The sequence below is a fragment of the Flavobacteriales bacterium genome (assembly GCA_016124845.1).
Classification (GTDB): domain Bacteria; phylum Bacteroidota; class Bacteroidia; order UBA10329; family UBA10329; genus UBA10329.
The window spans coordinates 1-41,726 of the sequence record WGMW01000019.1 but is presented as its reverse complement, the minus strand read 5'-3'; the positions used below and the strand labels follow the sequence as shown (position 1 = coordinate 41,726).

Genomic DNA, 41,726 nt, shown 5'->3' with positions numbered 1-41,726 from the left:
CTGGAAGCTGGTGAACAGCTTCTCCGAATACTTCTTCTTGCCTTGCATCTACCGAAGGTCGGACCGACCGCGCAAAAAGTCAAGATCATGGAAAACTGAGTTTTCAACAGGTATATTTGGGTTGTGCAACGGGCACACCCACTAAAGCTAATGCGTGCGACAGTACGTCAGTCAGTCTCAGTTTCGTTGTGCACCTTCCGTGCATGGCGAAAGGACGGCAGTTTCTAACGCATTATCTTTAGCGGAAACCGTTGGGGTTAATTGAAAATGGGACGAATCACGGCCATACAACTCATTATTATAATATTGATTTCTGCTTGTAATCAAACATCTCAGCAGGACAAATACGAAACTTCAGATAATTCTACTACCGTTGATGTCACCGATGCTCTTTCTACGTTGGCAACTCAGGACAATAGTGAGACCAAGACAGTATCAGAAATTGCTCTGTTGATTGACAGCGTTTATGACATTAATAGATCAGACCTCATTGACACGATTACGGACTGGAGTATTCCTAATGGCCTGAAACATGAGTTGGGGCCAAGGGGGCTCGACCTAACGGATCTTCAAGAATTTTATCGTTACAGTTCATTCAGTTTTCTTTTGTTCCGGAACAAAGGAGCTGCACAAAGACAGTTTGACAGAATTGTAGAATCAATGAAGACCCGACCAGACCATCATAATGGTACTGAACATTTATACTGGGCTTTATTTTCAAAAGGGGGGTCAGCATATATACTTTACGACAGTATGATTATCTATCATCAAAGACGCTGTAATTACAATGAAAATATTGAAGTACCCAGAGAAGAAAGGTTTATTGACTACTTATTTGACAGCAAACGACCAGCTGAAGGTTATTTCGTAAGAGCAAGATGTGGCTGGAGTGCAAACGAAATAAAATGAAACAACTAACTCCGCTCGCGCGAGTGTTCCGCAGGATCACTCGTGTGGAACAAATTACGATCAGTCTGTGACTGATCTTCCGCTGGTGCCACAGACAACATCCAGCGCGTTATCTTTAGCTGAACCCAACAGCAAATTTTGAAATGACGAGTCTAATCCGATTTAGCGTTGCTTTAATATTGTCGTTGTTCTGTTGTTCGTATAATGCAAGAGGACAAAACGTTTATTCAGATGTTTATGAGCCAGGTCGAAAGGGCGAGACACCGAATTCGCTTACAAGTGAAGTAGGAAGCGTCAGATTGGGTCACGTAGAGGAGGACACTGTGAATGGCTATACATTCCAGTTCAAATTCCCTAATGACGAAAAGAGAATGGTCTTCGTTTCTCTTGACACCTTAGGAAGGCTTGCAAGGCTGATGATTGTAGAAAATGATTCTGATAGGTACGAGTTGAAGCTATCAGAGCATGACAGCATCATGGACTTTGACGCTGTTTTTGGGGAATGAAAGTCGCCCGCTCCCGCAAGTCTTCCGCAGGATGACTTGTGGGTTTCGCAACACGATCAGTTTTTTGCCTTTGGCAGAGAGAACGCTTTGCTTAGTTGCAACGCGTGCCGCAACTAACCCTTTGCCTTGGCCTGATTCCAAAGCCCTTTCCTTGTTCGTTCTGCTAAAACCGCATCCAAGGCTTCTGTGTTTTACGTTCCGTTTTTTTGCTTCCTTTGGTTTCCCCTAAGTTAAGATTACATCAAGGATGACCTCTAAACCCCTACTTGGCCTGATGGCCTGTCTGCTGTTTGCAGCATCGGCTTGGGCCCAACCGAACACCTTCCAGATAAGTTACGACATCGGTCTGCTGGACCTGATGGGAAGCGTGAAGCAGTTGCCGAACGACCACTACATCGTCAGCGGTAGCGGAACCTCTGGGCTTTTTCCGGCCGGTGCGCTCATGGAAGTGGATGATGCGGGTTCGGTGGTCTGGGCCAAGTCGTATTCGTACGGTTTTTTTAGTGTGTCTCAGTTCAATGATGCACGAAGAACGTCCGATGGCGGTTTCATTGCGGCCGGTTCCGGTCCCAACAGCGGCAATCAGGGACTGCTGATGAAGACCACTTCCACCGGAACGGTGACATGGGCAAAAGGCTATGGCGGCAGCGCATCCGAGTATTTCAACATTTCCCGGCAGACGAGCGATGGCGGTTACATTGCCTGCGGAAACACGCACAGCTTCGGTGGCAAGGACAGCACCAACGTGTATGTGGTGAAGACCAACTCTTCGGGAACCATGACGTGGGACCGTGCTGTTGTGCTGGATCCGGCACACGACCTCAATCACTCGGCCAACGACATTGTGGAAGTTGCGGGAGATGGGTTTTACTGCACAGGACGTATCAGCGAGATAAACGGTTCGGACACCACGGCCGACATCCTTCTGTTCAAACTGAACACATCTGGCGTGGTACAATGGGTTAAGAGCTACGGTGCCATTGGCGATTTTGAGGAGGGTTATTCCATCGAACTGCTTCCGACCAACGAGCTGCTCATCACAGGAACCACCGATGCTTCGGCCACAGGGTTGGATGCGGGTGACTTCTTTATGATGAAGACCGACCTTTCGGGAAACATCGTTTGGAGCCGTGCTTACAACATCGGTTTTCAAGACATCAGCAACAACGGTTATCTGATGTCGGATGGCAACTTCGTCTCGGTAGGATGGACCATTCAGAACGTGTTCCCGCTGGCCATTTCGGCATACGTGGTAAAGGCAAATGCATCAACGGGTGCGGTGATGTTCGCAGAGCGCTACACCGTGGGTATCGGTAATATTCTTGGGGAAGGACAGGAAACAAGCGATGGTGGTTTCGTCATCGCTGGTATGACCGGAAACACTTCGTGGGATTGGCACCTCATCAAAACAGATGGAACCGCGTTGAGCGGTTGCAATGAGTCGAGTTACGGAGCGGTGCTGCGGTCGTTCAGTCCGGCTGTGGCCACGCCTTCTCCCGCATATTACAACGGAGGAACCACTTCGAATTACAGCGCCTCGGTCAGCACGCTTACACCGACTCTGGTCATCGACTGTATCGATGTTCCATGTACACCGCCCACTGCGCCAACGGCCACGGCTTCGCCAACTTCGATCTGTCAAGGGCAGTCGAGCACCATCACAGGAAGTGGGTCTGGTTCGAACATCACTTATCATGTGTATGATGCGGCCACCAATGGCAACGATCTGGGAACAACTCCACTTTCGGTCTCACCTTCAACCACCACCACGTATTATGTGGAAGCGGTGGATGACCTGCTCTGCGCGAGTACGCGAACGGCCGTCACGGTCACGGTCATTCCAATATCCGACCCATCTTGGACCTCGCCCGGCACCATCTGTCAATCGGGCGGTAACATCAACCTGAGTACGTTGATCACTGGAACAACAGGAGGAACGTGGAGCGGAACGGGCGTTTCGGGAAGCACCTTCAATCCGACAACTTCGGGCGCGGGAACGTTCACGATCACGTATTCGGTCGGAGCATCGCCCTGTACGCAAACGGAACAGCACGACATTACGGTGGTTGAGCAACCCGATCCGTCTTGGACTTCGCCCGGATCCATCTGTATGGCGGCCGGTAATATCGATCTGACCACACTTATTACTGGAAACAGCGGTGGAACATGGAGCGGCACGGGCGTTTCGGGAAGCACGTTCAACCCGACAACATCGGGTGTTGGAACATTTACGGTCACATATACAGTTGGTACAAACCCATGTCAGGAAACGGAGAACCACGACATAACGGTTCTGGCCGATGTGGATCCGGCATGGACGACCACAACCGTTTGTGCCGATGGCGCGGTGGTCGACCTGACCACGCTGGTAACCGGAACCGCTGGCGGAACGTGGAGTGGAACGGGCGTTTCGGGAACGAATTTCAACCCTGCAACGGCCGGAGCGGGCAGCCATCCGATCACCTACACGGTAGGAACTTCGCCTTGCGAGGAAACGCTGACGCAGGACATTCTGGTGGAACCTGTTTCAGATGCGAGTTGGAACGCACCAGCGGTGGTCTGTGAGGCGGCTGGAACCATCAACCTGAACACGTTGATCACAGGAACAACGGGCGGAACATGGAGCGGAACGGGTGTTTCCGGAAGCACCTTCGACCCAAGCGTGGCCGGAAACGGAACACACGACATTACTTACACGGTCGGGAACAGTCCGTGCGAAGCGACCTCTACGCAAAGCATCCAGGTGGAACCGGATGTGGATCCGAGTTGGACAACTCCGGGAAGCATCTGCGAAGCGAACGGAGTCATCGACCTCAACACATTGATCACGGGCGATGCGGGCGGAACATGGTCGGGCAGCGGAGTTTCCGGCAACATCTTCGACCCAACGGGTCTGTCGGGTGCCATCACGGTTACTTATTCTGTCGGAACAAGTCCATGTGCTGAGGTTTCGGCCCAAAGCATCACGGTAACGCCAACGGTCACGGCTGATTGGACAACGCCTGGTGTGGTCTGCGAAAGTGGCGGCACCATCAACCTCAATGCGCTTGTTACGGGTTCATCGGGCGGAACGTGGAGCGGCACGGGCGTTTCAGGAAGTACATTCGACCCGACCGGTCTGAGCGGAACGTATTCGGTGACCTACGCGGTCGGAACTTCGCCTTGCGATGATTCACAGACCTACGACATCACCGTACTTCCGCAGGTAGATGCATCTTGGACCGCTCCGAGCATCGTGTGCGAGATGGACGGAATTGTCGATCTCACCGCGCTGGTGACAGGAACCACAGGTGGCGCGTGGAGCGGAACGAGCGTGAACAGCAACGCAGGCACGTTCGACCCAGCGGGTCTTGACGGACAGACGATTCCGATCACGTACACCGTTGGGCAGAACCAGTGCCAGCAGACGAGCACGCAATCGGTGCAGGTTCAGAATGTTTCGGCCGCTTGGGCTGGACCAGACACCATCTGCGAAAGCGATGGCATCATTGCGCTGAACGCCTTGGTGACTGGCGATGCAGGTGGAACGTGGAGCGGAACAGGCGTGTCGGGCAGCAGCTTCGACCCAACTGGCGTTTCGGGTTCGGTGACGTTGACCTATTCCGTGGGAAGCAACCCATGTGTGGCTGATGAGAGCCACGACATTTACGTGCGTCCTGCGCCTCTGCAGCCGACACTTTCTGCTTCGGATGCGGAGATATGCGTGGGCGAGGAGACCATGCTCACAGCCACGGGTTCGGGCGGAAACGTGACCTACAACGTTTATGATGCGGCTTCGGGCGGAACGCTGCTTGGGCAGACACCGCTCACGGTTTCGCCAACGGCAACAACCACTTATTACATCATTGCGGAAAGTGCGGATGGCTGCACCAATCTCAGCGGTCGCCAGCCGATCACGGTCACGGTGAATGAACTTCCGAACATCGATGCTGGCGAGGATCAAGTGGTCTGCTTGAATGACGAAACCACCATTACGGCTCTGGGCGGAACGGATTACGCGTGGAACACGACCGAAACTACGGACAGTATCACAGTTGCCCCACAGGCGGGAACGTGGTATTCGGTTGTAGGAACGGACGCAAACGGTTGTTCGAACACAGATAGCGTTTTCGTGGATGTGAACATTCCTGCCATCCCGATTGCGGTGCTGGACACGGGAACCACCGAAAATGTGGAACCGATCACCATCGCGGTTCTGGAGAATGATACTGCGGGTTCGGTCATCGTTTCGGTGCTCACGGATGGAATGAACGGAACCGCTGAAGTGGACATGAACGAGGTGATCTACACTCCGACCGAAGGCTACATCGGGCCGGACAGCGTTCAGTACCTCATCTGCGATGATTTCTGCCAAAGCGTGTGCGATTCCGCGTGGATCTACATCACCGTGATCGATGAGATCAAGCTGTTCATCCCAAGCGGGTTCTCGCCCAACGGAGACGGCTTCAACGACACGTACGAGATCGTGGGGCTGCAGAAATTCCCTGACCACAAACTCATGATCTTCAACCGCTGGGGCGACCTCGTGTATGAAGCGGCTCCGTACCTGAACGATTGGCACGGCCAGACCCCGAACGCCAAACTGCGACTGGCGGGTAGCGAAGTGGTCAATGGAACCTATTTCTACATCTTCTATCCGTACGGAACGGAGGAGGACATCAGGCGTGGAACCATCGAACTGAGAAGAAACCAATAAGAGGAGATCACAATGAAAAGAACCGTTACATACAGCTCTGTGAGAATCCTTTTCGGCATGCTGATCATTGGCATTCTCATCTCAACATCAACAGAAACGAAGGCGCAGCAACAGCTGCATCTGTCGCAATATTCGCTCTACCAACCGTTCCTCAATCCTGCTTCCATTGCCATGAGCAAGGAGATGAACGGGGCGTTGGTCTATCGCCAGCAATGGGTCGGGTACAAAGGCGCACCGAGCGTGGCGGGTGCCAGTTTCAATGTGCCATTCAAGAAGCGCAAGAACTTCCTCGGTCTCACGGTTTTCAACGATAAGATCGGGGTGAACAACCGCACCGACATCTCGCTCAGCTACGCATATCGGCTCGCGCTATCGCAGAAGAGTTCGTTGGCGTTCGGACTTTCGGCCACCGTGGCCATGCTCAAGAGCAATTTGAGCGATGTGGAAACCACGGATGCGGGCGACCCTGTTTTCTCATCCAACACCAAGACCTTTGCCGCGCCCGATTTCAAGTTCGGAATCAATTTCTTCATGGAGCGGTTCTACATCGGATTTGCGCTGCCGCGGATACTTGACAACCAGATCATCTACTACAATTTGGGCGGGTATCAGGGCAACATCGGTTTCGATTACAAGACGCTGCATTATCACCTGCATTCGGGTTACAAGTTCAAACTCAGCGACAAGTGGAATCTGCCTGTCAACTTCCTGATGAAGTTTGTTTATGGCGCGCCTGTTCAGTTCGATGTGAACATGATGGTCGATTACAACAACATTTTCGCCATTGGCGCTTCGTACCGTTCGCAGAAGATCATGGTGGCGATGGCCAACGTGCGCATCACCAAGTATTTCCGATTGGGCTACGCCTACGATTACAACTTCACGCAGTTGAGCCAAGTGAGTTCGGGCAGCCACGAGATCATGCTGCTGTTCAATCTGGTGAAGAACACGCAGCCAGTGAAGATCGATGCACCACGTTTTTAATTGAGAATGAACGCACAGATGATATTCAGAATGAGAACATTCGGTACACTTTTGTTGCTGCTTTCGAGCGTTGGTGTATTCGCGCAGCAAAGCGAAAGTCCCGTTGAAGTGGCGGACAATTATTACAACCTCGGCAAGTACCGTGAGGCGCTGAACGCGTATTCGGCAATTGACAAAAAGACCGTGCATGAGCACGAGCGTATTGCCAATTGCCACTACTATTTGAATGAATACCTGAATGCCGAGGCGGAGCTTTCCAAGCTGATGGATGTGAAGGAAATTCAACCTTCCACTATGCTGCATTATGGCGAGGTGCTGATCAATCAGAAGAAGTACATGGAGGCTTCGGTTGTGCTGGAAAAGTATGCGGCCAAGGCTGGAGACAAGAGTGTGGAAAGTCTGCTCGAAACCTGCGAGTGGGCACCCACGCATCAGGAAGACAGACCGCAGTTCCAACTGTTTGCGACCAACATCGCCACAGGCGGACGGAGCATGGGCTTGGCAGTGACCAATGAAGGCGGTTTTTATTCCGTTCCACAGAAGAAGGAAACAGAGGATGAAACGGTGTATTACGACCTGGTTTTTGCCACACGGTCGGACAGCCTCACGTTTGGCGCACCACAGGAATTGAACAAGGAAATGAACTCGAAATACTACGAGGGAAGTCCGTGTGTGAGCCCTGACGGCAAGTTCCTTTTCTTCAGTAGAAATGCTTCGAAAAAGGATGAGGTGAACGTGAAGAAGAAGGCCAAGCACAACATCAGCGATGAAGGGGTGAACGTGCTGAAGATCATGCAGGCCGAGAAGATCAACGGAGAGTGGACGAACATCACGGAGCTTCCCATGAACAACATTCAGTTTAGCTGCACGCATCCGAGCCTGACGGCTGATGGAAAGACCATGTATTTCGTCTCCAACATGCCTGGTGGACAGGGCGGTTATGACGTTTACAGCATCACGCGCAATGGTGCGGGCGTGTGGAGTAAACCGCTCAATCTGGGCCCGAAGGTGAATACGAAAGGCAACGAGATGTTCCCGAATTTCATTGATGGCACGCTTTATTTCGCCACCAATGGCGGAGTTGGTTTCGGTGGCTACGACATCTTCCGTTCGGAGAAGAAGGAAGACGGTTTCACGCAGCGCGAGAATGCAGGTCGTGGCCTGAATTCATCCAAAGATGACTTTGCCGTTGTATTCAACGCGGATGGCGCTACAGGCTACATTTCCTCTAACCGCGAGGGCGAAAACGGTGGCGATCAGATCTTCTACTTCAACGAGATTCTATATCCGTTCTCCATCAATGCGTTGGTGATGGATAAGGTCAGCACCAAACCGATCGAAGGGGCGAAAGTGGCCGTGGCCTTTTCAAATGGAAACCAGTGGACGGAGAAATTGAGTGATGAGAAAGGTGCGCTGAGCTTTGAACTATATCCGAAAACGAATTACGTGATCACTTTTTCGAAGGAAGGCTACGAACCGAAAGTGATCGATGTGCCTGCGGGAACCCCGAAAGACAGCATCATCGCCAAGCTCGGAAACATCGAACTGGGAATTGAGGTGAAGAAGGATGTGGTCATCAACCTCGACAATATCTATTTCGGTCTGGCGCAGGCGCAACCGTTGCCAGAAAGTCTGCCGATCCTCGACCGTTTGGTGAAGTTCATGAACGAGCATCCCGAAGCGCGCATTGAGCTCAGTGCTCACACCGATTGCCGTGGCGGTAACGAATATAATCGTGACCTCAGCGACAAGCGTGCGAAAGCCTGTTCAGACTATCTGCGCGATGCGGGTGTTGATGTGAAGCGCGTGGTTCCCATCGGGTATGGCGAAAGCCGTCTGCTGAACAAATGTTCGGATGGCGTGTACTGCGATGAAAGCCTCCACCAGAAGAACAGAAGGGTGGAGATCAAGATACTGTGACGAGCGTTAGGAGCTTCGCTAAGCTCTTTTCATATCCGCCAAAATCTTCCACCCTTTTAAATGGATCTTTCGTACCATGTAAAAACTGGTGAAGGTGAAGATCGGTGCCGCCACCACATCAATTGTGTAATGCACATGCTGAATCAGGATCATAATGGCGATGATGATGGCGGCAACACCAAGCAGGAACTTCTGCCATGTTTTCTCCACCATCAGTACTGCTAAAAATGCCGTTGAAACATGGCCAGAAAAGAACAGGTCCTTCGAGATCATCTGACCTTGGTAGATGAAGTAATCGATCAGCGGGTCACGCAGTACCTTCATTTCAGTTGAAGGTTCAAGCGGCACCAGATAAAGCGTAAGGATGCGCAGGAGCATGATTACGCAATAGATCTGAATGGCTTCCAAAAGCAATCGCGGCTTCTTTGCCAATTGCGAAGCAGCAAAAATGATCACTCCATACAGTAGAAAGAAAATGTAGTTGGAAAGGTTCCGCGCGGGAATCCGTTCAAGGATCGGGTCGTTCAGGTAAATGCCAGGCCGCGATTGGATGTACTCAAAATAGTTGGTCAGAAACATGAGAAGCCCCGTTATCAGAACGGCCGTAAAGACCAGTTCTGCCAAGAACTCTCTGTTTCTTAAGACCTCATTCCAACCTTCTTTAAGTACTACCTCCTTTGCCATTCTGTGGGTGCAATTTCAGCGTTCCAATGTTAAACTATGTAAACGGTTATGGTTCTATCTGCGTCTTTTCTACTTTCGGTAAGGCAATCTACAGATTGTTCAGTTCTTAGATTGTTCCAAACCAGATAATAAATCCTAAAAAACGGAAGAGATGGAAGCAAATATCAAGGTGTTCAATTCGCACGAGGAAGCACTGGAAGCGGCAGGAAAGCTTATCGATAATGGTTTCGATGCCAAGGCCGTTTCCGTTATCGGAAAGGCCGAATTGGTTGATGACCATATTCACATGCGCTCGACTGAGCCGATCAAGGACGCCCCCGCGTTTCTGGGAGCTGGAGCTGGGGCAATAGTCGGCCTACTTACAGGCATGGGCGTGTTTGCCATTCCTGGATTCGGTATTCTTTATGGCGCAGGAGCGGTCATCGGCACCATTGCAGGTTTCGACATCGGTCTTCTTGGTGGCGGAATCGCCACGGTGCTCACTTCATTGGGCATCAAGAAAGACCATGTGGTGCAATACCACGAGCATTTGGAGGAAGGTAAATTCCTTCTGATGCTGCATGGCGATGCTGCGCAGATCGAAAAGGCAGAACAACTTCTGAAATGATCCAATAACGGGTTATTCAGACTTTACGATTCTTTGCTGAACGACCTTCTCGCCAAGATGGATGGCGATGAGGTACGTGCCATTGGCCCAATTTGCGGTTGGGATAACGGCCGATGGCTGATTCGGTGCGTGGCTGAAAACAATTCGGCCGCTGATGTCCATCACGGTTATCTGTTCCATGTTCTGAGTGCCTCGGATGTTGAGTTCGCTCGAAAACGGAACAGGATAGATGTTCAGGCCGAGTTCGTTCTCGGTAATTCCAACCGTGATCCAGTTGTAAGGGTCCGAAAGGGAAGAGCAGCCGTTCGCATCAAATACTTCCACCATATAATCGCCCGTTTGAGTAGGTCCATAGGTCGCATCTGTTGCGTTCGCAATCGGGTTTCCGTTCAGGTACCACTGATAGCCCGCTCCTGAAGAAGATTCGAGCAGCGAACCGTTTACGCTGATGCTCGGTTGCGATGGAAGTGGATTCACGGTCACATTCACCTGTTGGGAAGAAGAACAGCCGTTTGCATCCGTTACTTCCACTTGGTAAGTAGAGGTCTGGTTCGGTGTCACGGTGATCTCTTCCGTAATGGCACCCGTGTTCCAAGCGTAGCTGTCACCACCAGTAGCCGTAAGCGTGGTGGAAGATCCCTCACAGATGGTCGTGTTCCCCGAAATGGCCGAATTCGGGAGTTCGTTGACGGTGGCCACAACTTCCGTTCGGCCCGTGGTGCAACCGTCTTGCTGTATCACCCAATCGTAGAAGAAATAATAGTAGTCGGCTCCAGCCGTGCTGGAAGTGATGGAAAGCACGCCAGGCACATCATACGGATAACTCGGCCCCGAATTGTTTCGGTAAAGATTCGGCCCTGCCGAGGTGCCTAACTGAAGGTCGGTTCCAACAGGCAGCGTAAAGTTCAGCGGTACCACACTTTCTCCATCAGGAATATTGACCGTGGTACTTTGGATGACGGTTCCTCCATTGTCGCGCAACTCTATTGTTCGGTTCCCTGCTCCTTGCGCATACACACGAACAGAAACCAACGTAACCTGCTCGAAACAATCGAACAGCAAAGACTGAACGTTATTGAAGTTGCCGCCCGTTCCGAAGTTGTTGTTGGTAGGACCACCGCTCAAAGGTGCGGGAATGATCTCACTTTCCACATAATAGGAGGTCGTTTGGTTGAGACTTGCCGTAGTGAAACTCGTCCCTGTGTTCACCTGATTTCCACCCGTTGGGGCATCAAACCAGTTCAGCGTTCCACTTCCAGTTGCGCCAAGATCTACCGAGCCTGAACCGCAGCGGCTGGCGTCCTGTCCAATTGGAGCGGCCGTAACCTCTGCCACAACAGCCGTTCTATCGCTGATGCAGCCAGGAGTTTCAATGGTCCAATCGTAGAAGGAGTAGTAGTAATCCGTTCCCGCACTGCTGTTGGTGATAGAAGCGACATTCGCAACCGTGTATGGATAACTCGGCCCAGAACTATTTCGGTAGAGATCGGCATTGGCCAACGCTCCCAGTTGGTAGCCTGTGCCTGGCTGAACGTTGAAGTTCAGGGTCACAGTCTGGGTTCCATCAGGAATGTTTACCGTGGCCGATTGAAGTACGGTTCCGTTGCTGTTTCTGAGTTCGATGGTTCGGTTGCCAGCCCCATTTGCGTACACTTTCACGGTTTTCAGGGTGAACGCTTCGTAAGCATCAAAGATCAGACTCTGCGTTCCGTTGAAACTGCCTCCTCCACCGAACGAATTATCGGTTGGGCCGATGTTGTAGGTCGTGGGAGTGACCTCATTTTCCACGTAGTACGTGGTGGTAGAGTTCAGGCTTGGTGTATTGAACGTGCTTCCAGTACCAACCTGTGTGCCACCAGTTGGTTGGTCGTACCATTTCAATGTCCCCGAACCAGAAGCTGAAAGAGCCAGCGAACCCGCATCGCAGCGCGAATCGCCTGATGCATCTGGGCCATCGGGACGATCTACCACAATAAGATTATTGTACGAAACGGCATCGCTTCCGAAACCGTTTGTGGCTGTAAGCGAAACGGTGTAGGTTCCTTCATTCTGGTAGGTGTGCGATGGATTCTGGTCGGTGGAAGTATTTCCGTCACCAAAATCCCACATCCACGAAGTTGCTCCATTTATGGACTGGTCGGTGAAACTCACTTCGCCATTGCACGTCACCTGAATGGAAGAAGCAAAATTGGCAGTCGGTGGCGAGTTCGGTTGCGTACACTCCCACGTAAGTGCAAAACCAGATTCGTTCACGTACGTGTCAGAAAATTGTCGGAGAGTGATGTCTCCTCCTGTGGATGAGATGGTTCCGCCATTTGGCAGCGTATTGCCGTCATATTGCCCGATCAGCGGACTGTTCGTGGTCGGGCCATCATACACATACAGATAATCATAGCCTGATTCGAAGGAGAAGGAACTGAAATTGAGCGTTACCGAAGTGGCTCCAACGGGCGAAATGGTCGTGATCACACTATTGTTGTCCTGATAGTTCTCATTCGGGCCGCCATCATCATACAGCGTTCCTGTACACCACGTAAGCGTTTGGCTTCCGTCATCAGGCATCAACGCCACGCACGGATTGTTCGGGTCGATGCTGATGTAGTTCGTCAGGGTAAGGTCATCCGTTCCGCAGTTGCCACCATCCACCGAAAGGGAAACTGTATAAACGCCATTGCTGGAATATGTGTGCGATGGATTGACATCGTTGCTGGTATTTCCATCACCGAAATCCCAGGTGTAAACAGCACCATTGGCACTGAAATTTGTGAAGTTGACGGTGATAGGCGCTTGGCAGTTGGAGGTGACCGAAGCGGCAAAATCGCTCACAACCGTGGCATCGAACGCATTGCCGACACCGACCGCATACCATGCATTCGTGGTGGCGATGACCTGTGGCGAGCAACCTCCGAAAAGATCAACGGCTGCTTGAATGGAATAAAAACGCGCATCGGCATATTCTGAGCTTGGACCGAGGTAAACGGTCAAACTGCGATAGGCAATGGCCTGTGCATCCGCCAACCCAATGCCGGTAACGCTGTACGAATTGCCGATATCGTTGGTGCCGCTTTCGCCTTCCACCAAAATGTAATACCACTTGTTCTGAACGCCACTGTTGGTATGCACCCCGCCATTATCGGCCGTGCCTGTGGCCCAATTGGTTCCGTTGTAAGTGTCTGGGTCGCCATAAGCTGGCGGATTGCTCATGGAACGGAAGGTACCCAGGTCCTCACCGATCAACCAGTCTCCCGATGACGGATTCTGTATCCATTCCACGGAAGTTCCGAAAACATCCGAAAAGGACTCGTTCAAAGCGCCAGACTCATCCTGATAGATAAGTCCTGCCGTATTCTCGGTTACGCCATGCGTCATTTCGTGGCCGCAGACATCGAGCGCGGTCAGTGGTTGGCCGTTCCCATCACCGTAGTTCATGCGCTGCCCATCCCAAAATGCATTGTCGTAAGCCTGATCGTAATGCACGTAGCTGTTGATCTGCATGTTGGCATTGTCAATGCTGTTGCGGCCATGCTCGTTCAGGTAATAATCGTAGGTCATTTCGGCACCCCAATGTGCATCGGTGGCATACTGGTCCAAATTGCCGTTCACGTTGTTCCAGTTGTTGTCCGAATCTGTGAAATCCACCGCATTCCCATAGCTGGTGCCAGAGTTCATATTGAAGGTGCGGATGCCGCCACCACGCCCACTTTCGCGCAGACGGTAACCGCCATTGTAGCTGTCGGTGATGATGGTCTGCGTTCCCACATAACCCGTGTGGGCAGTACCTGTTGCATCGGCCACATGGATGCGGCTGTTCTCAAACAGCACTTCACCTGTTTGGGCATCCACGAAAACCTCTGCGCGGTAAAGCGGTTTCTGTGCGTAGATGTCGAATTTGTAGGCAAGTCTGAAATCGGCAGGTTTCGAGAAATCGAATTCAGGGTTGATGTAAACCAATTCTCCTTGCGGGAAATAGGTTGCGGACGAATTTCCTGTTTCCCACTTCAGATGCGTTTCCTCGGCAGGAAGCTCCCATTTGTAGGTTTCTGCACCAATGTGTTGCTTGGCCGCTTCGAGCGCGGCAGCTTCTGAAATGCTATTTGTTGATGTTGAGATCTGCTTCGGATATCGACCGTTGAACGAAGTAATGATGTCATTTTCGCCATGGGCGTAGATGAACGCTCCGAAAACAGGAATTCCGTTCTGCACAACCTGATAGCGCACGTGCTGCATTCCCAGTTTATCCACTTCGGTTCTCACTTCGCGAAGCTCCAAACCAGTCAATTCCAAGGCTTTCTTGGCCCATGCTGGAAAATTCGACATTGGGAATCTTGCCTTCTCGTGGAAACGGACAAACTCCACATTTCCAGAGCGCTGGTCAATGTGAACCGATTCACTTCCTGTGATCACTTTCTGTGCCTGCGCACCTTGAAAGTTCTGAGAAAAGGTTGGGTATGCGTAAGCGGCCAAAGTGACTATGACCAAAAAGAAGTTTCTCATAAGCAATTCATGAACAATGCCGTAAGAATACGGGATAATTGCTTTCGGGTTGGCAAACCGCGTTGCAGACTCGGAAAATGACCGTTATGTTTTTCGGTTTCACATCTGCCAATACGGAAAAGATGAGTGAGTAGGGTTTAAGTAGGGGTTTGATAGTGTATGGGGCACTTAAATTTACGGCAACAAACTAAAACCATTAAATCATGAGAACAACCCTTACTTCAATTCTGTGTTTACTGACCTTGCCAATGTTGGCGCAGGTGACCATCGGTCAGAGCAATTTTCCGCGACCAGCCGGTTATACGGACATCGGTTTCAAGGCGTCCGTGTCGGGGGTTGCAATGCCTACTGAAGGAACAGGCCAGACCTGGGACTATTCTGCATTGACAACCATTGCAACCTTTGAGACCGATTGGATGGATGCCTCTGGCGACCCGGATTATCCTACCGCCTTGAACTATAGGGAGCAATTGCTGACATTTCAGGTGTTCGATTATGAGTCACGTGTTTACGAAGCAGTTGATGCCAACGGCTGGTATTCTCAGGGGCGCGTGCTGATGGACACGACCTATTCCATCACGGCATTTACAGGTGGAGCGAACGATGCACTCAATTTTCCCGATCAGGTGCAGGAATTCGATGGACGTTTGAATACGCTGAAGTTTCCAATGTCTTACCAATCTACTTGGACTGAAAGCTACACAGAGAGCACCCAGTTCAACCTGACCGTGGCTGCAAACAACCTTACCAACGCACCGGGTCTTCAAAAACGAACCTACACACAGACCCGCACGGTGGTAGGAGAAGGAACCCTGATGATTCCTGATGAGAACGGAAATCCTTCAGGCAGTTTGGACGCGCTCTTGCTGAAGGTTGATGGACGCACCGTACTGGACAGCTTTTTCCTTGGCGGGCAGTTGGCCCCGGCACCGCTATTAACAGCATTCGGACTAACCCAGGGAAGCGTAAGAAACGACCCTGACTTCTACGTGTTCTATGTTACGGATTTTCCTACAACTGTGTTGAACATCAACCTTGATGCGCAGGGAGCCATATCATCCGTTTATTACCGACCATCTGCTGCGGCTCTCGCAAATTCTGTCGGAGATGAGCTTTCTTTCAACGCGTTGAAGAGCTATCCGAACCCAGTAATTGGCGGAGATGTTCTGAACATCGATCTGTCCGATCACAATGATGCAGTTACGATTGAGTTGGTAGACCTTGCTGGACGGCAAGTGTTTTCAAGTTCCGTTTCAAATAGTTCTCGGATCGCCCGCGTTGCAATCCCAAGCAATTTGACTGCGGGAATGTACACCATGGTTGTTCGCAATGCCAAGGCAGTGCCTTTGAGCATGAACAAGCTGATGGTGAAGTAAGTTAGAGACGTTGCGTAATGTTTTAAGTCCCGAACCCAAACGTGGTTCGGGACTTTTTTTTCTGTGAACAAGAATGGGATAGCATACATTTAGCCTTATGTCAAAGACAGATGAACTGAGTGAACTGAACGATACCGCTTGGAGCTTTCGCGAGACGGACCGTAAGAAGGCTGAAGAACTGGCCCTGCAAGCATTGGAGCTGGCTGAAAAGGCAAAAAATAAAGACCAGATTCTTTTGGCAAGGCTTACACTTGCCCAAGGGGCCAATTTCAAAATGGAGCTCGACACGGCCGAGCAGCACATTGCATTTGTGGGCGATCGCATTGACCAGAACACCCCCATCAAAGTTCGGGTGAGATATTACCACCAGCAATGCTACCATCACTATCAGAAAAGCCAGTTTCCCGAACTGATAGAGGTGGGGCATCAATTGTTGGAATTGATGAACGATTCAGGGTTTGAAAAACTTCGGGCGTGGACCCTGGCCACCATGGGCATGGCCTACCAGCGGTTGGGCAACGGAAACTTGGCCTTGGAAAGTTACCGCAAGGCCGAAAAGGTCATCACCGTTACGAACGATCTGGGCGCACTGTCCAACATCAGAATGTCCATTGGCGCAGCACTTGCCGAGCTTGGAAGGAAGAAAGAGGCCCTGGAGATCTTTGAAGAATCGCTCAACGCGCGACTTTCGGTAGGTGGCGATTTCCATGCGGGGATCATTCTCTCCAACATTGCCATGTTGCAATCGCAGCTGGGGGACCATTCGAAGGCACTTCTACGTTGGGCCGAAGGTTCCGAATACCTGAAAAAGGCGGGAGGAATGCCGCTTTGGGTGCAGGCACTTGGAGGCAGGGCCGACACATTGCGACAAATGAAGCGATTGGAGGAAGCGCGCGATCAAATGAACGAGGCCATTGCCGAAGCCACCGATCTGCCCGCGCCCATTCAGATCAATCTGCACCTCACCATGTCTCGCATTCATGCCGATGCCAATATGTGGAACGAATCAATATCCAGCCTGAACACGGCATATCAGTTGATGGATGCGAAATCGACCGACTACAGCCAGCGGATAGACCTGCACAGTGGATTCTATCGGGCTTACAAGGCCATGGGCGATCTGGCCTCGGCCTTGGAACATCATGAACAAATGGCCGAGCTGCGCCAGAAGCACCTGAACGAGCAGAGCGTTACCAAATTGGCCGAGTGGGAAGCGATCTATCACATGGAACGCTTGCGCGAGAAGGATGAGAAATTGATCAGAAAGACCGCTGAACTGGAAGAGATCCTTGAAACGACCTCCAACGAAAAGGAGCTTCTTCTGAACAGGTTGGCCAACTATGATGTGCTTTTGGATGAAATGTTGGATAAAGTTCCGCCCAATGCCAAAGGGCGTTTCAGTCGTTTGATCCGAGCAGCACGGAAGTCAACGACCAATCAAAACTCAGATACCCTTGTACAGAGTAGGATCGCCCAAAATCATCCTTCACTCACTCCTTCCGAGTTGCGTACCTGCGGAATGATCGCCCACGGCTGGACAAGCAAGGAAATATCGGAGCGTAGTGGAATTTCTTTGAAAGCGGTTGAAAAGCACAGGACGGCCATTAGACGGAAAGCTGCCATTCCGCGAAGTGTCTCACTACAGGTTTACTTATCGGGAATTGCCAAGACCGCCTGAACCATACGCGGCATTTCATCCTACATTCGTAGCATGAGCAGCAAAACCTACAAGCGGCCATTGCAGCCTGCGCCAGCACAACTGTTTGAGAACGGAAAGTTCCAGTATGCATCGTTTGATGGACCGATCGCAAACCCGAATTTGATCGATGCGGAGCGGCCGTACAAACTGCCGCTGCCGCGCCTGTTCAAATGGATGCAACTGCGCGAATGGCAGGCGTTTCAGATCAGCAATGGAACACACTTCGTGATGGTGGCCATCTACAATGCCAAGAAGATCTCGCTGGTGCAGTTCATCGTTTACGACATCCTCAACAACAAAAAATACCGCTACGAGAAGAAAGTTGCTCCATGGTCGATTGATGTCGCAACGGGTCTGTATGGAACGGAATCGAGCTACAAGAGCAAGAACTTTTCGCTTCACGCGAAGCACGATCTCAACAAGAATCTGCTGGAACTCACCGCATCCATCAAAAACATGAAAGGTTTACCGAATGTGGAGGCCAAATTCAAGGGAAACCATGACGCGAAGCGCTATGAACCGATGGTTGTCTGCATGCCGTTTTCCGAAAAACGCGCCATGTATTCGCACAAATGTCTGATGCCCGTTTCGGGAAGCATTCAGTTCGGAAATGATGTGATTCCGTTCCCTGAAAAACTCAGTCAGCTGATCATTGATGATCACAAAGGTTATTATCCATATCCAACGGTTTATGATTGGGTAACTGGAATGGGGCGCGATGCTGAAGGGAAACTTATCGGATTCAACTGTACCGACAATCAGATCTTTGACCACGAAAAGAACAACGAGAACTGCCTTTGGCACGATGGAAAGTTGAGCGTGCTGCCACCGATTCGTGTAACTCGCCCTGACGGCTACAAAGGAACCTGGTACGTGAAAGACAACTACGGCAAGGTCGATCTCGAATTCCGACCTGTCATTCACACGGCCGTGGATGTGAATGCGCTGATCATCCGAAGCAAATACCAAGGGCCGTACGGATTCTTCAATGGTTTTATTAAAAATCGTGATGGTGAGAAGGTCGAGATCAAGGAAATGTTCGGAATGGGCGAGGATTTTTACCTCAGAGCCTGATTTAATTGCGAGTTAATCCTTTCGATTTGCATAAGTGATCGGAACAAGGATATTTTCGCACCAAAATTCAAAGCATGCTTTCTGATAAGATTTCTCTTGTAGTATTCGATATGGCTGGGACAACGATCGTTGACAATGGCGAGATCGAAGATTGTTTTTACGAGGCCTGTGCGCAGACGGGTCTGAAGGTTTCACGCGATAAGATCAATGCCATGATGGGTTGGTCGAAGATCGTGGTGTTCCAAACTTTTTGGCGAGAGAAATTGGGGAAGGATCACCCAGACCTGGAAGACAAGGTGGAGGAATCGTACAACACGTTCCGCGATCTGCTTGAGGCGCATTACGAGAACACCGATTCCAAGCCGACCGAAGGTGCGGTGGAGGTGATAAACTGGCTTCGCGAAAACGGAGTGAAAGTGGCGTTGACCACAGGTTTCTACCGTGAGGTGACAGACATTATTCTGGAGAACCTCGGCTGGGATGAAGGGTTGGATGAAGACTACGTTTCAACAGGAAATTCCTTCATCGACATGAGCATCACTTCTGATGAGGTAGTGAAAGGAAGACCGCATCCGTTCATGATTCAGAAAGCCATGAAGCAGTTCGGAATTCAAGATTCGAAGAAAGTGGTGAAAGTGGGCGATACGCCTGTGGATCTGGCCGCTGGTCGCAACGCAAAGTGTCTTTACAGTTTGGCGGTGACCAACGGTTCTCACACCGAAGCAGAGCTTTCCAAGCTTGATAATGACGGATTGTTGCCAACGGTTGGCCATTTGAAAGGCTACCTCCAAGAGAAATTGCAACTGGCAAATGCCTGAAAAAGCCATCGAAATGCGTGTTGATGAGGTTTTCGGCCTCTTCGACAGATTCGGAAATGCCGATTACATTGGTGAGGCCATCTCACAGATCGAGCACGGTTGCCAAGCGGCCCAATGTGCCGAGAAGGAGGGCTTCTCAGATGAAGTGATCCTTGCCGCGCTGTTTCACGACATCGGTCATCTCTGCGAGATGAATGGTGAAAAACCGCAAATGGGCGGTTATGGCGTGATGGAGCATGAAAAACTCGGTGCCGATTTCCTTCGCGAAAGGGGTTTTTCAGAAGACCTTGCCAAATTGGTACAGAGTCACGTGGAAGCCAAGCGTTATCTCTGTTTCGCTGATTCAGAATACTATGGCAAGCTTTCGGAAGCGTCCAAAAAGACCTTGGAGTACCAAGGTGGCGTGATGACCGAAACGGAAGCAGCCGATTTTGAAAAAGATCCGCTTTTCAAAACCATCATCCGCATGCGCCATTGGGACGAACTGGCCAAGGAAGTGGACATTCCGCTTCCAGATATGCACCGCTACAAAAACATGGCAATCGCACATTTGAGTGCGGTTCATTGATTCGAATTAATAACTTCATTGCCTCATAACTTAATCGCCTCAGCACATATCCATGTCTTGGACGAATTACCACAGCCACACGAATTTCTGTGATGGCACCAACGCGCCAGAGGATTACATCCGCAAAGCGCTTGCACTCGGAATGCCAACCTACGGCTTCTCATCTCACGCACCGATTCCGTTTTTCGATTGCAAATGGGCAATGAAACTGGATGAACTGGATGAGTACGTGAACGAGATCTATCGCCTCAAACGCAAATACGAGGACAGGATTGAGATACTTCTCGGAATGGAGGTCGATTACATCCCAGAGAAAATGGGGCCAACGGCCGAGTTCTTGCAGACCGCTGGACTTGATTACGCGGTCGGTTCCATTCACTTCGTGGATGCTTTTACGGGAGGAAAAGGCTGGGAAATTGACGGCACGTTGGAATCTTTCAAAAAAGGTCTGTACGAGATCTTTGATGGAAATGTGGAGGCAGCGGTGAGACGCTATTTTGAGCTCACACGAGAAATGGTCGTGGAAGATTGCCCCGAGATCATCGGTCATCTCGACAAGATCAAAATGCAGAACCTGAAAGAGCATTTCTTCTCTGAAGATGAAGCTTGGTATCGCGAGGAGGTCATGAACACGTTGGAAGTCATTTCCAAGTCGGACGCCATCATGGAAGTGAACACACGCGGCCTGTACAAGAAACGCGCGAACGAGACCTACCCAAGCAAGTGGGTTTTGGAAGAAGCTTTGAAACTGGATATTCCTGTGCAGATCAATAGCGATGGCCACACGCCCGATGAGATTCTTGGTGAGTTTGAAACGGCCGCGCAATTGCTTTTGGATGTCGGTTATGATAGCTGCGTCATCCTTATTGATGGCGAATGGGCGGAGGTTGGTCTTACCGAAGACGGCTACGACATTTGACCTGCTTTCTGTACCTTTAAAATATGAGTCCGACAGCCATCAGAAAACAGTTGCACGATCTGATCGATCAATATCCTGAAGAGGAACTTGAAGAGCTCTTGGAATTGATACGTGGTTCAGAGAGGCAAACTTCTGTTTTGGATGATCCTGAAGTCCTTGCCGAGATGAATAGAAGATGGGAAGCATACCAGAACGGAACGGAAAGGGCCTTTACTGCAGAAGAAAGTCGAGAACGGATCAACCGAATCATCAACAGGAAATAATATGACCGATTCTTATGGTCATGTTTTTCAAGAAAGAGCGCAATATGAATTTGATGACGCAACCGATTGGTATCGCGACCGAAGCAAGTTGGCATCTGAGAACTTTGCAAAGGAAGTTTTTCAGTCGATTGACCTGATATGTAAAACTCCGCACCGTTGGCCTGTTTCTGATGCTGGTTTCCACGAGTTTGTTCTTAAAAAGTTTCCCTATTCCGTGGTTTACAGAATTGATGAGATGAGGAAGTTGGTTCTGATAATCTCGGTATTTCATCACAAACGTCATCCTAAGCAGAAACTTAAACCTTGAACACGGTGATTTTTCTTAACAATTCCGCAAACTTGCCGAATGCGGGAATTCCCAAATTGCGGTCTTGAAATCTCTCGGAAATAGCATCACCAAATGGTTGGCAGGAACCAGCGGATTGGTGCTTTCGCTTTACGCTATCATCGCGGCATTTTCCACGTATTCGTGCATGTACGCTTTTCGCAAACCGTTCTCGGCTGCGAGCTACGAAGGCATCGATGACCTCTGGGGACTTTCCTTCAAATCGGCCATTGTCATTGCGCAGGTTCTGGGCTACACGCTTTCCAAATTCATTGGTATCAAGGTGGTCTCCGAAATGGGTCGGAACAGCCGCGGATTGGCCATTTTGGCGTTGATAGGAGTTGCCGAGATCGCCCTGCTCGGCTTTGCTGTGGTTCCCGTCAAACTCAAATGGATTTTCTTGTTCTTGAATGGAATTCCGCTCGGAATGGTTTGGGGCTTGGTGTTCAGTTTCTTGGAAGGAAGACGCTTTACCGAACTGATGGGCGCGGGACTTTGCGCCAGTTTCATTTTCGCTTCGGGGTTTGTGAAAAGCGTAGGAAAATGGCTGTTGCTGGAAGGTGTTTCCGATTTCTGGATGCCTGCGGCTGTCGGTGGCATTTTCGCGCTGCCGCTTTTGTTTTTCGTTGGGATGCTTTCGTTGGTCCCGAATCCGTCTGCCGAAGACGAGGAACTCCGCACCAGACGCGACCCGATGACAGGCGCGCAGCGGAAAGCGTTCTTTTTACAGTTCGCTTGGGGTTTGACCTCGCTGATCATCGTTTACATCATGCTCACGGCCTTCCGCGATTTCCGCGACAACTTCATGGCCGAGATTCTGGCGCAGCTTGGTTTCGGTGACGAGCCCGAGATCTTCACCACAACCGAAGTTCCTGTGACCATCGGAGTGTTGGTGTTGCTGGGTTTCATCATGTTTATCCGAAGCAATATGATCGCGCTCACCGTCAATCACATCATCATCGGTTTGGGCTGTGCTGCGGTTGGCGCAAGCACGTGGCTTTTCCATCAAGGGTTGATCGGACCCATTCCGTGGATCATGCTCACGGGTTTTGGAGCATACATGGGCTACATTCCGTTCAATTGTATCCTTTTCGAACGTCTGATTGCGGCCTTCAAATACCCGAGCAACGCAGGCTTTCTTATTTACTTGGCGGATGCATTTGGCTATCTCGGCAGCGTGGCCGTGCTATTCTATAAAGACTTTTTTGTCAGCGACATGGACTGGCTGACGTTTTTCACTTACGCCTGCTACGCGCTGGCCATCATCGGAGTGGTGTTCACCATCTTCGCCATCATCTATTTCGAACGCAGAAAACTGTTGTTGAACAGATGAAAAGCCCCTCTGCCTGCGGCATCTCCCCAAAGGGAAGAAACTCGTCCTCTGTGAACTCTGTGTTCTTCTCCGTGACCTCTGTGGTTCATCAAATTCGTAATTCGTCATATTCGTATATCATTCGTAATTCGTAACCCTTGAAAGACAAACTGCTTTTTACACCTGGCCCGCTCACCACTTCCATGACCGTGAAACAGGCCATGCTCCGCGATCTTGGCTCGCGCGATTTCGAGTTCATTCAACTCGTAAAGGACATCCGCAATGAGCTCCTGGAACTCGGAAATGTGAGTCAGGAAAAAGGCTACGAGTGTGTGATCATGCAGGGTTCTGGAACGTTTGGTGTGGAAAGCATGATCTCTTCCGCCTTGGCGAAGGATGGTCATTTGCTCGTGTTGGTGAATGGTGCGTATGGAGAACGCATCTGCAAAATGGCGGAGGTTCATGGCATCAAGCTCGATGCGTTGACCTACGATGAAGACCAATCGCCTTCGGTAGAAGAATTGGACGCCTTCCTCACCAACAACCCAAGCGTAACGCATGTGGCCGTGGTGCATTGCGAAACCACCACAGGTATTTTCAACCCGATAAAGGATTACGGTACCGTAGTCGAAAAGCACGGAAAACGCTACATGGTCGATGCCATGAGCAGTTTCGGTGCCGTGCCTGTTGACTTAGCCGAATGCAACATCGATTTCCTTGTTTCGAGCAGCAACAAGTGTATTGAAGGTGTGCCTGGGTTCAGTTTTGCGTTGGTAAAACGCGATGCCTTGCAGGAATGTGAAGGCCGCGCCCGTTCACTCAGCCTCGATCTTTACGCACAATGGAAAGGCCTGGAGAACAACGGACAGTTCCGTTTTACGCCTCCGACACATTCGCTTTTGGCTTACGGTCAGGCTATTAAAGAATTGCTGGAAGAAGGCGGTGTGGAAGCTCGTTCTGCGCGCTACCAGAAGAACTACCAAACGTTGGTAAACGGTATGCGCAGCATGGGTTTTACCGAATATCTGCCTGCCGAAAAACAAGGCTACATCATCACCACGTTCAACCATCCTGAAAGCAAGAACTTCGATTTCAATACGTTCTACAGCATACTGAACGAACGAGGTTTTGCCATCTATCCGGGCAAACTCACCAAAGCCGATTGCTTCCGCATCGGTAACATTGGTCGCATTTCTACGGAAGATGTGGAAGCTTTGCTTAATGCCATTGCTGAGGCAAAAGCTGAGATGAATTTCTAAGAGTTATCTGAGCGTCATGCTGTCCGCCTCAGGCGGATTCAGCATCTATTTAGACCCTGAAACAAGTTCAGGGTGACAATTGCTCCATCGACCAATCTTCTTCCCCGCTTTTCAGGTACACAAAACGGTCGTGCAAGCGGCTTGGCCGACCTTGCCAGAACTCGATACGTTCAGGTTCCACCACGTAACCGCCCCAATAGGGTGGCCGCGGAATTTCACCATCACCGAATCGTTCGTGCAATTCCTTCACGGACTGCTGTAGCTGATCTGGGCTGGAGACAATACTGCTCTGTGCAGATGCCCAAGCCCCGATGCGGCTTTCTCGCGGCCGCGAAGCCCAGTATTTGTCCGACATTTCCAGTGAGACCTTGTGTATCGGCCCTTCAATACGGATCTGTCGGTCCAGCTCCGTCCAATGGAAGTTGAGTGCCACGTACGGGTTGGCAGCGATCTCCATTCCTTTTCGGCTATTGTAGTTGGTGTAGAACACGAATCCGTTGTGATCCACATCGCGCCAGTACACGATGCGCGATGACGGATGACCGTTGGCATTCACGGTACTGAGACACATGGCATACGGATCCAAGATCTGCGCGTTCACGGCTTCTTCCATCCACTTGGCAAACTGCTCCAGTGGATTTGCGTCCAGGTCTTCTCGCGATAATGGTTTTCCTGCCATTTCGCGCCTGATGTGATTGATGTAATTACGTACTTCTTCGAGGGACATTTGAGTTTATTTACTGTTCAAAGCTAACCTTACTTTTTCTACGGTTTGAGATAGATTTTTGACTATTTCAGACCCTGAAAGTCTCAATGTTTTTATACCTAGGCTTTCCAGTTCTGCCGCTATTCGTAGGTCTTTTTTCCTTGATACGGTACTCCGATGATGTTTGGTTGAATCGCAGAACACCGATAGTTTCTCATTCGGGAAGTACAAGTCAACCTCTGTAATTAATTGATCACCAGGAATAAACGTATTGGTAGCAATCATTTCAAAGAAATTGTCGTACACTTTTCCGCCTTTAAAAATCAGAGTCTGAATTGTAGGAAACATCTGGATTTGAGCTAGTCCTTGAATAAGAAAAAGCTCAATCGGTGAGTCGCAGCCCCAGATTCTTCTGGGTTTAAGGTCAACAAACGGTTTGAAGTATCGCTTAATGCGGTATTTCTGATACTTTTCGAGTATTTCTTCATTGACGCTTTCTGGACTTGAAATCAGCGCATCAGTTAAATCCACATTTGTAGGGAGACAAAATGTTTCTAGTATGAAGCCAATGGTGTCGGTGTACGATTTAACACCATTTTTACCGAAAAACATACCGAGTGGCGCATAAAATCCCTCGTGGACAGGAAGGAATGGGGACAAATCTGTAAAACAGTAGTCCATGAGTTTAACCTTGTCTAACCCAACTGTAGCAAGAAATTCTATCGAACAAGTATCAGGTTGAGCGCGCTTCTGACCCGGAACGAGGGAAATTGAGTACGGGTAAGCAATTACATTGTCTCCTTCGTCTTTGAACGTGTGAATGTTGGCGACTACATTAATCGCTTGAAATCGAGTGCTTCTGCCCTGATAGTATTCTACTTCTTTTTCGCTGGGTTTAATTTGAAAACTTGGTTGGGTATTTTGGATTAGGTCTAATGTTTTAGGCATTATCCCAAACAACTGATAGAGATCGTAATTGAGAAATGCTGGAAGTGATGAATAATTGAAAAAGACAGATTTTTGAGGTAGTTCAGTATAGTAGTTCAGCTGCTCTAACTCCTTAGGTCTGTTTTTGATTAGGTTGCTGTCAATCATCGTTACAAATTCCTTAACGCGTTGTAAAGGACGATTTTTAGAGGCTTTGTCCAAGTTCTCAGTTAAATGTTTCACGGAATTCTAAAAAATCTGCAAAGTGTTGTACAATCATATGACAAGGAATTCTTCAATTTGCGGCCGTGAAGATGGATGTACTGATAATAGGAGCCGTGTGGCCTGAGCCGACCTCATCGGCAGCAGGTGTGCGCATGATGCAGCTGGTAGAACTGTTTGCAGAGCAAGGTTGGAGGATCACCTTTGCAAGTGCCGCAAGCGAAACGGAGCATTCGGCCGATCTTGCAGCTCTGGGAATTAAAAAAGTCGCCATTGAGCTGAACGATTCCTCGTTCGATTCTTTTGTGAAGAAACTGAACCCACAAATGGTGCTTTTCGATCGGTTTATGACCGAAGAGCAGTACGGCTGGCGCGTGGCACTGAAATGTCCGAACGCCATGCGGGTGTTGGACACAGAGGATCTGCATTTTTTGCGGCATGCGCGCCATGAAGTTTTGAAAGAAGGCCGCGAGTTTCAACCGAAGGAACTTTTCAACGACATGGCCAAACGCGAGGTAGCCAGCATTTACCGTTGCGACCTTTCACTCATCATCTCATCATACGAGATGGGGCTGCTGGAAACCATTTTCAATGTGGATGATTCGCTGTTGCATCATCTGCCGTTCATGCTCGAACCGATAAGTGGAGAACAACAGGATAATTGGGCGCGCTGGGGCGAACGGCTTCATTTCGTTAGCATCGGCAATGCCTTGCATCCACCGAACTGGGACGCCATGCGTTATCTGAAAGCGAAGATCTGGCCGGCCATCCGTAAGGCATTGCCAACCGTAGAAATGCATGTTTATGGAGCATACCCAACAGAGCAGGTGCGCGCCTTGAAAGATCCGAAAATGGGTTTTAAGATCATGGGTCGCACAGAAGATTCCAAAGAGGTGATCGGGAGTGCACGGGTCATGTTGGCCCCATTGCGTTTCGGTGCCGGGCTAAAAGGTAAACTGGTGGAAGCCATGCAATGCGGGACGCCAAGTGTTACGACTGATATCGGGGCGGAAGGAATACAGGAAGGACTTCCTTGGAGTGGAACAATTGCCAACACGCCCATCAAATTTGCCAAGGCGGCCGTAGAACTTTACAAGAATCGAGAACTATGGGTGGAGGCGCAGAATAATGGTGTGGAGATCATCGATAAGGTCTTTCCAAAAGCCAAACTCGGCCAAGAGCTCATTACGCGTATCGAAAAAGTGCATGATGATCTGAAGGCGCACCGCCAGCGCAATTTCATCGGTTCCATGCTGATGTTCCACAACCAACGCAGTACAGAGTACATGGGGCGATGGATTGAGGAGAAGAATGCCAACTCCGGTCGTAGGCGCAAAATGGTTCAATAGAAAACAGCCACTTCCTCCAACGGTTTCCGCTTCAGGTTGGGAACGACTGCATCCTTGGCAGGATAGCCTATTGGAATCAGAAGAAACGGTTTTTCGTTCTCTGGCCTGCCCAGCACTTTCGAAAGGAAATTCATAGGGCTTGGCGTGTGCGTCAAGGCCACCAAACCTGCATTGTGGATGGCAGCCAACAGAAAACCTGTGGCCAGACCGACACTTTCCGTTGCGTAGTAGTTGTTCTTCTTTTCTCCATCTATGAACTCGTAAGAACGCTTCATGACGATGATGAGCCATGGGGCAATTCCCAGAAACGGTTTGATGTGGTCGGTACCGAACGGTTCAAGGTCTTTCAGCCAACGGTCGCTCATGCGGCCATGGTAGTTCTCATATTCCTCTTTCTCGGCAGCTTCGCGGATCTTTGTTTTGATCTCCGCAGAACTCACCGCGCAGAACGTCCACGGTTGCATGTGCGCGCCACTCGGTGCAGTTGATGCGGTTCGGATCAGATTCTCTATCACATCTCTCGGAACAGGTTTGTTTGAGAACGCGCGCAACGACCTGCGTTTATCCATGAACTGGTAAAACTCTTCCGCCCGTTGGCGCATCTCCTGTTCAGAAAACTGCTGTGGTTCGTAACGGATGAAACCGTCTTTCAAATCTGCCATGCTCAATGCTTTGGGTCATGAAACTACTATAAAGATTCCTATACATTTGCCAGCCCCTCCATCCCCAAAAGGGGGAATTTCCATGTTAGGAAATATGAACGGGGCAAAACCAAAACACATGAAATTCGGAACGAAAGCAGTTCACGCAGGGGTTGAACCAGACCCGACCACAGGTGCCATCATGACACCAATTTATCAGACATCAACCTATGTGCAGGCTGCGCCAGGCGATCATAAAGGCTACGAATATTCCCGTACGGGAAACCCGACCAGAAACGCGTTGGAGAAAGCAATTGCTGAGTTGGAGAACGGAACATATGGTGCTTGTTTCGGTAGCGGACTGGCGGCCATCGACTGCGTTATCAAGATGCTGAAACCGGGAGATGAGGTCATCAGCACCAACGATCTTTATGGAGGAACGTACCGTCTTTTCACCAAGATATATGAGGATTTCGGTATCAAATTCCACTTTGTGCCGATGGGCGATGACGCGGCTGTGAAGGCAAAGGTGAACAGCAATACCAAGCTCATTTGGGTGGAAACACCGACCAATCCGATGATGAACATCATCGACATCAAGGCCATGGCCGCGGTGGCAAGATCTACCGGAGCGCTGCTTTGCGTGGACAACACATTTGCCACGCCTGCATTGCAGCAACCGCTCGATCTTGGAGCCGACATCGTGATGCATTCGGTGACCAAATATCTGGGTGGACATTCGGATGTGGTGATGGGCGCGTTGGTGGTCCGGGATGAGAAAATAGCTGAGAAGATGTACTTCATTCAGAACAGTAGTGGTGCCGTTTGCGGCCCGATGGACAGCTTTTTGGTGCTACGCGGATTGAAGACGCTTTCCATCCGGATGAAGCAGCATTGCGAGAACGGGAAAGCCGTGGCAAACTGGTTGAAAGATCAACCGAAAGTGGATAAGGTCTATTGGCCAGGGTTTGATTCGCACCCGAATCACGAAGTGGCAAAAAGCCAAATGAGCGGATTCGGAGGAATGGTCTCATTCACATTAAAAGAAAATACCGTGGAGGCAGCTACGAAAGTGCTTTCTGCAACTCACTTGTTCTCATTGGCCGAAAGTTTGGGCGGTGTAGAATCGCTGATCGGACATCCGGCAACCATGACACACGCGGCCATTCCGAAAGAAGAAAGGGAAAAGACCGGAGTGGTGGATTCGCTCATCCGTTTGAGCATTGGAATTGAAGATGCGGACGACCTTATCGCTGACCTCAAAGTCGCACTTGGGTAATTCTCATTACACTTGTCCGCTCGTTCAGCCGCTATATTTACAGGCTTCACAAACCAAAAATGAAAAATACAATAGTACTTGCCGTGCTGGCGCTGTTCGCAGTCTCAAGCACAATTGCTCAGAATGCCAAATGTGGTTTCGACCGGAACCTTGAGAGAATGCTTGCCGAAGACCCTTCCCGTTGGCAGGTGATAGAAGACCTGAAGGCGCAGGCCCAGGACATTGGACGTAATGGTTCGGACAATGAACGCGGGGGCGGCCCGCGCATCATCCCCACGGTCTTCCATGTCATCCATCAGGGAGGAAATGAAAATATAAGCTACGAGCAGATCGAAGACCAGATACGCATTCTGAACGAGGATTACCGCAGAATGAATGAGGACACGGCCAATACACGGTCTATTTTCAAGCCCGTTGCGGCCGATTGTAACGTAGAATTCCGCCTTGCCAAACTCGACCCGCAGGGAAATTGTACCAACGGAGTGGTGCGCGTGTGGTCGCCACTCACGTACAATGCCTCTGACGACAATGGCGTGAAAGGTGTGAGTTACTGGCCCAGCAACAAGTACTTCAATGTATGGGTGGTGGCCAGCATTGCAGACGATGGTAGCGGGCAGGGCATCATTCTGGGCTATGCACAGTTTCCGGGTTTCGGCAGTGCACAGACCGATGGTGTGGTGGTACGGGCCGATTATGTGGGGAGCATCGGAACAGCCGCCAACACAGGCAGTGTAGGGCGTACGCTTACGCATGAGGCAGGTCATTGGCTGAGTCTTTTCCACACATTTCAGGGCGGATGCAACAGTTTTTTTGATGACCAATGCGATGACACGCCACCGCAGGCAGAGGCAACGCCAAGTAACTGTCCGCTGAACGCAAATACATGCTCAAACGACAATCCGGATCTGCCAAATCAAGTAGAGAATTACATGGATTATTCAAATGGGTCATGTCAGAACATGTTCACCATGAATCAGAAAAGTAGGATGGATGCAACACTTTCCAGTTCCCGCAGCAACATCTGGTCTGGTTCCAATCTTACCGCCACCGGTGTGCTTTTGGGCGAAACGCCATGCGCTCCTGTAGCTCAGTTCTATGCCGCACAGCGTATCGTTTGTGCAGGCGAGAACGTAACATTTACCGATGACTCATATAACGGAGATGTGACCTCTTATGACTGGCAGTTGACAGGTGCCACGCCTTCCAGTTCCACCAGCGCAAACCCGACCGTTTCCTATGCGTCACCGGGTGTCTATTCAGTCTCATTGAGTGTGAGCAACCCTCAGGGAAGCGACAGCTACACCCAAACCGATTACATACAGGTCATTCCGGCACAGGCGCAGGTACAGAACTGGTTCAGTTTTGAAGGTTTCGAGTCGGCTGCGGAGGATTACATTGTCGTTTCTGACAACCTCGGTAACACATGGGAAAAATCGGATGCAGCGCACACCGACAATAAGAGCATTTACCTGAATAACTTTAGCGGCAACCCGTTGGGAAGTGTAGATGAGTTCATGCTGCCTTCGGTGAATATGACGCTGATAAACAATCCGGATCTCTATTTTCAGCTTTCGTACAAGCAGCGGTCAAATAGCGCGTCAGACAATTTGCGCGTGTATGTGTCGCGAGATTGTGGCGAAACATGGCAGCTGCGTTACAACAAATCGGGAAGTGCATTGGCCACGGTAAGTGGCACCACAGGTGGTTCGTTCACGCCAAGTTCTGAAGCGGATTGGGAGCAGATAAACGTAAACCTCGGTTCGTTCACCAACGAAGAGCATCTGTTGGTCAAGTTCCGCGGAACGAGCGATGCAGGAAACAACATTTACATCGATGATATTCAGATCTCGGGTCCGTTGGGCGTGAGCGACCGTCAGCAGGGTTTCCAATTCACCATTGGCCCCAACCCGATGCTGGATGAGACCACGGTGACGTTGGAGGTCGCCAACACGGGTGCTTACAGCATCTCACTGATGGATGTGACCGGAAAGTTGGTAACACGGCTGCATGACGGAAGCCTCGCATTCGGAACGCATCGCTTTGCGGTGCAGCGGGGTATGGTTCCAGCTTCAGGAGTTTATCTGTTGGAAGTTCAGGGCACGGCAGGTAAGGCCGTCAAGAAGCTCATCGTGCAGTAAGGGGGATTATTCCTTTACTGAAAGTGTTCGAGTGCTTTTCTGATCAGTTCGGGAAGTTTCGACCAAGCATCTATTGTGGCTGCTGGCCTCAGAATGAGGTTAGCGAGTGTTTGTGGAATGATGAGCATCACCTCAAGTAATATTGCCATAATTGGTAGCATCAGATACGCCCAAAGCGGGAAACCGAATTTTGTTCGGACATTATCGGTGAGGTGATACCAAACATGCCGCATTCGGTCACGGTAGTGCCATAGGATCAGTATGTTCAAGATCAGGTAGGAGGACAGCCGCCAAGTAAATCCCGACATGAGACCTGGGGGCATGATCGTAAGGTCTATGATCAGAATATTCAGTAGGATGGGAATGGACATTAACGCACCAAGAATGGCTGTACGATTCAAGAGCAGAAGCAGGGCACAGACGACTTGACTGATACCGATGAATGCCTTGAAAGGCTGATGGTCGAAAAGATACCAAGAAAGCCGGAAAAGGCTCAATTCCCCGACCTGTGTGTTCATCTCCACCTCGCTGATACCGAACTGGTCTCCAACAAGCTTTCCTATCCCGTAATCTAAAAGCGTCCACGCCAGCAAGAAGCGCGCAACAAGGAGAAAATAGTCCCAAGCCTTAGATTGCGACATGTGAACAGGTTCTTTCAATTTCCGCATAAAGCGATCTGAGAGATCAATTATTGTTATTGAAACATAAGCGATTGGGCATATCAAAATAGGAATGAAAATTTATGCTGTTCCTTTTTCAGATTGCGGCATTCTATTAAGGAACCAACTAAAAATCTCATCACATGAAAGCAAACACATTACCTGTCCTGTTCGTCATTTTGGCTGCGGCCATCGGATGCCAGAAGCCATGCACAAAGACCACCATCAAGAAAGGCCACTACGGAGACACCACCTTTGTGGAACGCACCTATGCCAATTGCAATGACACGCTGACCTATTATGAGAAGCAGATGCGCAGCGATTCCACCGTTGTGTCAGAAGGAGAAGTGGTGAACGGCAAGAAAGAAGGCGAATGGACCATGCAGCGTTGGGGAAATGAGATCGTCACCTTCAGTCATGGAGTAGAGGTGAACATCAAAATGTTTAATGAGAATGGCACGCTCTTCTGGGAACAGACATTAGACAAAGATTCGCTTTACAGGCAACGGCAGTTTGACGGTCAAGGAAGATTGACCGTGGAGGAATTTGCGAACATGGATGGCTACCTGACCGGGCACGGGATAAGCTATGATTCGCTTGGACGGAAAACCTCGGAAGGCGAGAACATAGCGGAGGATTGCATGCGCGACACCATGTACATAGAAAGCCCAGATCCTCCCTATGAGCTACAGATGACCATAGTCACGGAGAATGGAGGGAAACATGGTCCGTGGGTCTTCTACAATGCCGAAGGGAAAGCCACCGACACCACCATTTTTGACCACGGTGTTGCAACATGGAGCGGAGACCTGACAGGCAAGTGGAACCTCGATAGCCTGTCAACAACAGATACCGCATCCATCGGACTGGCCTTGTTCGCCTTCGCTTTGAATGGCCTGAAAGGGTTCGAGTTTGAAAATGACGGCAGCGTATCTTCCTTTTACGAAAATGGAAAGTCCCATGAGCAGGGTTCCTACAGGTGGTCGAGAGACCGAACATACCTTTTCTTGAGCGAACAAGGCGAAGATGAGGACGCGATCCGAATTGCGAAACTCACCCCGACCGAACTGCAATTTGTAGTAGACGATATGACCTATTACTTGGTCAGGTGACCTGTTCCTTTTTCAGAATGCTGCATTCAATTAAGGAACCAACTAAAATCTCATCACATGAAAGCAAACGCATTACCTGTTCTGTTCATCATTTTGGCTGCGGCCATCAGCTGCCAGAAGCCATGCACCAAGACTACTATCCGTAAAGGATACTACGGTGATACAACTTTTATAGAGCGTACCTATGCCAACTGCACCGACACGCTGACCTATTACGAGAAACAGATGCGCAGCGATTCCACCGTTGTGTCAGAAGGAGAAGTGGTGAACGGCAAAAAAGAAGGAGAGTGGGTCAACTCGCGGTGGAGAAAGGAAGTGACCTCCTACAGTCAAGGAGTGGAAATAAATGTCAAAGAATATGACAATGATGGCATCCTCTCTTTGGAACGCACATTGGGAACCGATTCGCTATACAGGCAGCGGCAGTTTGACGGTCAAGGAAGATTGACCGTTGAGGAATTTGTGAACATGGAAGGCTACCTGACAGGGCATGGGATCACCTATGATTCGCTTGGACGGAAAACCTCCGAAGGAGAACACATTGCAGAACCCTGTCTGACCGATACGGTTTATATCGAAAGCCCCGAGCCTCCTTATGATTTGCAGATGACCATTATAGAAGATCTGGGTGGCAAGCATGGACTTTGGACCTACTATGACGCTGACGGAAATGTGACTGATACGGTCATGTTCGACCATGGTGTTCCATTGAGAGAAGCAGACCGTTTCAAAACAGGGTTTCACCAGAATGGATCTGAGCCAAAGATGGGAGTAGGGTCGGAAGATGCGGCAAGCGAAGTAGAAGTGCTATTGGGCGGAAAAAGTGGTGGCATCATCACCAAGGAAGAACTCCTCAGATTCTTCCTTACAAGTTCTGACAAAGAGTGGAGCGTGAGTTCGTTCGATCTGGTTTTACCTGTAAAAGGAGAGAACGTCACCTTTCCTTGTGAAGGGAGCGTTTTTTCAGAAAGAGCAAAGTTGGCCATTGCATCACTTAAGGTCGGTGATGTGATTCACATAGAACTGATACGTGTGAAAAAAGGGTCGAAGACCCGTAAATGCGATTCGCGCCAGTTCACGATTGCCGAGGCTGAAAAAAAAAGCCCGAACCGTTAGCAGAAGGCACGCGGGAGTTTCAGGGACGTATCACCTATCGAGTGGACGAAGTATATTCGATCATTCGTGGAGAGGGGTGGCAGATGGTTCCTGTTGGTACCAAGAGGGAGATTTTCTATAAGCAAGGCAATTGGCTGGAGAAGTCGAATGGAGAGACGTTCGATTGGCGGCTTTACCTTCCATCACAGAACCGCATTTATGTAGGGCGCACAGCTTGGGAGGACTATTCCATCATTTGGACGGCCGGTGGGTATCAGCAAGAGGCAGATCAGATTCTAAAGGTGGAAGTAAATGAGCATGCTGACACGATTTTGGGGCATGATTGCGACCAAGTGATACTGTACTCGAAATATGATACTTCCGAATATTTCTTCAGTCACGATCTTCCTTTAGACTATCATCATTTTGAGAAGTGCCGTGGTCAACACTTTAACGTTTGGACGCGCTATGCGCAGGCTGTTCCATTGAAAATGGTATTCGCTTCCAAATTATCAGGCAAGCGGAAGTATTCGCTGACCGCAACACATATTCAACCCATGCGAATTGAAGACCGTGTGTTCACCATGCCAATTGAGGGACAGAAAACACAACCCGATTGGACAGATGAGCACTTGGAGTTCATCAAGAATCTTTGATGCGGAATAAGAATCCGGTTACTCCTTCAACTGATAGAAGTACCGTAGCATTTTCAGACCAATATGGTCTTCCTTTACTTGGTGCAGAAGCCGGTTTCCTTCTTCCAAGCTGGTAAAGGCACCGATCGCCTCAAACTCGCTTTCATCCACTACTTTCAGCGCCATTTTCCAATCGGGGAAGTGACGATTTTCCTCATTTCCCGAAAACAGTCGGAGAACAGCCGTGTGGCGGTCGTCTTCCTCAATGCGTTCGAATGTGTCCATGACCGTCTGTTCATTTCCTTCAAGCATCTGAATGAAAGTCCCCTCATGAAATATGAGGAGTCCTGTGATATCATTCTCGCTATTCCTTCTTTGGGCTGAAGCAAGAATGTTTTTCAGGTCGGATTCTTTCAGACCCGGAACCGCTTTGCTGCTGTAGATGAGGTAGAACATGTTGGGGTTGGTTTGTCAACCTTCAACGGACAGTTTCAAAAAAGGATTCTATTTCGCCTCGTATCTTCGCAGCCAAATCCAGAACCTATGCGCAAGATCTATCACCTTTCCACCTGCGATACCTGCCAGCGGATCATCAAGGAGCTGGGATTGCAGGAGAAGGGTTTCGAGTTTCAGGACATCAAGACCGAGAACATCTCTGCCGAGCAGTTGGATACCGTAAAGGAGAAAGTAGGTTCGTATGAGGCGCTTTTCAGCAAGCGCGCGATGAAGTTCCGCAGCATGGGGCTGAACGAAATGAACCTCTCGGAACAGGACTATCGCAAATACATTCTGGAAGAATACACCTTTTTAAAGCGCCCCGTTATCTGGATAGGCGAGGAGGTTTTTGTGGGAAATGCCAAGAAGACCGTAGAGGCTGCGAAGGTCGCATTGGATGAATAAGCAGCTCATCGCGCACGTGGCGCTGATAGGTGCGCAACTCATTTACGGGGCCAATTACACCATTGCCAAAGAGGTGATGCCCGATTACATCCAACCGTTCGGGTTCATTCTGCTGCGGTGTCTGGGTGCCGTTTCGCTGTTCTGGATTACCGGTCTGTTTGTAAAGGAGAAGATGGACCGCAAAGACCTGCCGAAGCTTGCGTTGGCCGCCCTTTTCGGCATCGCCATCAACCAACTGTTCTTCTTCAAGGGGCTCAACTACACCAACCCCATCAATGCGGCCGTTATCATGACCTCCACGCCCATTCTGGTGCTTATTGTGGCCGCGTTTCTCATCAAGGAACGCATCACGCTCAAGAAGGCATCGGGGATCGTTGTCGGTCTCATCGGAACGCTCATGATCCTGCTCATTGGGAAGGAGATCACCTTCGGTTCCACCACCTTTCTGGGTGATTTCATGGTGTGGATCAACGCATCATCCTATGGTGTGTACCTGGTGCTTGTTTCGCCATTCATGAAGAAGTACCATCCGCTCACGGTCATCAAATGGATCTTCCTTTTCGGGCTCATCATGGTGCTGCCGTTCGGTTGGCAGGAGTTCTCCCAGATCGAGTGGCACACGTTCCCGCCCAAGATCATCTGGGCCACGGTTTTCGTGGTGGTGGGGCTCAGTTTTTTCGCCTACATGTTCAATACGGTGGCGCTGCGGTACGTGAGTCCATCGGTGGTCAGCACCTACATCTACCTGCAGCCTGTCATCGCATCGGCATTTGCCATTGCTTTGGGCAAAGACCATCTGGATTGGATCAAGGTGGTTTCGGCCGTGCTCATTTGCATAGGTGTCTATTTGGTGAGCAGTAAACCGAAGGCTACCTCGTAGAGACGCGATTTATCGCGTCTTACACCAAGACCCGACCAGATCAGATGTAACCTATGAGAGATCAGACGCGATTTATCGCGTCTCTACAGAACGGGGAACGCCACATGGAACGAGGTTCCCGCATCCTGTTCCGTCTCAAACCAAATGCGGCCGTTGGCGGTTTCGATGATGTTCTTCACCATGGCCAGACCGAGACCCATTCCAGAGGTTTTGGTGGTGAAATTGGGCACGAAGATCTTCTCTTGCACCTCTGTTGGAATACCGCTTCCGTTGTCCTTCACCGAAACGGTGCATTCATTCCCTTCATGTTTCAAACGGACGAGGATCTCGCCATCGCGCCCTTCGGGGATGGCCTGAATGCCGTTCTTGATCAAGTTGTTGAACACGCGCAGCAGTTGCTCCTTGTCCGCTCTCACTGTACAGGTTCCATCGGTAGTCATGTCCAGTTCGATGCGGGTATCTGAGTTCTGATGCAGTTGCACCGCGTTGCGCAGCACCTCTTTCAGATTCACCTCTGCCACGCTCGCTTTCGGCATCTGCGCAAATGAGGAGAACTCCGTGGCAATGTGCGAAAGCGTATCGATCTGTTCGATGAGCGTTTTCGCGGTCCGCTCGATGCGCTCGTTCAGGTCTTCCGCGCCATCGTTCATGCTGCGCTGAAGCATCTGGATGCTCAGTTTCATCGGGGTGAGCGGGTTCTTGATCTCGTGCGCCACCTGTTTGGCCATCTCGCGCCACGCGCTTTCGCGCTCCGACCGCGCCAGCATTTCGGCACTTCGCACCAGCTCGTTCAAGGTTCGGTTGTACTCGTCCACCAACTCCCCGATCTCGTCCTTGCTCTTCCATTCAATGGCGCGGTTCGTCTGGTCCAGTTTCAGGTTCTTCAAGCTATCGCGGATGAAGCGCAGCGGCTCGGTAATGCGGTTGGAGATGACCAGCGCCAGCACCACCGAAAGCAGGATCAGGAACACGTAGATGTTGGTGAGGGCCGCCAGCAGCGAGAAGACCTCCTGTTGCAGGCCGTATTGCCGCGCAAAGTAGGGCAGGCTCATGAAGCCGATCACATCCCCTTTCTGGTTGCGGAAAGGCATGTAGGCCGTCAGGTATTTCAGGTTGCCGATGGTCTCATCCTGTATGAAACTCGACCGCTGGTTGAACCGCATTTCGGTGTAGGCCGTTCGGTCCAGTACCTTGGCCATCAGCCCTTCATCATATAAGCGAGGCCGCGAGGTGGCCAGCAGATGTCCGTTCAGTTGGTAGAAATTGATGTCGGTGAAGAAGACCTTCGACAGACGGTTGAGCAGTGTTGCAACCATTACCTGATCGTCTTCCGAGAACGATTCGCGGTCGCTCAAGCGTCTTTCCAGCACAATGAGAATGGAGCGCGAACGCTCGGAGATCATCTCCTGATTGCGGTTGTTGTAGCCACGCACCACGTAAAAGACCGTCAGCGCACCGATAAGTAGCAACGAGAACAGCAGCACCGAACCCATGGCCAGGTTGATGCGGTTGCGGAAACTGCTGTCGGAGAACAGTCCGCGCAGCAAGCGCCCCTCCAACATGGCCGCAATGGTGGCGCAGGCAAAGAAGAAAAGGAACAGGTACGAGAAGATGGTGAGATGATCGATCAGGCCATCTTTCAGCTTGCTGATGACGATCACGCGTCCTTCCAGCGGGCGGTTCACCAAATGCTCGTAGCCTTCGAATTCCACGAACGTGTTCTCACCTTTGAACTCCCTGAACCGTGCATCCGAAAGGCTGTAGGCGAAATCGCCATACTTGTCCTGCAGTTCGCCATCCTCGTAAATGGCATACGAGTAGCCTTGGAATTCCTTGGCCGTGCTGATCTCCTCATCCACAAAGAGATCGGTAAAACCGAGAATGTCATCCGTTCTTTCAGGCACGAGGCGAATGAAGAGCACCAGATCGTCCTGAGAACGCCTTCCGTTCAGTTCCAAACGGGCGATGTAGCCGCCCTGTGCATCCCAAACGCCTGCGTAGGCCAAGCGCGCGGCCATGGTCGGTTTCGAGCGGTCGAAATCGCGCAGCAGCTCGAAGTAGTTCGGCCCCACGGCAGGTTCGTCTGAGGCCATGATGCCGCCTTTCTCATTGAAAAGATTGACCGTGGCCACGTACTGATTCCAATGATCGTAGGCCAGCAACTGGTGCAGGGCGGCCAACACGGCCTCCTGATCGAGCGGTCGCACGGCCAACAGATTCCGCAAGGTGCGGTCGGAAAGGATCTTTTCCTCCAGCCCATCAAAAAGGTATTCGGTTATCGGATTCTGGCGTTCCTCCAGCTTCCGCGCCAGCGCTTTACGCTCCTCTTTCTCATTGGCATGGAAGGTCTGCACCAGCATCACGGTGGCGAGCACGGTGAATATCAGCACCATCGGAACATACCCAGAGATCCCGTCCTCGTGGTTCAGCCACTTGGCAATGAGTGCGAGGGAAATGAGCATTGCCAAAACGGTCAGACCCAGCACCAACGCATTGCCATTGCAACCCGTAAGCAGAAAAAGCGCTGCGGCCCCGAAAGACCAGAGGATGATGTCGCGCATCCATCGGTTCGGTCTGGCTATCCAACCTTCGGTGATGCGAAGGGCCAAGTAGAGACACAACAGGCCAAGGAAAATGATGATCAGCGCCACAAAGCTGTAGCCGTTGAGCGAGAACGGGTTGTTCAGATGCAGCGAAAAGGAAGAGTTGAAAACCAACGTTCGGATAAGCGCCTGAAGCGGAAAAACGAACAGCACTTGGGTTATTCTGAGGCTTGCAACCGGAAGAAAGGATGAGGTCGGCCTTGGCTCAATTCGAGAAATTCTAAGAAGTGCGATCAGCAGGAATACCATGTGCAGGGCCAGATCGCCCAGCGATGGAATGAGCAGCGAAGAGGCATGCAATGTCGGTCCGAAAGCAGCAATGGCGTAAAGGCCTTTCGGCAGACTCCACCAGAGCATCAAGCTGCGGAATCCGATCAACAAGAGGAGAAAGACGACCAATGAAAGGGGCTTGGAAATAAACTCCGAAAGCCAGTCGGCCGAGGCCCAAATGGTGATGAGCATCAGCGCGATGAACAACAACCACAGCGCAGCCGATTCACTGAATATCGGTTCGTTGGCAACCGTTTTTTGGCGGAGGTAAGCGGCCACCGTTCCATCCTCCAAATGCAGCGGATACGTGTTATGGTCGATCTGCGTGATGGAAAAACCATCGGCATTCGGCATATCCGGATTCCATTGGTTCTGGATGTAGCGGTTCTCAAAGCCGTATTCGGTCTCAACCAGAGCATAACCAACAAGTAGCTGACCGTTTTCCTCCAATTTCCGACACAGATACCATGCGCTTTTCAGTTTGATCAGGCCATCGATCGGTTTGGTCCGTTCCTCAAACGAAAGCGGAAAGGGAACGGCATTGGTGGTCCATTCGGTGGCCACTCCGTTGTCGTAGATCACCAGACCGATGCCATGCTTTTGCCAACGGTCGCAGTAGGTCCGTAATCCGTCCTGCTGCGCAGCAACCTGGTTTAAGACATTCTTCAGACGAATATCCACCGCCTGAAATTCCTGCTCGATCAGTACCGACCGCTGCTGGTCGGAACTGTGCTTTCTGCCCGTAAAGAAGCCAGCAGCAAGGCCAATGGCAACGGTAAGAGACAGAAAAAGCAGGAATCTTCTCACAGATCAGAGAACAGGTTTCACCAAAGATACGCGATGCGTCACCGTTAGTTTATGATGACCAACCGCTGATAACTGGTCGCACCTTCCCGCGATAATCGCGCCAAATAAATGCCAGCAGGAAGCTGGATGGAAACGGGCCGATCACCATTCTGGGGGACGGAATAAACCAATTGGCCTGAAAGGTTCAGGATGTCCAATTGTACGTTATCCTGCATTTGCTCGGCCATCTGTAATCGGAACCTGCCATTGTTCGGGTTCGGTGCAATAAGAAATCCGTTCTCGGCAAGATTGTGAATGGAATTATCGATTGAACATTCTTCTCCAGGATTGGCATGGATTTCCACGCCATTGACCATGATGCCCGTGCTGTTTGTGGCCGCCTCCCAATTCAGTGGATTCCATCCGGCCGCAGTATCGTTGCAATGCACAATGGAAGCACCTGTTTCTGCTCCGGCCATAGGCCATGGAGGTGCGTTTGAGTATGTGAGTGAGTCAGAAATGACGTTGAAGTTGTTCCGCAGAACGATACGTTCGCCCGTGTCGCTAAGCTCTCCGCTTGTCCATTGAAACGCACTTACACCGAAAGCATTCTCAAAGGCAACGGAATCTTTCGCCACAATGAAAAATTGATGCGGTTGTGCGACAAGATTCGATGGAAAGGAAAACTCAATGCCCTCTGTAAAGCGATAACCTCCAAGTCCCCGCTCGTTGGTATCGCTCGGATTGCGCACTTCAATGAATTCAAGGCTTTCGTCCGTTCCCGGAAGGTCATACATGATCTCGGTAATAACAACTGCAGGAGCACCCGGAGGCAGCGGTTGCGCCAAGGTCGGCTGTAGTCCGAGGAGCAGTCCAAACAGGAAGGGTATCAAAAACCGCATAGAACGAAGGTAAAGTGTATTTGTTGAACAAGAAAGGGCGGCCATTTGGCCGCCCTTGTCTTCCATATAAATGTCCCGTCCTAAAATAGGTTGACAACAAATCGACCTATTATGGAAAAACGAGAGGATAAAAGGAAAAGGCGTAGTCAGCGCGATTACAATCTGGGCTTTAAACTGGCCGTTGTGGACCAGGTGGAAAAGGGCGAGAT

33 protein-coding genes are annotated in these 41,726 nt (G+C 50.4%); 24 read left to right on the top strand and 9 right to left on the bottom strand.

The genetic code is table 11. The features are described from left to right. The first annotated feature begins 267 nt into the window (after positions 1–267). From GC178_08985 to GC178_08965, 5 genes are all read left to right on the top strand, one after another. Positions 268–909 carry a hypothetical protein gene (locus GC178_08985; protein MBI1287699.1) on the top strand — a complete coding sequence of 214 codons (642 nt, stop codon included), beginning with the start codon at positions 268–270 and terminating at the stop codon, positions 907–909. 143 nt (positions 910–1,052) lie between these two features. Next, positions 1,053–1,415 (top strand): hypothetical protein, encoded by a 363-nt coding sequence (locus GC178_08980; protein MBI1287698.1) that lies wholly within the window; start codon positions 1,053–1,055, stop codon positions 1,413–1,415. 247 nt (positions 1,416–1,662) lie between these two features. Beyond that, the gene (locus GC178_08975; protein MBI1287697.1) at positions 1,663–6,111 is read left to right on the top strand and encodes a T9SS type B sorting domain-containing protein; all 4,449 of its coding nucleotides are present in this window, start codon (positions 1,663–1,665) and stop codon (positions 6,109–6,111) included. 12 nt (positions 6,112–6,123) lie between these two features. Beyond that, positions 6,124–7,095 carry a type IX secretion system membrane protein PorP/SprF gene (locus GC178_08970; protein ID MBI1287696.1) on the top strand — a complete coding sequence of 324 codons (972 nt, stop codon included), beginning with the start codon at positions 6,124–6,126 and terminating at the stop codon, positions 7,093–7,095. Positions 7,096–7,101: 6 nt separating this feature from the next. Then, the gene (locus GC178_08965) at positions 7,102–9,015 is read left to right on the top strand and encodes an OmpA family protein (GenBank protein MBI1287695.1); all 1,914 of its coding nucleotides are present in this window, start codon (positions 7,102–7,104) and stop codon (positions 9,013–9,015) included. Positions 9,016–9,033: 18 nt separating this feature from the next. Here the strand turns inward: GC178_08965 and GC178_08960 are convergent, their stop codons facing one another. Then, entirely contained in the window at positions 9,034–9,699 is a 666-nt protein-coding gene (locus GC178_08960; GenBank protein ID MBI1287694.1) for a hypothetical protein, read from the bottom strand. A gap of 151 nt (positions 9,700–9,850) precedes the next feature. Here GC178_08960 and GC178_08955 point away from each other — a divergent pair, with 151 nt between their 5' ends. Beyond that, the gene (locus GC178_08955) at positions 9,851–10,306 is read left to right on the top strand and encodes a hypothetical protein (protein MBI1287693.1); all 456 of its coding nucleotides are present in this window, start codon (positions 9,851–9,853) and stop codon (positions 10,304–10,306) included. A 12-nt stretch (positions 10,307–10,318) separates the two neighbouring features. Here GC178_08955 and GC178_08950 read toward each other — a convergent pair whose 3' ends face one another. Continuing rightward, positions 10,319–14,800, bottom strand: a complete 4,482-nt coding sequence (locus tag GC178_08950) for a PKD domain-containing protein (protein ID MBI1287692.1) — start codon at positions 14,798–14,800, stop codon at positions 10,319–10,321. A 203-nt stretch (positions 14,801–15,003) separates the two neighbouring features. On the opposite strand from GC178_08950, the gene GC178_08945 reads away from it, so the two are divergent. From GC178_08945 to GC178_08900, 10 genes are all read left to right on the top strand, one after another. Continuing rightward, positions 15,004–16,176, top strand: a complete 1,173-nt coding sequence (locus GC178_08945; GenBank protein MBI1287691.1) for a T9SS type A sorting domain-containing protein — start codon at positions 15,004–15,006, stop codon at positions 16,174–16,176. 97 nt (positions 16,177–16,273) lie between these two features. Continuing rightward, positions 16,274–17,854, top strand: a complete 1,581-nt coding sequence (locus GC178_08940) for a tetratricopeptide repeat protein (GenBank protein MBI1287690.1) — start codon at positions 16,274–16,276, stop codon at positions 17,852–17,854. A gap of 33 nt (positions 17,855–17,887) precedes the next feature. Continuing rightward, positions 17,888–18,949: a DUF2804 family protein gene (locus GC178_08935; GenBank protein ID MBI1287689.1), complete on the top strand. Its 1,062-nt coding sequence runs from the start codon at positions 17,888–17,890 to the stop codon at positions 18,947–18,949. A 74-nt stretch (positions 18,950–19,023) separates the two neighbouring features. Continuing rightward, complete coding sequence (locus tag GC178_08930; protein ID MBI1287688.1) at positions 19,024–19,767, top strand: HAD hydrolase-like protein; 744 nt, start codon at positions 19,024–19,026, stop codon at positions 19,765–19,767. 13 nt (positions 19,768–19,780) lie between these two features. Then, on the top strand, positions 19,781–20,335 hold the full coding sequence (locus GC178_08925; GenBank protein MBI1287687.1) for an HDIG domain-containing protein: 555 nt from the start codon (positions 19,781–19,783) through the stop codon (positions 20,333–20,335). 52 nt (positions 20,336–20,387) lie between these two features. Further along, positions 20,388–21,254, top strand: coding sequence for a histidinol-phosphatase HisJ (hisJ, locus tag GC178_08920; protein ID MBI1287686.1), 867 nt, complete (start codon positions 20,388–20,390; stop codon positions 21,252–21,254). Between the two features lie 23 nt (positions 21,255–21,277). Further along, positions 21,278–21,517 carry a hypothetical protein gene (locus GC178_08915; protein MBI1287685.1) on the top strand — a complete coding sequence of 80 codons (240 nt, stop codon included), beginning with the start codon at positions 21,278–21,280 and terminating at the stop codon, positions 21,515–21,517. A gap of 1 nt (position 21,518) precedes the next feature. Continuing rightward, the gene (locus GC178_08910) at positions 21,519–21,824 is read left to right on the top strand and encodes a hypothetical protein (GenBank protein MBI1287684.1); all 306 of its coding nucleotides are present in this window, start codon (positions 21,519–21,521) and stop codon (positions 21,822–21,824) included. 85 nt (positions 21,825–21,909) lie between these two features. Next, positions 21,910–23,175, top strand: a complete 1,266-nt coding sequence (locus GC178_08905; protein MBI1287683.1) for a hypothetical protein — start codon at positions 21,910–21,912, stop codon at positions 23,173–23,175. Positions 23,176–23,312: 137 nt separating this feature from the next. Continuing rightward, positions 23,313–24,413, top strand: a complete 1,101-nt coding sequence (locus tag GC178_08900) for a 2-aminoethylphosphonate--pyruvate transaminase (GenBank protein MBI1287682.1) — start codon at positions 23,313–23,315, stop codon at positions 24,411–24,413. Positions 24,414–24,480: 67 nt separating this feature from the next. Here the strand turns inward: GC178_08900 and pdxH are convergent, their stop codons facing one another. Both pdxH and GC178_08890 read right to left on the bottom strand, forming a co-directional pair. Then, positions 24,481–25,140 carry a pyridoxamine 5'-phosphate oxidase gene (pdxH, locus tag GC178_08895; GenBank protein MBI1287681.1) on the bottom strand — a complete coding sequence of 220 codons (660 nt, stop codon included), beginning with the start codon at positions 25,138–25,140 and terminating at the stop codon, positions 24,481–24,483. A gap of 6 nt (positions 25,141–25,146) precedes the next feature. Continuing rightward, positions 25,147–26,211, bottom strand: a complete 1,065-nt coding sequence (locus GC178_08890) for a hypothetical protein (protein ID MBI1287680.1) — start codon at positions 26,209–26,211, stop codon at positions 25,147–25,149. Between the two features lie 149 nt (positions 26,212–26,360). Between GC178_08890 and GC178_08885 the strand changes: the two genes are divergently transcribed. Beyond that, on the top strand, positions 26,361–27,617 hold the full coding sequence (locus GC178_08885) for a glycosyltransferase (protein MBI1287679.1): 1,257 nt from the start codon (positions 26,361–26,363) through the stop codon (positions 27,615–27,617). Here GC178_08885 and GC178_08880 read toward each other — a convergent pair. Beyond that, complete coding sequence (locus tag GC178_08880; protein ID MBI1287678.1) at positions 27,611–28,279, bottom strand: nitroreductase family protein; 669 nt, start codon at positions 28,277–28,279, stop codon at positions 27,611–27,613. The two genes, GC178_08885 and GC178_08880, sit on opposite strands and share 7 nt — an antisense overlap. Before the next feature lie 118 nt (positions 28,280–28,397). Between GC178_08880 and GC178_08875 the strand changes: the two genes are divergently transcribed. Together GC178_08875 and GC178_08870 are read left to right on the top strand one after the other, a co-directional pair. Then, positions 28,398–29,537, top strand: a complete 1,140-nt coding sequence (locus GC178_08875; protein ID MBI1287677.1) for a cystathionine gamma-synthase — start codon at positions 28,398–28,400, stop codon at positions 29,535–29,537. Between the two features lie 59 nt (positions 29,538–29,596). Next, positions 29,597–31,675 carry a PKD domain-containing protein gene (locus GC178_08870; GenBank protein MBI1287676.1) on the top strand — a complete coding sequence of 693 codons (2,079 nt, stop codon included), beginning with the start codon at positions 29,597–29,599 and terminating at the stop codon, positions 31,673–31,675. Between the two features lie 14 nt (positions 31,676–31,689). Here the strand turns inward: GC178_08870 and GC178_08865 are convergent, their stop codons facing one another. Continuing rightward, positions 31,690–32,316 (bottom strand): DoxX family membrane protein, encoded by a 627-nt coding sequence (locus GC178_08865; protein MBI1287675.1) that lies wholly within the window; start codon positions 32,314–32,316, stop codon positions 31,690–31,692. Between the two features lie 161 nt (positions 32,317–32,477). Between GC178_08865 and GC178_08860 the strand changes: the two genes are divergently transcribed. The 3 genes from GC178_08860 to GC178_08850 are packed head-to-tail and all read left to right on the top strand — an operon-like array spanning position 32,478 to position 35,197. Next, positions 32,478–33,446, top strand: a complete 969-nt coding sequence (locus GC178_08860) for a hypothetical protein (protein ID MBI1287674.1) — start codon at positions 32,478–32,480, stop codon at positions 33,444–33,446. Positions 33,447–33,503: 57 nt separating this feature from the next. Then, positions 33,504–34,562 carry a hypothetical protein gene (locus GC178_08855; protein ID MBI1287673.1) on the top strand — a complete coding sequence of 353 codons (1,059 nt, stop codon included), beginning with the start codon at positions 33,504–33,506 and terminating at the stop codon, positions 34,560–34,562. Between the two features lie 41 nt (positions 34,563–34,603). Then, positions 34,604–35,197 (top strand): hypothetical protein, encoded by a 594-nt coding sequence (locus tag GC178_08850; GenBank protein ID MBI1287672.1) that lies wholly within the window; start codon positions 34,604–34,606, stop codon positions 35,195–35,197. 18 nt (positions 35,198–35,215) lie between these two features. On the opposite strand, the gene GC178_08845 is transcribed toward GC178_08850, so the two are convergent. Further along, a complete protein-coding gene (locus tag GC178_08845) occupies positions 35,216–35,632 on the bottom strand; it encodes a blue light sensor protein (protein MBI1287671.1) in 417 nt (138 codons plus the stop codon). Positions 35,633–35,719: 87 nt separating this feature from the next. On the opposite strand from GC178_08845, the gene GC178_08840 reads away from it, so the two are divergent. Next, positions 35,720–36,076 (top strand): arsenate reductase, encoded by a 357-nt coding sequence (locus GC178_08840; protein ID MBI1287670.1) that lies wholly within the window; start codon positions 35,720–35,722, stop codon positions 36,074–36,076. Further along, positions 36,069–36,956 (top strand): EamA family transporter, encoded by an 888-nt coding sequence (locus GC178_08835; protein ID MBI1287669.1) that lies wholly within the window; start codon positions 36,069–36,071, stop codon positions 36,954–36,956. The genes GC178_08840 and GC178_08835 overlap by 8 nt, the downstream gene beginning before the upstream one ends. A gap of 83 nt (positions 36,957–37,039) precedes the next feature. On the opposite strand, the gene GC178_08830 is transcribed toward GC178_08835, so the two are convergent. Next, positions 37,040–40,636, bottom strand: coding sequence for a HAMP domain-containing protein (locus GC178_08830; GenBank protein ID MBI1287668.1), 3,597 nt, complete (start codon positions 40,634–40,636; stop codon positions 37,040–37,042). A 44-nt stretch (positions 40,637–40,680) separates the two neighbouring features. Beyond that, positions 40,681–41,583 carry a T9SS type A sorting domain-containing protein gene (locus GC178_08825; GenBank protein MBI1287667.1) on the bottom strand — a complete coding sequence of 301 codons (903 nt, stop codon included), beginning with the start codon at positions 41,581–41,583 and terminating at the stop codon, positions 40,681–40,683. Positions 41,584–41,726 lie beyond the last annotated feature (143 nt).

What these genes read in the sequence shown, in the direction of transcription:
- GC178_08985 (MBI1287699.1), top strand. Translation starts at nt 268, where the DNA reads ATGGGACGAATCACGGCCATACAACTCATTATTATAATATTGATTTCT.
- GC178_08980 (MBI1287698.1), top strand. Translation starts at nt 1,053, where the DNA reads ATGACGAGTCTAATCCGATTTAGCGTTGCTTTAATATTGTCGTTGTTC.
- GC178_08975 (MBI1287697.1), top strand. Translation starts at nt 1,663, where the DNA reads ATGACCTCTAAACCCCTACTTGGCCTGATGGCCTGTCTGCTGTTTGCA.
- GC178_08970 (MBI1287696.1), top strand. Translation starts at nt 6,124, where the DNA reads ATGAAAAGAACCGTTACATACAGCTCTGTGAGAATCCTTTTCGGCATG.
- GC178_08965 (MBI1287695.1), top strand. Translation starts at nt 7,102, where the DNA reads ATGAACGCACAGATGATATTCAGAATGAGAACATTCGGTACACTTTTG.
- GC178_08960 (MBI1287694.1), bottom strand. Translation starts at nt 9,699, where the DNA reads ATGGCAAAGGAGGTAGTACTTAAAGAAGGTTGGAATGAGGTCTTAAGA.
- GC178_08955 (MBI1287693.1), top strand. Translation starts at nt 9,851, where the DNA reads ATGGAAGCAAATATCAAGGTGTTCAATTCGCACGAGGAAGCACTGGAA.
- GC178_08950 (MBI1287692.1), bottom strand. Translation starts at nt 14,800, where the DNA reads ATGAGAAACTTCTTTTTGGTCATAGTCACTTTGGCCGCTTACGCATAC.
- GC178_08945 (MBI1287691.1), top strand. Translation starts at nt 15,004, where the DNA reads ATGAGAACAACCCTTACTTCAATTCTGTGTTTACTGACCTTGCCAATG.
- GC178_08940 (MBI1287690.1), top strand. Translation starts at nt 16,274, where the DNA reads ATGTCAAAGACAGATGAACTGAGTGAACTGAACGATACCGCTTGGAGC.
- GC178_08935 (MBI1287689.1), top strand. Translation starts at nt 17,888, where the DNA reads ATGAGCAGCAAAACCTACAAGCGGCCATTGCAGCCTGCGCCAGCACAA.
- GC178_08930 (MBI1287688.1), top strand. Translation starts at nt 19,024, where the DNA reads ATGCTTTCTGATAAGATTTCTCTTGTAGTATTCGATATGGCTGGGACA.
- GC178_08925 (MBI1287687.1), top strand. Translation starts at nt 19,781, where the DNA reads ATGCGTGTTGATGAGGTTTTCGGCCTCTTCGACAGATTCGGAAATGCC.
- hisJ (MBI1287686.1), top strand. Translation starts at nt 20,388, where the DNA reads ATGTCTTGGACGAATTACCACAGCCACACGAATTTCTGTGATGGCACC.
- GC178_08915 (MBI1287685.1), top strand. Translation starts at nt 21,278, where the DNA reads ATGAGTCCGACAGCCATCAGAAAACAGTTGCACGATCTGATCGATCAA.
- GC178_08910 (MBI1287684.1), top strand. Translation starts at nt 21,519, where the DNA reads ATGACCGATTCTTATGGTCATGTTTTTCAAGAAAGAGCGCAATATGAA.
- pdxH (MBI1287681.1), bottom strand. Translation starts at nt 25,140, where the DNA reads ATGTCCCTCGAAGAAGTACGTAATTACATCAATCACATCAGGCGCGAA.
- GC178_08885 (MBI1287679.1), top strand. Translation starts at nt 26,361, where the DNA reads ATGGATGTACTGATAATAGGAGCCGTGTGGCCTGAGCCGACCTCATCG.
- GC178_08880 (MBI1287678.1), bottom strand. Translation starts at nt 28,279, where the DNA reads ATGGCAGATTTGAAAGACGGTTTCATCCGTTACGAACCACAGCAGTTT.
- GC178_08875 (MBI1287677.1), top strand. Translation starts at nt 28,398, where the DNA reads ATGAAATTCGGAACGAAAGCAGTTCACGCAGGGGTTGAACCAGACCCG.
- GC178_08870 (MBI1287676.1), top strand. Translation starts at nt 29,597, where the DNA reads ATGAAAAATACAATAGTACTTGCCGTGCTGGCGCTGTTCGCAGTCTCA.
- GC178_08865 (MBI1287675.1), bottom strand. Translation starts at nt 32,316, where the DNA reads ATGTCGCAATCTAAGGCTTGGGACTATTTTCTCCTTGTTGCGCGCTTC.
- GC178_08860 (MBI1287674.1), top strand. Translation starts at nt 32,478, where the DNA reads ATGAAAGCAAACACATTACCTGTCCTGTTCGTCATTTTGGCTGCGGCC.
- GC178_08855 (MBI1287673.1), top strand. Translation starts at nt 33,504, where the DNA reads ATGAAAGCAAACGCATTACCTGTTCTGTTCATCATTTTGGCTGCGGCC.
- GC178_08845 (MBI1287671.1), bottom strand. Translation starts at nt 35,632, where the DNA reads ATGTTCTACCTCATCTACAGCAGCAAAGCGGTTCCGGGTCTGAAAGAA.
- GC178_08840 (MBI1287670.1), top strand. Translation starts at nt 35,720, where the DNA reads ATGCGCAAGATCTATCACCTTTCCACCTGCGATACCTGCCAGCGGATC.
- GC178_08835 (MBI1287669.1), top strand. Translation starts at nt 36,069, where the DNA reads ATGAATAAGCAGCTCATCGCGCACGTGGCGCTGATAGGTGCGCAACTC.
- GC178_08825 (MBI1287667.1), bottom strand. Translation starts at nt 41,583, where the DNA reads ATGGAAGACAAGGGCGGCCAAATGGCCGCCCTTTCTTGTTCAACAAAT.